This window comes from Hymenobacter guriensis, assembly GCF_015773195.1.
Taxonomy (GTDB): domain Bacteria; phylum Bacteroidota; class Bacteroidia; order Cytophagales; family Hymenobacteraceae; genus Hymenobacter; species Hymenobacter guriensis.
Genome location: NZ_JADWYK010000007.1, coordinates 1 through 56,515, shown reverse-complemented (window position 1 = coordinate 56,515; position 56,515 = coordinate 1). Strand labels below are relative to the sequence as shown.

Genomic DNA, 56,515 nt, shown 5'->3' with positions numbered 1-56,515 from the left:
TTGCCTTTTTAAACCCCTTATGAAAGCTTCCCGTTTGCTTTTTCCCGCCTTGGTTGCAGCTTTAGCAGCCTGCCGCCCGGCCGCTCCAGCCGCCGAGGAGCCCTTGGTGCATACCGATTTCGATTCGCTGGTAGGCTGGGTGCCCGATGCCGCCACCCTGCGCACCGAACAGGCCCATTCCGGTAGCTATGCCGTGCGCGTCGATGAGGGGCATGAGTTTGGTCTCACCTGCAACCGCATGCTGGGCGAAGCCAGTTCGCGCCGCCTGTTGGGCGTGCACGTCGAGGCCTGGGCTTATCGTACTGGCGAGGCCGGCGGGGCTCGGCTGGGCATTATCGTGTCCGACCCTACTACCAATACCAACGTGGTCGACGCCGGCGTGGACCTGGAGGCGCAACTGCCTAAGCCGGGACAATGGTATCGGGTCCAGGAGGATATTACCTTCCCGCCCACCGTGCAATACCAGCACCGCCTTACTACCTTCTTGTGGCGCTCAGCTGCTTCAGCCCCGGTTTACCTGGACGATCTGACGATTACGGGCCGCTATTAGCTAAACGGGGAAATTACAGGCTCAGCAGCCCGTAGCGCAGAATGCAGTAGATGGCCCGAAATCCGTCGCGCCAGCCAATTTTCTTGCCCTCGGCGTAGGTGCGGCCGTAGTAGCTGATGCCCACTTCGTAGATGCGCACGCCGGGAATACGGGCGACTTTGGCCGTCACTTCCGGCTCGAAGCCAAAGCGCTTTTCCTCCAGCTGCAAGCCCTGGATAATGTCGCGGCGGAACAGCTTGTAGCAGGTTTCCATATCCGTCAGGTTCAGGTCCGTGAACATGTTGGAGAGGAAGGTGAGGACCTTGTTGCCGATGCTGTGCCAGAAAAACAGGATGCGGTGCGGGTTGCCGCCCATAAAACGCGACCCAAATACCACATCGGCAAAGCCTTTAAGTATAGGCTTGAACATGATATTATATTCCTCGGGGTCGTATTCCAGGTCGGCGTCCTGAATGATAACGTAGTCGCCGGTGGCTTCGCGGATGCCGGTGTGCAGGGCTGCGCCTTTGCCCTGGTTCACGGCGTGATGCAGCAGGCGCAGGTTCAGCTCGGGGTACTGCGCGGCGTAGGCGGCCAGCACCGCGGCCGAGGCATCGGTGGAGCAGTCATTCACCAGAATAATTTCCTTCCGGATGCCGTTCACCAGCTCCAGCACCCGCAATCGATCCAGAATCTGATGCACCGTGCGCGCCTCGTTGTACACCGGCACTACAATAGAAAGGGTGTCGAACTTAACCAAAGGTTGAATAGCTGAATGGGTGGAATGGTTAGATAAGTTAAAGGCGGATAAACCACAGAGGTTAGTTCCTCACCTATTCAAACCTACAAACTACTGGTGCGGCCGCCATCTACGGGTACGTTGATGCCGTTGATGTACGCGGCGGCGGGGGACGCCAGGAAGGCCACAGCAGCGGCTACTTCGTCGGCCAGGCCAAAGCGGCCGGCCGGAATCAGGCGCAGCATACCGGCTTCTACCTGCTCGGTGGTCTGGCCGGTTTGGGCGGTTTTCTTTTCGATGAGGGATGTATGCCGCTGCGTAAGCGTGGCCCCGGGCAGCACATTGTTTACCGTGATGCCGTGCGGGCCCAGCTCGTTGGCCAGAGTTTTGGCCCAGTTGCCTACGGCTCCGCGGATGGTGTTGCTCACGCCCAGGCCCGGGAGCGGCTGCTTTACGGAAGTGCTGATGATGTTGATGATGCGCCCGCGCCTGCGCTCCTGCATGGCCGGAACCACGGCCTGGGCCAGCAGCTGGTTGCAAACCACGTGCTGCTCAAACGCGGCCCGCAGCGCCTCTACGGAAGCCTCCAGTAAAGGGCCGCCGGCCGGACCACCCGTATTGTTTACCAGAATATCGAAGCCGGCCGGGTGAGCAGCCAGGTAGGCGGCCACGCGCTGCTGCACCTGCACAGGCTGGGCGTAGTCGGCCACGAGGTAGGAGTGGGCCTGGCCGGCCGGAGTGGGCAGGCTGGCGGCTACTTCGCGCAGGCGGTCTTCGTTGCGGGCCAGCAGCACCACGGTAGCGCCGAGGCGGGCCAGCTCTTCGGCCACGGCCTGACCAATGCCCTGGGTGCTGCCGCCTACCAGCGCGACTTGGGAAGAAAGGGAAAGATTCACGGAAACAGGGGTTAAGCAAGGCGAAAGGTAGAAACTTACGACCGTAGGCCGAAAATTGGCCCCGTAATTCCGACCTTAGGCCGGCCGACAGGTGTTCGGCTGCCGTTTGTTCTCGCCCAATTCCCGCCTGCTATGCCCGTTGCCCGCCCCTTTAACTTCCAGCAGTGGATAGATGAACACCGCCATTTGCTGAAGCCCCCGGTAGGCAACCAGCAGGTGTTCAAAGACAACAAGGATTTTATTGTGATGGTGGTGGGCGGCCCCAATGCCCGCAAAGACTACCACGTAGACGAAGGTGAGGAGCTGTTCCTGCAAATTGAGGGCGACATCGTGGTCAAGATTATCGAAGATGGCAAGCCCGTCGATATCGAAATCAAGGCCGGAAGCATGTTTCTGCTGCCGGCCGGAGTGCCCCACTCGCCCCGCCGGCCGGCCGGCACGGTGGGCCTGGTGCTGGAGCGCTACCGCACCCCCGGCGAGCTGGACGGCTTTCAGTGGTACTGCGAAAACTGCGGCCACAAGCTCTACGAGGAGTTTGCCGAAATCACCGACATCGTGGCTCAGCTGCCGCCCATCATGAACCGCTTCTGGCAGGATGAGCACAAGCGCACCTGCCAGGTGTGTGGCACCGTGATGGCACCGCCCGCACCAGCAAAGACTGAGGAGTAAGGAATGAAGAACGGCTCTTCCATGAGTGCATCCGCTGACTCCTCCTTTCTTACTCCTCATACCTCACTAGCGGTAGACATTCACACCCACATCCTGCCCGAGCGGTGGCCCGACCTGCGCGAGCGGTACGGCTACGGCGGCTTTGTGCGGCTGGAGCACCACAAGCCGTGCTGCGCCCGCATGATGCAGGACGACAAGTTCTTCCGCGAAATTCAGGACAACTGCTGGGACCCGCAGGTGCGGATGCGCGAGTACGACCAGTTTGGCGTGCAGGTGCAGGTGCTCAGCACGGTGCCCGTCATGTTCAGCTACTGGGCCAAGCCGCTGGATACGCTGGACCTGAGCCGCTTGCTCAACGACCATATTGCCGACGTAGTGCGCCGCTACCCCACGCGCTTTGTGGGCCTGGGCACGTTGCCCATGCAGGCGCCCGATCTGGCCGTGCGGGAACTGGAGCGGTGCGTGAAGGAGCTGGGTTTGGCTGGCGTACAGATCGGCTCCCACATCAACGACTGGAACCTCGATGCCCCCCAGCTGTTCGAGGTGTTTGCGGCGGCCGAGGAGCTGGGCGCCTGCGTGTTTGTGCATCCCTGGGACATGATGGGCCAGCAGAAAATGCCCAAGTACTGGCTGCCCTGGCTGGTGGGCATGCCCGCCGAAAGCACCCTGGCGCTCTGTTCATTGATATTTGGCGGGGTGCTGGAGCGGCTGCCAAAGCTGCGCGTGGCCGTGGCCCACGGCGGCGGCACCTTTGCCAGTACCATCGGCCGCATCGAGCACGGCTGGCAGGTGCGCCCCGACCTCTGCGCTGTTGATAACCCGGTGAACCCACGCGAGTACCTGGGCCGGTTCTGGGTTGACTCGCTGGTGCACGACCCGCTGATGCTGGACTACCTGGTGAAGACGCTGGGCGCCGACAAAATCACGCTGGGCACCGACTACCCGTTTCCGCTGGGTGAGCTGGAGCCCGGGCAGCTGATCCGGTCCATGCCTTTCGCCGACGATATCAAAGCCCGGATGCTGGGCCAGAACGCCCTGGACTGGCTGGGCTTGCCGGCCGCGCGGTTTGCTGCCGCTGGTGCCTGCCACCACTAGCCAGCACCGCCTATCTTTACCCACCCATGACGTTTCCCTTCGAACCCACCCCTGAGTTTGCGGCCCGCCTCGACGAGCAGGATCCGCTGCGCTTTTTCCGGTCCCAGTTTCATATTCCGCTTGCGCCCGATGGGCAGGAAGCCGTGTACTTCTGCGGCAACTCCCTGGGCCTGCAGCCGCGGGCAGCCCGCGCCGCCGTGGAGCAGCAGTTTGCTTCCTGGGAAGAGCGGGCCGTAGAAGGTCACTTTCTGGGCGACGACCCCTGGATGCACTACCACCAAACCCTTACCGACGTGACGGCCCAGCTGGTGGGTGCCCGGCCGCTGGAAGTAGTGGTGATGAACAATCTCACCGTAAACCTGCACCTGCTGCTGCTGAGCTTCTACCGGCCTACGCCCACGCGCTACAAGGTGCTGATGGAAGGCGGCGCTTTTCCCTCCGACCAGTACGCGCTGGAAAGCCAGGTGAAGCTGCACGGCTTCCGACCCGATGATGCTATTGTGGAGCTAGTCCCGCGCCCCGGCGAGCATACCTTGCGCACCGAGGACATCGAAGCCACTATTCGGGAATTAGGTGACTCGCTGGCCACCATTATCCTGGGTGGGGTGAACTACTACACCGGGCAGGTGTTTGATATGGCCGCCATTACCCGGGCCGGCCACGCCGTGGGCGCCACCGTAGGCTTCGATCTGGCCCACGCGGCCGGCAACATCGAGCTGCATCTGCACGACTGGGATGTGGATTTTGCCTGCTGGTGCTCTTACAAATACCTGAACTCCGGCCCCGGCGGCACCAGCGGGGTATTTGTGCACGAGCGGTTTGCCCACAGCCCTGAGCTGCCGCGCCTGGCCGGCTGGTGGGGCCACGATCCGGCCGAGCGGTTTCAGATGAAAAAGGGCTTCCGGCCCATGCCTGGTGCGGCTGGCTGGCAGCTGTCCAACGCCCAGATTTTTCCTTTGGCCATTCATCGGGCGGCTCTGGCCATTGTGGCCGAAGCGGGTGGGATGCCCGCGCTGCGCCGCAAAAGTGAGTTGCTTACCGGCTACCTGGAGTTTTTGCTGCGCCGCCTGAACCTGCCGGCTTCCCGCCTCGAAATCATTACCCCCACCGACCCCGCCCAACGGGGTTGCCAGCTTTCCCTGCTGGTGCACGAGGGCGGCCGGGCGCTTTTTGAGCACCTGGCGGCGGCCGGCGTCATTGCCGACTGGCGCGAGCCCAACGTGATTCGGCTGGCGCCGGTGCCGCTCTACAATTCTTTTCGGGATGTGCAGCGGGCCGGCGCCGTGCTGGCAGCCTGGGCCGAAGTATAAGATTCCGGGCAACTTTCGCCGACTGCCCGTGGTTTTACGTTGGTATATCCTGACCGCCGGAGGGCTTCCTCCATTTGAGCTAAAGTGCCATGTATGAAGAGTATGCGGAGAAGATGAGCCGCAAATCCCTGCCTGAGCTGTACCTGTACGTGCACAAGCGCGGGGAGTACCGCGAAGATGCCGTGCTGGCCGCCCTCGACGAGCTGGCCCGGCGCGGGGAACAACCGGCCGAAGCCGAAGCCATCCGCGCCGAGCTGCTGCCCATTGTAGAGCAGCAGCAGGAAGAGAAAAAGCAGCTGGCCGTCCGCGACGTGGAACCTACGGCTGCCACTGCTTATGTGCCCACTGAGGATACCGGCCCCGCGCTGTATACCCCGGGGACGATTGTGCTCTTTTCGATGCTGTTCTCCTTTCTGGCTGGTGGTATCCTGCTGGTCATGAATATGTTCCGCCTCAAAGAGCCCGGTAAGGCTATTCGCGTGGTAGTATTTATGGCAGCTTTTCTGGCTGCCCAGTACTACGGGCTGCTGTGGCTCAATGCGGAATATGGACCGCAGATTCAGGTGGCTCAGGTTCAGATAGTCAGCGTGGTGGTGAACTTCGTTGCGGTTCTCATATACTTGCTGTATTTCTGGCCGCGCTACGTGGGTGCCCAGCCTTACGTCAGTCGGCGTTGGCTGCCAGCCCTGATAGTTTGTCTTGTACTGCTATATGCTCTGTTTAAAGTGTATATGGCGGGCATAGCTAAATAAAAGTGCCCCTGACGCTGCTTTCCCGGCCGCAGGCCGAAGTATGGCTGGACGAGAATTTTCTGCCGGCTGCTACGGCTGCCCGGCTATTCGAGGAGCTGCAGAACGCCGTGCCGTGGCGCCAGGAATCTATTACGCTTTTCGGGAAGCCCCGGCTGCAGCCCCGCCTCGCCGCCTGGTACGGCGACGCCACCGCGCACTACCGCTACTCCGGCCTCACGCTGGTGCCCCTGCCCTGGACGCCTACGCTCCAGCAGCTGCGCCGGCAGATAGAAGGCGCCTGCAGCACCTCGTTCAACAGCGTCCTGCTGAACCTCTACCGCTCCGGCCAGGACAGTATGGGCTGGCACGCCGACGACGAGCCGGAGCTGGGGCCCCAGCCGGTTATAGCTTCTCTAAGCCTGGGAGCCACCCGTCGGTTTCGCCTCAAGCCCAAGCCCCGTGCGGGCATTGAAGCGGAACCAGTTTCACTGGATATTGCCTCGGGCAGTTTGCTGGTCATGCGCGGCCTTATGCAGCAGCACTGGCTGCACGCCGTCCCCAAAACGGCTCTGCCCGTCGGCCCACGGCTCAACCTCACGTTTCGCCACATTATGGCTGGCTGAGTAGGCAGAGCTATATGGCGGGTAGAAAAGCAAAAAGGCCTTCCCCAAACAGGGAAGGCCTTTTTATAGGTACTTTCTTTAACTGAAATCTACTTCAGGTTGAAGAGCAGACCCACGTACGCGAGCCGGCCAATGTTGGGGCCGCCATACACTTGCGTGTTGTTCTGGTCCAGCAGGTTCGAGCCGCCCACTTGCAGCGTGGTGTTGATTTTCGGCAGGTTGTAGCCCACGTAGGCGTCGAGGCTGCTGTAGTCGTCGAGCTGACCTACGGCAAAGGGCATTTCGTACAGGTGGCCCTGAGCCCAGCGGTAGTTCACGGAATAGTTGAAGTTGTTTACCGCCACGCCGTTTACGCCGATGTTGAACTTGTGCTTGGGCGTGTTGAAGAACGTCTGGAAGTCCGCGGGCAGCTCCTCATCGTCCAGCAGGTTGAGCGAGTAGTTGCCGGTCAGGTTGAAGGCCTTGGCGAAGTAGTACGTGAGGCCCAGCGCGGCGCCCTGGGTGTTTACTTCCTGGCTGGCGTTGGTCCAGGCCTGAATTACGCGGGTATTGGCTGTGGCGCCCTGGTACTGGCTGGGAGCACCAGCCTGTAGCTGCTGCGGGGTAGGCAGGCTACCATCGCGGTTGCTGATAAAGCGGCGGGCCCCGATGAAGTCGTTGTACTGGTTGCGGTAGTAGTTTACGTCGAGGTAAAGCTTTTCAACCAGAATGCCTTTGTAGCCGACTTCTATCGAGTTCAGGCGCTCCAGCTTCAGCGGATCAATGTTCACGGCCGACAAGTCGGTGGTGCTGTAGCCCTGGAAGCCGTTATCCACGTTGCCCAGAATCAGTACCGGCCCCACATCAAGGCGGATATACTGGTCGAGCTGGGTGGGTGAGCGGAAGGCGCGGCCGTAGGAAGCGCGGAAGTTGTGCTGCTTGCTCTCGCCGGCCGAGTACACCACCGAGGCCCGCGGCGACACAGCCGGGTCGAAGTTTTTGAAGGCGTCCACGCGCACGGCTACGGCCAGCTTCAGGCGCTCTTCCAGCAGCTTGTGCGTGAGCTGCGTGTAGCCGCCCAGTTCGTGGTTCTGAATCCGCTCCGTGTCGTCCGAGAACAGGTTTCCATTGGAACCCAGGCGGAATTTCCGGTAAGCGCCACCCACGATCAGGTCGGTCATATCACCGAACTTGAAGTTGTACTGGGCGTTGCCTTCGTTCAGCAGGGAGCTGGGGTTGAGGCGGGCACCTTTGCCGGGCGTCGCGTCCTTGCTGATCTGGTCGCGTAGCTCCTGAAAGCGGGGGCTATTGGGGTCAAGCTGCTTGGCATCAGCCTGGGCCTTGGCTATAGCCTGAGCCTGCTCCGGGCTGGCACCGCCTGCCCGAGCCTGCTTGTAGGCGACATTATAAGTGCCGAAATACACGTCTACGTTGCGCGCGGCGGCACCGTCTGCTGCCGGAGCCGTCTGAATAAAGGAGCCCAGGAAGTTCAGGTCGTAGGTATCGGCGCCATAGTCCTGCACCGACTGCCCGCGCAGAAACCAGTTCGTGCCTCTGATTTCACCATGGTACTGATTGGTGCCAAAGTTCTTCAGGCGGTAGCGGCTGCTGCTCTGGTAGCTGGCATTGCCGCGGGCCACGCTGGCCCCCACCGTCATTTTGATGTTGTTCGTGAGCAGATACGAAATAGTGGGCTGCACTTTCAACGATTTGGCCTTGTCGTCACTGCCGACCAAGGTCTTTTCATCGAAACCGGGCATGAACACAGTTTTGCCTACCAGTTCTGAGGAAACACCCGTTGGAAATGGCTGCGTGGCGGTGAAGGTATTGCCCACGTCTCCGTACCGGTTCACGGCATCGTAGCCTAAGGGGGAAGACGCATCGCGCCCAGCATTGGTGGGTACCAGGGTAGCGCTGGTAGGAGCATAGTTGCTGGCCAGCCAGTCGTCGGCCGTCAGGTAGGAGCCCACCACTTTGAAGGCGAATTTCTCGCCCAGCTTTTTGGCGTAGCGCAGTTGTCCGTCGAGGTAGCTGCGCTGGCCGCCGCGCAGGCGCACGCTCAGGCCTTCCGTCGAAAAGGGGTCTTTCGAGTTCATCAGCAGCACGCCGTTAAAGGCGTTGGCGCCATACAAAGCGGAAGCCGGTCCGTGGATAATTTCAATACTCTCCAGATCCAGCTCGGGTACCCCAAGCAGGTTGCCCGAGTTTACGTTCAAGCTGGGGCTTTGCGTATCGAAGTAGTCGGTGAGCTGAATCAGGCGCTCCGACTTGGCCGAGTTGAAGCCCCGCGTGCTGATGCTGTTCATCAGCAGGCTGCTGCTGTTCACATCAATGCCTTTGTACTGATTGAGGCCCGCCTGCAGGTCAGCCGTCGGGATTCGCTCAATCTGCTGGCGGTTGAGCTTCTCAATGGTTACCGGCGCCTGCAGAATGCCTTCCTCCACGCGGGAGGCCGCCACTACCACTTCGTTGGTGAAGGCCACGGTGGGCTTCAGCGCCACCTTCAGGCTGGCATCGGGGCTGGTCAGGGACACTTCCTGGGTTTCGTAGCCGATAAACGACACTGACAGCACCACTGGTCCGTCGCCAAAATCGGCGCGCAGCTCAAACTTGCCGTCCCGGTCGGTGCTGGTGCCTACAAAGGTCCCTTTTAGGAAAACCGTGGCCCCGGGGAGTGGGTCGCCCACTTCGGTTTGTACTAAACCGCTAATAGCCGCTTCCTGCTGGGCCAGGGCCGACTGCGCCACACTGCAAAAGAGTAGCAGCAGCCAGAATGAATAAATTTTCCTCATACAGATATGTTGAAAGGGTGTGTGTGCAGAATTGGGCCCCAAAGATACGGGAATATACCCTAACGGCCGCAGGTCGGCTAAGCCGCGCTTGTGGTTTTTGTTATATTTCACTTGTCGCTCGATGAACGGTATTCTCTGCCGGTTGTAGTGACTTCGGTCGTGTAGACTTTGCTATTGGAACACCGCAGGCTATGTAGGTAGTAAAAAGGTTAGCCAGCTAATATCGGGCCGTGAGGCGGGTGATAGTACTTTAAAAGTAGAATGGAAATAGTGCTATCGGCTGAACGCGGCTCGTGCTCCTGGATGGGGCGGGTTCTTTGGTTTCGAACCAGGTTAGCGGCAACGGAACTTGCTCTCATTCGTCTTAGATTGCACGCCTGATTTCCACCCCGTTCTATGCCTGCCTCATCTACCGTTGCCACTGCCGAAACTTCGCTCACCATTTTAGGCGGGGGCCTCGTTGGCTCGCTGCTGGCCCTGTACATGGCCCGGCGCGGCTTTCCCGTGCAGGTGCTGGAGCGCCGCCCCGACCCGCGCCTGGCGGGCCCCATCGAAGGCCGGTCCATCAACCTGGCGCTGTCGGACAGAGGATGGCGGGCCCTGGAAGGGGTAGGTATTGCCGAAGAAATCCGGCAGGTGGGCATCCCCATGTACGGCCGCGTGATGCACGACCAGCAGGGGCGGCTTACCTCGCAGCCCTACGGAGCCAAAGACCAGGCAATCTATTCCGTGTCGCGGGCCGGCCTCAACCGCACCCTGCTGGATCTGGTAGAGCAGCAGCCCGGCGTGGCGGTACGCTTCGAGCAGCAGTGCCTGAATGTGGACGTGCGCAACCGCCGGCTGGAGCTGCGCGACGTGCCCACCGATACCGTATATGAGCAGCAGTACAGCCGCCTGTTCGGGGCCGATGGCGCCTACTCGGCGGTGCGCGGGGCCCTGCAGAAAACCGACCGGTTCGACTACTCGCAGAGCTATCTGGAGTATGGATACAAGGAGCTGAACATTGCGGCCGGGCCGGCTGGCAGCTGGCAGCTGGAAAAGCACGCGCTGCACATCTGGCCGCGCGGCCAGTACATGATGATTGCGCTGCCCAACCTCGACGGCACGTTCACCTGCACGCTGTTTTTTCCCTACGAAGGCCCGCATTCCTTTGCCGCCCTGCAAACGCCCGCGCAGGTAGAGTTCTTTTTTCAGGAAGTTTTCCCCGATGCGGCCCCGCTGATGCCGGAGCTTACCGAGGACTTTTTCCAGAACCCCACCGGCTCCCTCGTCACGGTGCGGTGCTTTCCGTGGTCGTACCAGGATTCGGTCTTGCTGCTCGGCGACGCGGCCCACGCCATCGTGCCTTTCTACGGGCAGGGCATGAACGCCGGCTTCGAGGACTGCACCATTCTGCACCAGTTGCTGGGCGAGCAGGACCACGACTGGCAGGCCGTATTCGACACGTTTGAGCGCCAGCGCAAGCCCAACACCGACGCCATGGCCGAAATGGCGGTGTACAACTTCGAGGAAATGCGCGACCGGGTGGCGGATCCGCGTTTTCTGCTTCAGAAGAAAATCGAAAGCAAAATCTCCGCTCAGTATCCAGATCAGTGGGTGCCCCTCTACCCGCAGGTCACGTTCTCGCACACGCCCTACGCCGAGGCCTGGGCCGACGGGCAGCGCCAGGACCAGATCATGGCGCGCCTGATGCCCCACATCCACTCCGAAGCCGACTACGACCAGCCCGAGGTGCAGGCGCTGGTAGCTAGGGAAATGGCGGCGCTGTAGCCCGCAAAAACGGCGGCCCACCCTGCGCGCAGCAGACCGGGCCCATGCTCGAAAGCAGAAAGAGAATCAGAAGCGCGGGGCGCTCAGCCGCACTACGGCCATGGGCTGCTGATCATCGAGCCAGAAATAGGTAGCCAGCTGGCTGGGGCGTAGCACTCGGCCCAGGGAAGCCAGATAGCGGCGCTCGGCCCGGCGGGCGGCGCCGGGCAGGCGGTGAGACGCCTGTTGTTTGCGGCGCAGATGGGCGTAGGTGCATCGTTCCAGCTGCCGGCTCTGCTCGGCGCTCAGATCCAACGCATCGGTCAGGTAGTCGGTGAGCTGCCGGGCGCGTTGACGGGGCATTTCCTGCGCCCCCGGGCCTACCTGGCCGGTAACTACACTTGGTACTGCGGCCTGGGCGCTGCCCACAAGCAATAAGCTGCCCATCAGCAGACCCGAAAAGCGAAGGGAGCGGAGCGTAGACATATCAAAGACGCGGAAACGTACAAGGAAATAACCGTAGTCTACAAAGATATGCTTTTGTAGCTGCTATCAGCTTCTGCTCTTATCCTATTCCCTGTGGATCAGAGCATAAAGCTGGGAGCCGGCCCGTTGACCGGTTATATCGGCAACGAAAGCTACCCGCCCAGCAGTATCAGCCCCAGGCCAGCGGCGAGCCCCAACAGCAGGCCCGCCGCAACCTGCGCTTTGGTATGAGCCCGCAAAATTAACCGCGCCCAGGCCACGGCCGCAGCCAGCACCAGGCCGGCGGACAAGCTCAGGCAGGTAGCCGGGAGAGCAGGATGCTGCCCCCAAAGCACCAGCAGCATGGCCAGGGCACCGCCCATACCTACGCCGTGCGCACTGATTTTCCACCAGAAGGTAATGAGGAACGTGAGCGTCACGGCCAGAGCCATACCCGCAAGCAGCAGCGCCAGCTGTGGGGGCGTACCCGTCAGCTGCGGCACCAGATACGCCGCGGCGCCGAAGCTTAGAGCCGCCAGCAGCAGGGGGCTGTAGCGCTGCCGCCGCTCCCCCAACTGCAAAGAACTAACGCGGCCAAAGGCATATAGCAGCGCAGTGCCCAGCGCCGGCACTCCAAAGGTAAGACCGGCCGTCAGGGCCACGGTAAACCACGGCCGGGGCAGCTGCTCGGCGGGCATTCTATGCACCAGCCACAGCACCAGGTAGGTTGGAACCAGCAGCGGGTGAAAGGCGACGGATAAAAAGTGCGCGATAAAGGAGAGGGAATACAAACTGGCAGACTTGGCCGGCGCTACCGTTTGGCGGTCGTCAGCCTGCGCTTCGCCTACAGGCGGTTCCTCATCCTTCATAGCCTTACAGCTCCTTCCGCAGGCGCGCTACCGGAATGTTGAGCTGCTCCCGATACTTGGCTACGGTGCGGCGGGCAATGTTGTAGCCGCGGGCGTTCAGCATCTTTTCCAGCTTGTCGTCGGACAGGGGGCGGGACTTGCTTTCGCCCTCAATAATTTCCTTTAGAATATGCTTGACTTCCCGGCTCGACGCGTCCTCGCCTGAGTCGGTGGCAATACCTTCGGAGAAGAAGTACTTGAGCGGGTAAATGCCGAACTCGGTCTGCACGGCTTTGGAGTTGGCCACCCGGCTGACCGTCGAAATATCCATCCCGATTTCCTGGGCAATATCCTTCAGGATCATGGGGCGCAGCTTGCTTTCGTCGCCTTCCACGAAGAAGTCGTGCTGGTAGCGCACTATTGAGTCCATGGTGCGCAGGAGGGTGTTCTGGCGCTGCCGGATGGCGTCGATAAACCACTTGGCCGAGTCCAGCTTCTGCTTCACAAAAGTCACGGCTTCCTTCATCTTGGCGTCCTTTTTCGAGGCCTTGTCGTAGGCCTGAAACATTTCCGTGTACGCCGGCGATACGCGCAGCTCGGGCGCGTTGCGGGCGTTCAGGGTCAGGTTCAACTGGCCGTTGTCGTTGGTCAGAATGAAGTCGGGAATGATGTACTGCACTTTGCCCAGGCCCACCGGGCCGGTACCGCCGGGCTTGGGGTTGAGCTTCAGAATCAGTGCTATGGCATCCTTCAGCTCGTCGTCTTCCAGATCCAGCTTCTGCTGAATGCGGGAGTAGTGCTTTTTGGTGAACTCCTCAAACGTGTCGGTGATGATGCGCTCAGCGTGCTCCACATCGGGGTCGTCCTGGTGGCGGCGCTCCAGCTGCAGCAACAGGCATTCCTGCAGGTCGCGCGCCCCGATGCCGGCCGGGTCGAAGCGCTGAATCACGCGCAGCACGGCTTCAATCTCGGGCACCGAGGCTTCCAGGTTCTGCGAGAAAGCCAGGTCGTTGGCAATGGCCGACAGGTCGCGGCGAATGTACCCGTCGCCATCAATGGAGCCGATCAGCTGGCGGCCAATGGCTTCCTGTTTTTCATCGAGACTGGCAAAGCCCAGCTGGTCGAGCAGAGAGTCGATAAGGGAGCCGCTGGTATCGGCCAGGGGCATTTCCCGGTCGTCTTCGTCCTCGCCGGGGCCGTCGCCCTGCATTTTATAGCCGGCTATTTCGTCGTCGTTGAGGTAGTCGCTCAAATCCAGGTCGTCGTTGTCGCTCTGGCGCTCCTCGGGTTCGGAGGCTTCCGGTATGGGGAGTTCTACCTCGGGCTGCTCGTCGGCGGGCTCGTTGAAATCCTCATCCAGCGTGCTGTTGTCGCTGTCGAACTCGGCATCGGGGTCGTTGTCGAAGTCCTCGTCGTCCGAGTCGTCGTCGCGCTCCTGGTCATCAAACTCCTCGTCCTGGTCGTCGCCTTCCTCCAGAGCAGGGTTCACTTCCAGCTCTTCCTTGATGCGCGCCTCCAGCTCCGCCGTCGGAATCTGCAGCAGCTTAATGAATTGAATCTGTTGGGGGGAGAGCTTCTGCTGGAGAAGCTGCTTCATGTCGAGTCGTTGCATACTCAGAAAACGCGTGCGCCTCGCTGGAAATAAACGAGGGAATTAAGCCAAATGTAGCCCTTTCTGTACTTGAGTTGAAGGGAAAATGTTGGGGTGTCCGGGCAAGAGTACCTGCCATCCTGAGCGAAACGGAAAGCCCGCGCCCGGTTAAGCCCCGGCTGCGAAAAAGACGCTTTTAGACCGGGAAGGGTCGCACGTGTGGCTTGGCAGCATGAGAAAGGGCCGTACGCCTTGCAAAACTTCTACCTTTGCAGTCAATTCTTTCTTTCGCAGAACATACTATCCCAATGTCCGACCTCCGAAGAACCAGCGTGCAGGACCTGCTCCGCAGCACCGAGCTGGACCGCGAAGTGCTGGTGAAAGGCTGGGTACGCACCCGCCGCGGCAACAAATACGTGCAGTTTATCTCCGTGAACGACGGCTCCGGCTTTAACTCCATTCAGGTGGTAGCCAACGCCGAGTTGTTCCCGGAGGAAAAGCTCAAAGCCGATGGCGTAGACAACGGGGCGGCCGTGGCCGTGCGCGGCAAACTGGTGGCCAGCCAGGGCAAGGGCCAGTCGGTGGAAATCCAAGCTGAGGAAATTACGGTGTATGGCACCGCCGACCAAGAATCTTATCCGCTGCAGAAGCGTCCCAAAGACCAAAAAGGCATTTCTTTAGAAGAACTGCGCAAAATTGCTCACTTGCGCCCCCGCACTAACACGTTTGGGGCGGTGCTGCGCATCCGGCACGCCATGTCGTTTGCGGTGCACCAGTACTTCAACAGCCACGGCTACTTCTACATCCACACGCCCATCATCACCGGCTCCGATGCCGAGGGGGCCGGCCAGATGTTCCGCGTGACCACGCTTTCCGACACCAAGCCGCCCCTGAACGAGGCGGGCGCGGTGGATTATAGCCAGGATTTTTTCGGCAAGGCCACCAACCTCACCGTGTCGGGCCAGCTCGAAGGCGAGGTGGCGGCTATGGCCCTGGGCAAGGTGTACACCTTCGGGCCCACGTTCCGGGCCGAAAACTCCAACACGGCCCGTCACCTGGCCGAGTTCTGGATGATTGAGCCCGAAGTGGCTTTCTTTGATCTGCAGGATAACATGGACCTGGCCGAGGACTTTCTCAAGAGCCTGGTGCGCTATGCCCTGGAGCACTGCCCCGACGACCTGCAGTTCCTCAACGACCAGTACGACAAGGAACTGCTCAGCCGCCTGAAGTTTGTGGTAGACAACGACTTCCAGCGCCTCACCTACACCGAAGCCGTAGAAATCCTAAAAAGCGCGAAGCAAAAGTTTGAATTCCCGGTGGACTGGGGCACCGACCTGCAGTCGGAGCACGAGCGGTACCTGGTAGAGAAGCACTTCAAGAAGCCGGTTATCCTCACCAACTACCCCAAGGATATCAAGGCGTTCTACATGAAGCTGGACGAGGATGGCCGCACGGTGCGCGCCATGGACGTGCTGTTTCCTGGCATCGGCGAAATCATCGGCGGCTCCCAGCGCGAGGACGACCTGCAGAAGCTGCAGCAGCGCATGCAGGAAATGCATGTGCCTGAGGAGGACCTCTGGTGGTACCTCGATACGCGCCGCTTCGGCTCGGCCCCGCACGCCGGCTTCGGCCTGGGCTTCGAGCGGCTCATCCTGTTTATCACCGGCATGGCCAACATCCGCGACGTAATTCCCTTCCCCCGCTTCCCGAAAAGCGCGGAGTTTTGAGAGACAATTTGTAGATACAGAGCGCTGGGAAGCCCATTTGGGCCATCATTACCTTCCCACGGCACGAGAAGGATCATTTATTTGAACATCAAACATCTGCTAAGCTAAGTCTGGTTACCTCCATAATAGTGAAGGCCACATCGCCTTTATGATCATGACTAATTTCGAAAAAATGCCAGCAAGTTTCAGATACGATATTAATGCTCTAAGGGCAATTGCTGTTCTTGGGGTTATTCTTTATCATTATAAAGTAGATTTATTTTCTGGAGGATTTTCTGGAGTTGATATATTTTTTGTTATTTCAGGATACTTGATGAGTAGGATTCTGATTATGTCAATTGATAATAATGTTTTTTCATATAAAGATTATTTTTATAAACGATTAAGGCGAATTGTACCAGCTCTTATATTTTTGATATTTTGCATTACTTTTTCCTGTTTTTTTTATATTTTCCAGAAGATTTTATTGCTAATGAGAAAAATGCTTCTTCTTCTGTTGTGTTTTTATCTAATATATTCTTTTGGAAAAATTTAAACTATTTCGCTCCATCGTCGGAAAGCAACGTGTTTTTACATACATGGTCTTTGTCAATAGAATGGCAATTCTATTTAATTTATCCATTTTTATTAATTTTTATCAAAAATAATGTTAGATCAAAAGGAAAATATCTGTATTCCTTCCTTTTTATTGTTTTAATTTCATACATTTCTTCTATATTAATCAGTGAAATTGACCCAACAGCATCTTTCTATTTGTTGCCAACAAGATCATGGGAAATGCTTTTTGGTGGATTTGCTTTTCTTTTAGAGGAAGATGTAAATGTTGAAATGTCAGAGAAATTCAGAAAATATTTTGCTGTATTTGGTTATGTTTTAATATTTACATGCTTTGTATTTTTAAAAACAACGATCCTTTGGCCGGGATATTATACTTTAATTCCTGTTATAGCTACCTTTTTTATTATAAGTGCTAACTATAACAAATTTGCAATCGTTAAAAATTGCTTTGTCCAATTTGTGGGAAAGATATCTTATTCGCTTTATTTATGGCATTGGCCTATATATGTTATTGCTGCCTATTATGGAATTCAAGAGTCCTGGCAGATAGTTGCTTTGTTAATTGCTTTGTCATTTGTATTGGCATTTCTATCATTTCGATATATTGAATCATTTTCATTTAACAATAAGTCAGTCGTTATGTCAATGGCTGTGATACTTTTTTTAACGGTTATGCTGAGTTATATTCCTCTGAATACACTTTTGTTTGATTCAAAAACATTAATGATTGCTAATTACAAAAAAATTCACAAAAAAGAACTTTATAATCATTTCAATAAAGATATTTGCATGGTTAACAATATTGAGGATTTTAATGAAACATCATGTCTGCAGTTTGATAAAAACAAAAAAAACATTTTGATAATTGGCGATAGTCATATGGCTCAACTGTCTCAGTCATTGCAAGAGCGAGTTTCTGAATATAATATTAATATATTGCAAGCAACTGCTGGGTCAACACCTCCATTAATCAAAAAATTCCGCCATAATGAGCCGATGGTAAAAGAATTGATGAATAATACGTTCTATAATTTCATTCCTAAAAACGCAAATAAAATAGATGGTGTTATTTTGAGTGCAAGTTGGTCGGGATATACAAATATACCTAAAGATAGTGTGTATTATAATTTACGAGAAACTATAAAATATCTTAAAAGCTATGGTATAAGCTCTATTATTATTGGCCAAACCGAAAGGTATACTATACCCTATGCTAATATTGCTGCATGGAATTATGAAAACAATAGCCAAATGAATGTGCGTTTTCTGGATCAATACGCTGTGAAAATGGATAATTATTTGCAAAATAAGTTAGGCGAATCTTATATAAAAGTAATTAATGTGAAAAATTTTCCTGTTTTATCAGATAACTATATTCCATATATGTGGGATACAAATCATGTTACTAAATATGGGGCAGATTTAATTGTAAATAAGGTCATGTCAAATCCAAGAGTAATAAAGTTTTTTAAATTAAGAAAAAAGCGACGAAGATTGGTAAAATAATGTGTCGATATTGTTTTGTTCGATGTTTCAGACCATTCATATATGCCCGAAGTGCGACTATCTGTACCCCAATGTCCCTGCTTAAGTCGCTCAATATGCGCAAATGCAGCAACCATTGCTGGGTTAGGTGTCGCTACGGGCCCTTGCGCATGACTGGAGCAGGTGATGATTTTAGTGTTTTCAAAGTTTGACAGTTTCGGCAGGCTATCTTAAAGTTAATACTATAAGGCCGCAACCTTATTCTCCGCTCTCGCTTCCCCCAAAGCGCGGAAATTTAAACCGCGGATTTATCAGGATTTTCTGTCAAGGCAAAGTGTTAACAAGTCATTCAACTATTCAGCAGTAGTTCCGCAGCTCTTTGTCATCCACGGCTACCAGTGCATCAAGTCGCAGCTCGAAGCCGTCCTGCAGGCGCAGGTATTCAACTTTATCCTGAATGAACAGGTCCTGGATAATACCCTGGTAGGTGCTGGGCGGAGTGTCGGGCTCGGTGCGGTAGGTGAGGGTGCAGGGCTGGCTGGCTGGTGGCGCGGGCTTCCAGCTCATCATAGAACGAGTAGCTGATGGGCGTATAGGCAGGGGCAGGCATAGTAAACGAAATAAAGAGCGGGAGGATAAGCGTGGCGGGGTTGCAGCTAGGCCGCCAGGCGCTGGCCGTTCACGGCTACCAGCCAGGCCAGCGGGAGTTCCTGGCCGGCTTCGAGCGACAAATACTCTCTGGCTTCACGCTGAAGCAGCCCGGCTACTATGCCGTAAAAGCTGAACTCGGCCGACGTACCCGGCACCCGGTACACCAGTTGGTAGCCGCAGCCTACACTTAGCTGAGGCGGTAAGGAAGGCGCCAAGGGCCGAAGCGCAGGAGCGTAAGTTTCAGGCATATCAAATGAGTAACGGGCCTTCGTAACTGGCGGCCATCCGGTGCAGATACGAAATACATCCTATTCTAGTTCGTTGATTTAGATAGTATTGCCGGATACAGAAGGCGTTATGGACATCCTCTGGCTGGCATTAGCAGCTGCTCGGCCATACCCTGTAAAAAGCAAAAGCCAGCCGGCTGCAAGAAGCGGCCCGCTGGCTTAGCAAATTTCTGAATTCTCTACGGCTAGTGCTTGCCTTTGCCGTGGCTTTTGCCATTCCCGTGGCCATTGCCTTTGCCAGGATGAACCCCATAGTACTTTTTAGCCTGCCCGGGAGGCATAGCTTTCGGGTACTTCGCCCGGTGGTCCCGGATTAGTACCCAGGGCTGGGAGCCGCGGTAGTCGATGATAACCGGATGGAAATTAGCCGGATTATAGCCGTTGAGCGACGTTACCCGCGTCCAAGCGTTGTTGCGGTACACGATGTAGCGCTGCCCGCGCAGGTCATAATACCCGCCGATGTCGGGAATGTAGTAATACTGCGTGCCGGCGGGTGCTGCCGGGCCCCAGGAGGGGGAATTGATATTGATGTTGATCTGCGCCTGAGCACTGGTGAAGGCACCGGTGGAGCTCAAAAGAAGCAGGGCTGCGCAGAATATTTTGGTGCAAATGTTCATAAAGCGGAGGCGTTAGTGAGGTAAGACGCATACGGCAACCGCAAGAAAGGGGCCAATCATTGGCTACTGTTCGGCCTCGAAGCGGTTCAGGGCCTTTTCTCGGATGTAGGTGTCAAAATTCTCTCCACTGGCAATAGCTTCCTGGTGTAGGCGGGACATTAGGCCCCAGTCGGCTCGAATTTCCTGCGTAATGACGCCAACACGTGCCGAATCAGTAGAGGACAGCCGTTCGTAGAACGGGTATGTGTGGTGGGTGAAACCGTGGTCGAGTTGGTTGAGGTTGTACTCGGCATAGAGCACCAGCACCACGTCGCGGTGCTCTAGTTCCGCTTTACGGTCTAGGCGCGATACGTCGGCGCCGGTTCCCACGTTTTGTAACAGTGGGGCCTGCCCCGGCCAGCCCACGCGGCGGTGGTAGTACCAGAAGGTCGATTTGGGGTCAAAAAGCCGCGGAAAAAAGTCATAAAAGTCTATAAAGCTCCACACAAAACTGTCGCCAATGATGAGCACGTTCGGCTTTTTCTGGCCGGGTTTGGGGTCGAGGTACTCAAGGCGTGGGTAAGCCATCCGAAAAGGCTGCGGCTTCACCATCAGGTTCAGGGCGGTGGCAATGTCGGCGTCGTAGCCGCGGGTGGTATCAACGATGTCGCGCCCGTTTACGCGATAGTCGGGTATATCGAAGTGGCCGCGCTGCTCCAGGTAGTGCAGCAGCGTATCGGCAGCCAGGGTAGTGCCGTAGCCGCTCCAATGCGTGCCGCCCCGCGGAAATAACGGATAGGAGACGGTATCCTTCTTTTGCCGGAACAAAGCCGAGAAATCGAGTAGGTGGATGCCTTGCCGCTGCATTTCCCTGACTGTACTCCAGTAATTGCTGGTTTTTCGTGGCCCGCGCCATGCTTCGGGAATGTATTCGGGATAGTAAGCTGCCTTATTGGGGGCAATAGCAAATACGAACAGAACCCCACGCTGCGTAAGTGAATCCTGCACTACCTTCATCTTGCGTACCCACTGACGGATCATAGTGTCGCCCACGTAGTCGCGGCCGTAGTAGGAGTCGATGGGCCAGTCCTGAAACAGGACGTCGTTGTAGCCGCGGATTAGCGCCTTGGCCCGAATGACGTCGAATACAGAGTATGCCACTTGGTAATTCAGGCGCACCAGGGCAGACCTAAAGCCCAGGCGGTCCTGTAGGTAGGCTTCCAGCTTGGGCTGGTACTCGTTGTTGCGCAGTGCCTCGTACGACAACTCCGGGTGCGGCGACACCACAAACCAGCCCTCCAGGGGGCGTATGGGCAGCAGTCCGAATTTTGCCTGCAGTGCCGGCAAGCACAGGGCAGCCAGCAGCAGGGCAAACAGCGTGCGTTTCAAGTGCATTGGCAGCGCTTAGAAGCGGAAGTAAATAAAAGGATTAAAACTGCTGCCTACTATGGCACTGGCGCTGAGAATTAGCAGTAGCGCAGCGGCAACGCTAATGGTCACGGCACGAGTGGGCTGCAAATGCTCCCCCAAAAGCACGTTCACTTCCCATCGTTCGACGCGGGGTAGAGCAGCCATAAAGGAGAAGCCAGCGGCAAGCAGCAGTGTGTACCAGAACTCGGTGCTGAAGCGTGGCAACTCCTGCCATTCCCCGCCAAACATGCGCTCAACGTAGGCCAGGGCGCTACTCAGGCTCTCAGCACGGAACAGCACCCAGCCAACCACCGCCACAACAAAAGTAGGCAGGATGCTCAGCACGCCCAGCCGCCGCGAGATACGCAGCCAAAACAGGCGGTCTAGGATGAGAAACAAGCCGTGGAAAGCACCCCAGGCAATGAAGTTCCAGGCGGCCCCGTGCCAGAAGCCCGAGAGGATAAATACCACCCAAAGATTCGCGTAGAGGCGCCCGGGCCCGACGCGGTTGCCACCTAATGGGATGTAGAGGTAGTCGCGCATCCAGCGGCCAAGGGTGATATGCCAGCGCTGCCAGAACTCGGTAATGCTACGCGAAATATACGGGTTGTTGAAGTTTTCGGGAAACTGGAAGCCAATCATGCGGCCTAAGCCGATGGCCATATCGGAGTAGCCGGAGAAGTCAAAGTAGATCTGGAAGGTGTAGGCAATGGCTCCCAGCCAGGCCAGCGGAGCCGACAACTCCGCTGGGGGCAGATCAAAAAGACGGTCGGCCTCCTGGCCCAGCACGTTAGCCAGGAGTACTTTCTTGGCCAGGCCCAGGGCAAAGCGGAAGAAGCCGGACAGCCTGTGGTCCACCGTTTCAAACGCCGACCGGTCGGTGAGCTGGCCGGCAATTTCGTGGAAGCGCACAATGGGGCCGGCTATCATCTTGGGAAAAAGCATGATGTAGAGCAGGAAGTCCCAGAATGACTTGAGCGGCCGGTTTACTCCACGGTATACGTCAATGGTATAGGTGAGCTTCTCGAAGGTGAAAAAGGAAATGCCGATAGGTAGAACTACTTCTTCCCATTGTAGCGAAGTGCCGCCAGTGGCCTCGCGCACCGTGCTGACGTTTTCAAGGAAGAAGTTGGCATACTTGAAGTAGAAGAGCATGGCCACGTTGATGACAATGCTTATAATCAGATAAATGCGCTTGCGCCAGCCTGCGGCGCGGTCCATGAGGTAGATTAATACGAAGTTGACGACCACCGAAATCAGGAACAACGCCAGGAAGCTAAGACCGCCCCAGGCGTAAAAGCCCAAGCTGGCCAGCAGTGCCACAAGGTTCCTGAACTTGTGCGGTACTGCGTAATACAGCAGCAGAAAGCCGGGCAGAAAATAGAATAAAAACAGAGTGCTGCTGAATACCATGCACGATGAAATAGCGAATCACAGAAACGCCCAAAACTACAGATTTGCTTGTTCAGCTCCCGGGGTCAGGCAATGGTAGTGCCTGCTGGCCAGCCTGCGCTGCCGGGCTTCAGGAAGTAAAGCGGCTATTGAGGTTCCTCTGCGCCTGAACATTGGCGTAGGAGCCATACACAGGAAAAAGCCAGGCGAAAATGCCGTTTTATCAAGTTTTACCAGGAAGGGATAATTCAAGAAAAGGGATGTAATGGAAAGAAATTGACAGAGTGAAGATAATCCTGACTTTGTCCGTCATCAGCAAAATCAGAATTGATATCATGCTCGAAGACGCGTGGCAACGGTCTTGATGAATAAAGGCGCTGGGCACATACCAAAAAGAGCCTCCGTATCTACCGGAGGCTCTTTTTGGTATGTGCCCAGCGCATGGCCTATTGCCCTCTGCTTCTTCCCCGTCCGCTCTGCGTGTTGCCGGGAGCCTGCTGCGGCTGGCTTCCCCTTCCGCCCGGCGCCGAGTAGTTGCCCCGGCCAGAATTGCTTTGCCCATTAGGCATTGCGGACCCGCTGCGGCCGTTGCCGTTCTGATTGCTGCGGTCGGGCCGCTCGTAGCTGCCCCGGTTGTCGTTGCGGCCGTTGGGGCGGTTATTGTCACCCCGGTTATCGTAGCCTCCCTGGGAACTGCGGTTGTCGCTGCGGCTGCCGTAGGTTCCGCGGTTGTCGCGGTTATCGTTGCGGCTGTTGTATTGGTCCCGGTTGTTGTCGCGGGCGTAGCCGGCCTGGTTGCCGGGGCGGTTAGCATAGTAGCCCGGGTTATAGCCGTGCGGATAGGCTGCGTAGCCCCGGCCGGGCCAGCGGGAACCGTAGTAGCGGCCCGGCTGCACGCCCCACCGGTCGCAGTAGGCGCGGTGGTCGCGCAGGTAGCCCCAGGGTTGGCGGCCCACGTACTGCACCACCACGGGGTGGAAAAAGCGCGGGTCGTAGGCGGCGTAGGCGCGAGGCAGATAGGGCGAGCTAACCCAGGCCCCATACACCGGGTCGAAGAACAGATACTGCCCGGAGTACAGGTCGTAGTAGCCGTCGATTTCCGGAATGTAGTAATACTGCACGTCCGGGCCTACGCTCGGTCCCCAGTACGGAGTGTTCACGTTGATCTGCACCTGCGCCTGTGCGGAGCCGCTGTACAGCAGCATCCCAAGCACCAGGGCCAGACCCGATTTCAGCAGAGTTTTCATAGAAGAGAAGTCAAAAGAAAGACGCCATGCCTTAAGGCAAAAGCCGCACCATAATTCACGCGTTAGACGCACAGGCCGCTCAAGGTTTAACAGAACTTTGGGTGGGGCGGGACATTTCCCCAGGAGCCCGTGTTATAGCCCCTCTGTGCCCCGTTGAGTTTTTGGGGCTGGCCGGGGAATTGTTCGCCAATACGCTTGGCAAATAAGCTATTCGGGCTAGCCGCCGGGGCCTGATTTGCGTACCTTTGCAGACTTATCCGCTTCGCTGCCGCATGGCTAAAAAATCAACTGCTACTCCCGCTTCTTCCTCTGCTGCCGGCAAGCCGGTAGCTTCCAAAGCTCCCCGCGCACCCAAAGCAACCAAGCCCGGCAAAACTTCCGTTGCTGACGATGCTGCCCCGGCTGCGAAAGCCAGGAAGGCGCCGCGCCCTACGGCTGCCGCCGTAGCCGACAACGCCACGGAGCATACCACGGCCGCCGTGCAGGCAGTGCCCCTAGCTGAGCAGGTAAACGAAACGGTAATGGAAAGCCACGTGGTTACCCGTGGGCAGCTGCTGGGCCCCGCCGATCTGGAAGCGCCCTATATTGAAGTGTACGGGGCGCGAGAGCATAACTTGAAGAACATTTCCGTGCGGATTCCGCGCGGGCGGCTGGTGGTATTTACCGGCATTTCGGGCTCGGGCAAGTCGTCGTTGGCGTTCGATACGATTTATGCTGAGGGTCAGCGCCGCTACATGGAAACGTTTTCGGCCTACGCCCGCTCCTTTATGGGTGGGCTGGAGCGGCCCGACGTGGATAAGATTGAGGGCCTGTCGCCGGTTATCAGCATCGAGCAGAAGACGACCTCGCGCAACCCCCGCTCCACGGTGGGCACCATCACCGAGATTTACGACTTTCTGCGCCTGCTCTACGCCCGCACCGCCGAGGCCTTCAGCTACGCCACGGGCCAGAAGATGATCCGGCAGAGCGACGACCAGATCATCAACTACATCCTGAAAGAGTACGACGGTCGCAAGCTGGTGGTGCTGGCGCCGGTGGTGAAAGGCCGCAAGGGTCACTACCGGGAGTTGTTTCAGCAGGTAGCCAAGCTGGGCTTCACCAAAGTGCGCGTGGATGGCGAGCTGCTCGACATCACGCCCAAGATGCAGGTGGACCGCTACAAAATCCACGACATCGAAATCGTCATCGATCGGCTGGTGGTGAAGGAGGAAGACCGTTTCCGCCTTTCCGGCTCGGTGCAGAATGCCCTCACCCAAGGCAAAGGCACCATGCTGGTGCTCGATGCCGACAAGAAGAAGGACAACACCCAGTTCTTTTCCCGCTTCCTGATGGACCCGGCCACAGGTATTGCCTACGACGACCCGGCGCCCAATACGTTCAGCTTCAACTCGCCGTACGGCGCCTGCCCCACCTGCAACGGGCTGGGCGAAGTGCAGGAAATCACCGAGGACTCGGTGATGCCCGACAAAAAGCTGAGCATCAGCCGGGGCGGTATTGCTCCCCTGGGCGAGTACCGCGACATCTGGATTTTCCAGCAGCTCGGCCTCATCGTCAAAAAGCACAAAGCCAGCCTGAGCACCCCCATCGAAAAGCTGCCGGCCGAGCTGGTGGAGCGCCTGCTGCACGGCGTACCCGAGGACGAGGATGCCGACCCCAAAAAGGCCAACTACGTGGAGCCGTTTGAGGGCATCATTCCGTTCCTGCGCCGCCAAATGGAGTCCGACTCGGAGAACATCCGGGAGTGGATTCAGCAGTACACCCAGGCCCAGGAGTGCCCCGAGTGCCACGGCTACCGCCTCAAAAAGGAAAGCCTGCACTTCAAGATTGCCAATCACCACATCGGCGAGCTGTCGGTGATGGACCTCAGCGAGCTGGCAGCTTGGTTTGAAGGCCTAGAAACCCGCCTCTCGGAGCGCCAGAACCTGATTGCTCGTGAGCTGCTGAAGGAAATCCGCAAGCGCATCGGCTTCCTACTGGAAGTGGGCCTCGATTACCTAAACCTGCACCGCTCGGTGCGCACCCTCTCGGGCGGCGAAAGCCAGCGCATCCGCTTGGCTACGCAGATTGGCACCCAGCTCGTGGGCGTGCTCTACATCATGGATGAGCCCAGTATTGGCCTGCACCAGCGCGACAACGAGCGGCTGATCAAGGCTCTGCAGCACCTGCGTGACCTGGGCAACTCGGTGATTGTGGTGGAGCACGACAAGGACATGATTATGCACGCCGACCATGTGCTGGACATTGGCCCCGGCGCGGGCATCCACGGCGGGCAGATTGTGGCGGCTGGTACGCCCACGGAAATCTTCAGCAGCGGCTCGCTCACCTCCCAATACCTCAGCGGGCAAAAGCACATTGAGCTGCGCAAGAAAAAGCGCACGGGCGAAGGCAACGAGCTGGTGCTGCGCGGGGCCAAAGGCCACAACCTCAAGAATGTAACCGCCAAATTTCCGCTGGGCAAGCTCATAGCCGTCACAGGCGTGTCGGGCTCCGGCAAGTCGAGCCTGATTCACGATACGCTGTACCCCATCCTTAACCAGCACTTCTTCAACGCTAAGCGCGAGCCGCTGCAGTACGATAAGATTGAAGGCTTGGACTTTATCGACAAGGTAATTGAGGTAGATCAGTCACCAATTGGACGCACCCCACGCTCTAACCCGGCTACGTATACCGGCGTGTTCACCGAAATACGCCAGCTGTTTTCTTCGCTGCCCGAGGCCAAAATCCGCGGGTACGGACCGGGCCGCTTTTCCTTTAACGTGAAGGGTGGCCGTTGCGAAACCTGCGAGGGGGCCGGCATGCGCACCATCGAAATGAACTTCCTGCCCGACGTGCACGTGCCCTGTGAAACCTGCAAAGGCCGCCGCTACAACCGCGAAACGCTGGAGGTTCGCTTCAAGGGCAAAAGCATTACCGATGTGCTGGACATGACGGTGGAAAAGGCCGTAGAGTTCTTCGAGTTTCAACCCCGCATCCTTCGCAAGATTCAGACCCTGAACGAAGTAGGTCTGGGCTACCTCACGCTGGGTCAGCAGGCTACTACGCTGTCGGGTGGCGAAGCACAGCGCGTGAAGCTGGCGACGGAGCTCAGCAAGAAGGACACTGGCAAGACCTTCTACATCCTCGATGAGCCCACCACTGGCCTGCACTTCGAAGACATCAACCATCTGGCCGTGGTGCTGCACAAGCTCGCCGACAAAGGCAACACCGTCCTCATCATCGAGCACAACCTAGACCTCATCAAAGTAGCCGACCACCTGATTGACATCGGGCCGGAAGGCGGGGCGGGTGGGGGCACCATTGTGGCTCAGGGCACGCCGGAGCAGGTAGCCAAATCGGGTAAAGGCCACACCAGCCGTTTCCTGGCCGAAGAGCTGAAGGGAAGCAAGTACGCTGAAGCATAGCTTTCCCGAAACCGCATAAAAAAGCCGCCGGAAATCTACTTCCGGCGGCTTTTTTATGCGGTTTATGTCAACCGGCAGCTTACATAGCGTGCTGTTTTGACATATCCAGGTGGCTCTGCACTACGGGCGTCACTTTCTGAATGAAGCCCTTTAGGTCAGCGTCCTGCGTCATGCCGAGGTGAGCCTGCAGCGTGTTCAGCGTCTTCTGGTGGTCGGCTACCATCTGGTCCATGAACTTCTTCTCGAAGTCTTTACCCGAAAGCTTACGCATATCGGCCGCAATGGCTTTGTGCTCCGCGTCCATGTCGGTGGGCAGCACTACGTTCTTCTTCTGGGCAATGGGCTTCAGGTCGTTGGTCGATTTGGTGTGGTCCTGAATCATCTTGTTGGCGTGGTCTTTCACCATGCCCGTCACGCCTTTTTCCAGGGCCAGCTTGCTGAGCTGAATTTCGTTCTGGTCGCTATGGGCGGCCGACTTCATGAACTCGGGGTCGGTGGCGTGGGGGGCGGTGGGACCAGCAGCAGCAGCTGGCGCGGCCGAATCGGCATCAGCAGTTACGGTAGGACCGGCATTGTTGTCAATCACAGTAGCATCGGCCTGAACGCCGCCTTCATCCGCGGCCTTGTCCATGTCGCTAACTGCTTCACCGGCGGTGCCATCGGTACGCTTGTTTGCGTCGCCGCAGCTCGTATTCAGGGCCAGCAGCGCGGCCAGGGGCAGAATGGCAAACAGGTTCTTTTTCATGAGTGTTTGTGGTTGGGTTGGAGAGATTAGAAAAGGAGAAGAAAGAAATTAAGGAAGGTTCTCAGTTTGATCTTCAAGCTGTTTGAGCTGGCTCAGGTGATCAGAAAGCACGGGATAGTACTTAGCTGCAAAACCCCGGATGTCGCCATCGTAGGCCTCTTCGCGCATGTCATCAAAGGCATCTTCCTGCTTGTTGTGCAAGTCCAAGAGCAACTCCACGTACTGCTTGTCGAAGGCGCTGCCACCGGCCGCGGTGAGCTTCTGGTATTGATCCTGCTGCTCGTGGCCCAGGCCCGAAGGCACCGTAATGCTTTTCTGCTGCGCTACCACCTGCAACCCCTGGCCAATGGCCGCGTGCTCTTTCAGCAGCCTGGCGGCGAAGTTGCGCACGGCAGGCAGGGTGGCTTTTTGCAGGGCCAGGCGGCTGGCTTCTGTCAGCAGCTGCCCGCTGGCCGCCGCATTCACCAGAAACTCGGCGTCGCGCTCCTGCTTGCTGGTTACGTCGGCTTCCCCAATGCGGCGCTCATTCTCGAAGCGGGCTGCCGCTACCGGGTCCTGCTGCTCACTGTTGGACGAGCAGGCTGCCAGGGTAGTGGACAGGGTAATTGCTGAAAACCAGAAGGGCAAACAGCTGAATATCTTGGGAGAAGAAAAACGCATATCCTGTCTATACGCGCCGGGGAAGGTCTTGTTATTGTTGGGGTAAGCTCAGCCGCGCAGAAATATTCGGCGGCTTGAATTAAACTAACTTAAACGCTCCGCCTCCAACAAGCGAAAACAGCTGTTCAACCCTCAACTCATTTGCCTTATGAAACTGCCTACGCTTTGTCCATGGTATTTTTCTGCCCTCGTTGTGGGGGCTTTGCTGACTGTCGGCTGCGCCAAAGAAAGCGACCAAGCCACCCCCGAAAGCATTACGTCGGCGGAGGATCAGGGAGCGGCTGAGGAGGGCGGCGCCGATCTGCTGGACCTGCTGAATGCCAGTGCGCCCAACGATGTGGCCACCGCCAGCGGCACCGAAGCCGAGGCCGGCGACCTGCTTCGCGTGGCCGGGAACTGCTTTACCCGAACCTACGACCCCGCTACCCGCACCCTCACGCTGGACTTCGGCCCCACCAACTGCGCCGGGCCCAACGGCCGTTTGCGCCGGGGTAAAATTGTAGCCGTATTCAGCCAGCAGCTACGGCAGGTGGGCAGCACTATCACGGTTTCCCTGCTTGATTATTACGTGAACGACCGGCAGCACACCGGCACCCGGCTCTACACCAACTTAGGTCAGGGTTCCTACTCCGTGGAGGTGAAGGATGCCAGCATCATCACCCCAGAAGGTACCCACGGCTGGGCTTCCCAGCGCACCTATACCCGCACCGCTGGCTTCGGCACCCGCACCCTGCGCGACGACACGTACAGCGTAGCGGGCTCGGCTACGGGTACTAACCGCAAAGGCGTCAGCTACACTGCCACTATCGAGCAGCCCCTCATCAAATCGTTCGCCGAAGGCTGCGCCCGCCACTTCATCTCCGGTACCGTCAGCATCACCAACAGCAAGGAGAAAAGTCTGCTGCTGAACTACGACCCCACCGGCACCCAGGCCTGCGACAATATTGCTACCGTAACCATCAATGGCCGCACCCGCACCATCACGTTACACTAGTCGTTGCCACAATTGATTTACGCAGCAGGTATTATATCGCAAAAGAAGGTTCCTGTAATCAGGAGCCTTCTTTGCGTTTAACTCAAAAAGCAGCTTATCGGCCAGTGAAGCTAGGCTTGCGCTTTTCGGCAAATGCCTTCACGCCTTCCTGGTAGTCTTCCGATTCGCCGGCAATCTGCTGGCAGAGGGCTTCGTAGTCGAGCATCTCGTCCAGGGTGGAGGTGCCGGCTTTGTTGAGCATCTGTTTGATGAGGCCAATGGACCTGGTGGGGGCCGCAGCGTAGCGGGAGGCCAGACCATAAGCGGCTTCGTCGAGCTGCTCGGCGGGTACTACCTGGTTCACGAGGCCCAGGCGCAGCGCTTCGTCGGCGGGTACTTTGGAGCCCAGCGCGCACAGCTCAAAAGCCTTCAACGAGCCCACCATGCGCGGCAGAAAGTAGGATGAGCCTGAATCCGGCACCAGCCCGATGTTGATGAATACCTCAATCAGTGAAGCTTCGGCCGAGGCCACAATGGCGTCGCAGGCCAGGGCCAGGGAGCAGCCCGCGCCGGCCGCTACGCCGTTGAGGCGGCAGATAATGGGCTTAGGCAGGGCGCGCATAGCCCGGATGATGGGGTTGTAGCGCTTGTGCAGGGAGTCGTAGAACGAGCGTTTTTCGCCGGCGCTGGCGCCTTTCAAATCCTGGCCCGAGCAAAAGGCCCGGCCGGCGCCCGTGAGTACCACGGCCCGCACCTGTGCATCGCGGGCTACCTGCCTGAGGGCATCCTGCAGCTCGTAGCTCTGGGGGTCGTTGAAGGCGTTGAAAACTTCCGGGCGGTTGAGGGTGATAGTGGCCACACCGTCGGGGCGCACGTCGTAGAGCAGGCAGGTGTAGGTGGGCAGGGTTTCAGCCATGAGGAGGAGGGTGGTTATGCCCGGCAAAATACGCTGAATAGCCTAAACAGACAGCTACGGCGTCAGCTGCTGGGCCCGCAGAATAGCCTCGGCTACCAGCATATCTTCCGGCGTCGTGATTTTGAGGTTACGGTAGTCGCCTTCCACCAGATGAATTGGGTGCAGGTCTTCCACCACGCTGGCATCGTCGGTGAAGGTAGTTAGCTCGGGCAGCTGGTAGGCGCGCCGCAACAGATCCAGGCTGAAGCACTGCGGCGTTTGCACCAGCCGCAGCCGGGCGCGGTTCAGCGCGTAGGAGCCCTGCTGATTAAGACCTCGCACCGAGTCTTTGGGCACTACGGCCGCCACGGCCGCCCCGTGGTTGTAGGCAGCTTCAAACGTGGCCTCAATCACGCGGGTCGGTGTGAGCGGCCGAACCCCGTCGTGCACGGCTACCACGCCTTCGGGCGCGGGCAGGTGCGCCAGCCCGTTGCGCACGGAAGCCCAGCGCGTAGCTCCACCTGCCACCACCGCGTGCGGAATCTGTACCTGATGCTGCCGGCAAAGCTGTTCCCAAGTAGAAAACTGGTCGGGCGGGAGCACCAGCACCAACTCCTGCACGCCCAGCGTAGGCTCGGCAAAGCGCCGCAGGGTGTGCAGGAGCACCGGTTCGCCCAGCAGTTCCAGAAACTGCTTGGGCCGGTCGGCGCCCATGCGTGTGCCGCTGCCGCCCGCTACGATGATGGCGAATCGTAGGGTCTTGGGGTCTTGGGGTCTTAGGGACTTGGAGTCGTTCATGCTAGCCGGGAAGTCGCGCAAGTAACACGCAAGTAATACAGACGCACACAAAATAGACGCACACAAAAAACGCCGGATGCTACTACGAAAGTGGCATCCGGCGTAAATCTATTCAGGGAGGCAGAACGATACTGCCCCTACAGAATCAGCATAGCGTCGCCGTAGCTGAAGAAGCGGTATTTCTCCTTGATGGCCAGCTTGTAGGCTTCGCTCAGCAGGTCGTAGCCCGCAAAGGCGGCCGACATCATCATGAGTGTGCTTTCCGGAGTGTGGAAGTTGGTGAGCAGGCAGTTGGCAATCTTGAACTCGTACGGAGGGAAGATAAACCGGTCGGTCCAGCCCTCGGTAGCTTTCAGGCGGGAGTTGGCCGATACCGACGACTCCATGGCGCGCATGGACGTGGTACCGATGGCGCACACGCGCTTTTTGTTGTCCAGCGCCCGGTTCACAATCGTGGCCGTGGCGGCGGGTACCACAAAGTTCTCCGAGTCCATCTTGTGCTTGGTGAGGTCTTCCACGTCCACCGGGCGGAAAGTACCCAGGCCCACGTGCAGCGTCACGGGCGTCATGTCCACCCCTTTGATTTCCAGGCGTTTCATCACCTCGCGGGTGAAGTGCAAACCTGCCGACGGTGCGGCTACGGCACCGGTGTTCTTGGCGTAGATGGTCTGGTAACGCTCTTTGTCGGCAGCTTCCGTTTCGCGGGAAATGAACTCCTTCGGAATGGGCGTTTCGCCCAGGTCATGCAGTGCCTTGTAGAACTCCTCGTCGGAGCCATCAAACAGGAACTTGATGGTGCGGCCGCGTGAAGTGGTGTTGTCAATCACCTCCGCTACCATGTCCGACTCACCGAAGTACAGCTTATTGCCTACCCGGATTTTGCGGGCTGGGTCTACTAGCACGTCCCACAGGTGAATTTCCTTGTTCAGCTCGCGCAGCAGGAACACTTCGATCTGGGCGCCGGTTTTCTCTTTGTTGCCGTAGAGGCGGGCCGGAAACACCTTTGTGTCATTCACTACCATCACGTCGCCATCCTCGAAATACTCGATGATGTCTTTGAAGACCCGATGCTCGATTTTGCCCGTGCTGCGGTGCAGCACCATGAGGCGCGATTCGTCGCGGTTTTTGGTAGGATGCTGAGCCACGAGGGCTTCAGGCAGGTCAAACTTGAACTCGGACAGTTTCATGGGCCAAAAGGGCAATAGGAGGGGAACCTAACGAAAATTTGAGGGTGCGAAAGTACACAAATTGGCTGGATTAATCGTTACTTTCCGCCCGAATACGGCGCCACTGGCCAGGATTCGCCCCGGAAGAATTATACTTTTCGAGCGGCTCCGTGGTTGTTTACCCGTTTCATCACGCCCGCACTGCTACTTCCGCTATGAAAACCCTGCGCCTCACGTTCGAAAGTTTCCGGTTTGCCTGGCAGGCCCTGCGCGCCAATCTGCTGCGCACCGTCCTGTCCCTGCTGGGCGTCACGGTGGGCATTTTTGCTATCATTGCCGTGTTTGCGGTGGTTGACTCCCTGGAAGCCAACGTGCGCCAGAGCATGAGCTTTGTGGGCGACAAGGTGATTTACGTGCAGAAATGGCCCTGGGCCTTTGGCGGCGACTATCCGTGGTGGAAATATTTCAACCGCCCCAATCCGTCCATTCAGGAGTTCCGGGAGCTGCAGCGCATGCTTTCCCCGGAAAACAACCGGGGCGTGGCCGTTTTTGCGGCCCGGGGCGGCAATACCCTCAAAGCCGGCAACAACAGCGTGGAAAGCATTGCTGTGCAGGGCGTCACCATCGACTACCGCCTGATTTCGGACGTGCCGGTGCAGGAAGGACGCTACTTCACGGCCCAGGAAATGGACGCGGCCCGCAACGTAGCTATTGTGGGCTACGAAATAGCGCATAATCTGTACCCCAACGGCTCGGCCCTGGGCCAGGAGTTCCGCACCCACGGCCAGAAGTTCAACATCATTGGCGTGATGCAGAAGGAAGGCAAGAAGCTGCTCGATACGCCCAGCAACGACACCAACTGCCTGGTTCCGCTGTCGGCTTTCACCAAGATGTTTGCCCTGAGCACCGGCAGCGGGGGCGGCGCCCAAGCCACCATAGGGATAAAAGGGGTAGATAGTGACCCTGGTATGCTCAACCTGGAGTCGGAAGTGCAGGGGGCCATGCGCACCATCCGCGGCCTGAAGCCCCGGGAGGAAGACAGCTTTGCCCTGAACCGGCCCGAAATGCTGGCCAATGCCATTTCGCAGCTGTTTTCCATCATTGGCATTGCCGGGGCGGTTATCGGCTCGTTTGCCATCCTAGTGGGCGGTTTCGGCATTGCCAACATCATGTTCGTGTCGGTAAAGGAGCGCACCAACATCATCGGGATTCAAAAGTCCCTGGGCGCCAAGAACTACTTCATTCTGTTCCAGTTTCTGTTCGAAGCCGTCTTTCTGTGTTTGCTGGGCGGGGGCGCCGGTATCTTCTTGGTGTACCTCATTACGCTCATTCCGCAGGACGCCATGCCCATTTTTCTGTCGGCTGGCAACATAGCGCTGGGCCTCACCGTGTCGGTTGTCATTGGGGTGCTGGCCGGCATCATCCCGGCCGTAATGGCTGCCAACCTCGACCCGGTTATTGCCATCCGCAGCAAGTAGTGAAACGCGAAGTTGTGGAATGGTAAGGTTGGCGTTCTGACCGCGCAGTTTGCGCAAGCGGCGCAGTAAGAACATCAAACTCTACCATTTCACAACTTCACTATTTTATCTATCTTGCGGGTCGCTACTTTGAGTCGCCTTCCTTCCGTGGGCGGCTTTTTTTTGCCTTTTTTCCTTCTTTGTTTACCTGGCAACGGCCATTCCCCACTGCCGATCCGTGCCCCTGGCCGGCGGCTGCCGTTGCCCTATTTTCCCGTTGTAGCTCCTATGGCGAAGCTCAAAAAAACCAGTAGAACCAAAGTCGCCGACCAGGTGATGAACGCCGGCAGCGGCCAGACGATTGTTCAGCCCAACGTCAACGACAACAAAGTCAAGACCATCAGTGATATCCGGGAGCAAACCCACGGCAAGCGCACCGTTCAGGTCGACGACGAGCAGCGCATTCGTAAGGCTTTCGTAGATAAGGACTGGAACGAAATCAAGATTGCCGACTCCTGGCAGATCTTCAAGGTAATGGCCGAGTTCGTGGAAGGCTTCGAGAAGCTGACCAAGATTGGCCCTTGCGTGAGCATCTTCGGCTCGGCCCGCACCAAGCCCGAAAACCCATACTATCAGATGGCCGAGGAAATTGCGGCCAAGCTAGTGCGCCACGGCTACGGTGTGATTACGGGCGGCGGCCCCGGTATTATGGAGGCCGGCAACAAAGGCGCCCACTCGGAGGGCGGCAAGTCGGTGGGGCTCAACATTGAACTGCCGTTCGAGCAATTCAACAACATCTACATCGACCCCGACAAAATCATCAACTTCGACTACTTCTTCGTGCGCAAGGTGATGTTCATCAAGTACGCGCAGGGGTTTGTGGGTATGCCCGGCGGCTTCGGCACGTTGGACGAGCTGTTTGAAGCCATTACGCTTATCCAGACCAAGAAAATCGGGCGCTTCCCCATCGTGCTGGTGGGCTCGGCGTACTGGAACGGCCTGTTCAAATGGATTGAGGAAGTGATGCTGCACGAGGAGCACAACATCTCGGCCGAGGACATGGAACTGGTGCAGATCGTGGACGACGCCGAGGCAGCCGTAAAAATCATCGACGAATTCTACAGCCGCTACCTGCTCTCGCCGAACTTCTAAGACGACGGAACCACGGATTTATCGGATTGCACGGATTTCGTGGGCAACAAAACACGGATTCTAGCGGATTATTCAGATTTCGTGGGCGTGTTCTGAGCCGTAAGGCTAATTGCTAATTACTGGCAGAGAAGCCGCTTCTTCGGGAGCGGCTTTTTCGTTTATTGTGGCTTACAGTCCAGTTGTAGAATTGCCTGCCCATAGGTTACTGCGCCTGTTCTCACGTAGCTTCGCCCCACGAACCGTCCCCAAAATCTGTGCAATCCGATACATCCGAGCGAATCCGTGGTTCCGTCGTCCGTGAATATGACTACCTCATTGTGGGCGGCGGGGCGGCGGGCCTGAGTCTGGCGTACCATATCAGCCGGGAGCCGCGGCTGGCGGGCAAGCGGGTGCTGCTGCTGGAGCCCGAGGCCAAAGACCAAAACGACCGTACATGGTCGTTCTGGACGGATGCCGCTACGCCCTTCGACGAAATTGTAGCCCACGAATGGCAGCAGCTGGCCTTTCGCAGCCCGGATTTCGAGCAGGTGTTCCCGCTGTTGGCGTACCGCTACAAGATGATCTGGGGGCTGGATTTCTACCGATTCGTGCGGGCCGCGCTGACCGACAACCCGCAGTTTACGCTCACCCGGACAGCGGTAGACCACTTGGAAAATACGGCTGAAGGTGTGCGGGTATCTACGCGGCTAGGTGATTTTACGGCCCAGTACGCCTTCGACAGCCGCCCCCCCAATCTGGTGAAGCTCAAGCAGCCCCAGCGGTACCGCTACCTGCTGCAGCACTTCGTGGGATGGGAGGTGGAAACCGCGCACGACGTCTTTGACCCGACTACGGTGGAGTTTATGGATTTCCGGGGTGAGCAGCACCAGGAAGCGCGCTTTATGTACGTGCTGCCTTTCAGTCCGCGCCGGGCACTGGTGGAGTACACGCTGTTTTCACCCACCCCACTGGCTAAGGAAGAATACGAAGAAGCCATTCGGCGCTACCTGCACGATACGCTGGGCGTTACGGATTTTCGCATCGAAGCCGAGGAAACAGGCGCCATCCCGATGACGGACCACCCGCTGCCCACGCGGGAAGGGAAGCACATCATCAACCTGGGTACGCGGGCGGGTCGGGCCAAACCCAGCACCGGTTACGCCTTTCAGCGCATTCAGGCGCACTCAGCGCGGCTGGTAGCCGCCTTGGCTTCTACCAGCCAACCACCCCAGAATTCCACTGGCGACCAGTGGCAGTTCCAACTGTTCGACACCCTGCTGCTTGACATCATGCAGCGCCAAGGCGAAACTACCCGCGCCATCTTCACCGAGCTATTCCAGCACAATCCAGTGGAGCGAATCTTCCGCTTCCTCGACGAGCGCACGACGCCCTGGGAGAATTTCCAGATCATGAACTCCGTGACGCCCTGGCCCTTTCTGCGCTCCATCTGGCACGTGCTGCGCCGCCGGCCGGGAAAGCGGTGAGATAGTGGGATGGTGAAATAGTGAGTTGGATGTTCTGACCACGCAGTCTGCGCAGACGGCACAATTAGAACGTCAAACTCGCCATTTCACTATCCCACTATCTCACCGTGCGCCGCAAGGCTTTCTTCGCTTTCCAGGAAGGCACGCTCGGTCTGTACGGCCGAGGTGGACAGGGACCGCAGCTGCGGCTGTGGGCGCGACAGATTCAGCAGGTAGCCGGGCTGGGTGGCAAGGTTGTCGAGGTCGTGGGTGATGCAGAGGATAGTTTTCTGCTGGTCCGCGACCCAGCCCCGGAGCAGATCGAATACGCGGCGACGGTAGTACACGTCCAGCTGTTGGGTGGGCTCGTCGAGCAGGTACAGCGCCGCGTCCTGCAAGCTCAGCTGGGCCAGCCACACCAGCTGCTGCTCGCCGCCGGAAAGCTGAGTGAAGTCGCGGCGAAGCAGGTGGACGGCGCCTACCCGGGCCAGGGCAGCTTCGGCCAAGGTGTAATCCTGTGCGGTGTAGCTGCCCAGGAAACGGTGGTGGCGGTAGCGGCCCATGACTACCAACTCCCTCACCTCTATCGGAAAGCTCACCACGCTACGCTGGGGCAAGTGCGCCAGCAGCCCTGCCGCGGCCGGGCGACGGATGGTGCGCAGGCCGCGGCCCGCTATGTCTACGCGGCCCTGATAAGGTATCTGGCCGGTGAGGGCGCGGAACAGGGTGGTTTTGCCGCAGCCGTTGTGCCCGATAATAGCCACGAAGGCTGGTTCCGGTACGCACAAAAAAAGGTTGCGGAGCAGAACACGCTGTTCATACCCCGCAACCAGATTTTCAATCTTTAGAACTGAAAGCGTAGACATCAGAACCGAGAAGTGGATAAAAGCACTGTCGACCAGATCAAGCGGTCTAAGTTCTAAACTCTGAGTTCTAAGCTCTTATTTCTAGTATTCGTCTTCGTTGAACATGAAGTCCTCCTTGGTCGGATAATCGGGCCACACTTCTTCGATGTTCTCGTAGGGTTGGCCGTCGTCTTCCAGCGCCTGCAGGTTCTCTACTACCTCCATCGGGGCTCCCGAGCGGATAGAGTAGTCAATCAATTCGTCCTTGGTGGCGGGCCAGGGTGCATCTTCCAGGTATGAAGCCAGTTCCAGCGTCCAGTACATAGTCGTGTGTGCTACAAAAAAAGGGTTGGCAAAAGTAGAAGTTCGCAAGCAAATACCTAACGGAAGCTAGGGGTGCGTTAGCTTAACGACGACAACGTAAAATAACGTGCAAAGTTGGACTATGCAACCAGGCGTTGGCGCAACAGCTCAATTAACTCGGTCTTGGTGCGGATTTTCCGCTGAAACGTGCGGATCTTCCCCTGCAGCATCGTGCGGAAGGCATCGTTGCCGGGGGCGTTGCTGAGCTTGTCCAGGTTTTGCTCCAGCACTTCCTGCTCCTGCTTGTCCGACTTAATAAAGTCGCGCAGGGCCTGCGCCCGCACGTTGTACTGTTCCTCGGGCGTGCTCACATCGAGGCCGCTGGCCTGGCGCTTGCGCACAAAGTGCTCCAGGGCGCTCAGCTCAAACACCTTGTCGCAGGCCGCCAGGAACTGCTCCCACACCCGGTCCGACTCCTCGCCGCGCACCGGGCCCACCTGTTTCCAGGCGGCCTGCAGCTCCTTGGCCCGCGTTACGGCCTGGCCCATGGGCTGGTCGAGCAAAGCGGTGGCCTCGGCTACCAGGGCGCGCTTGCGGGCCAAGTTGTCCTCGGCCGAGCCGCTCACGCCACCCCCGCTCACCGTTTCGGGGCGGCGGGTGTTGATGTGCACCTTCAGACGCTCAAAGAAGTGGTTGTGGGCGGCCCGGAAGCGCGTCCACAGGTCGTTGGCCTGCTTGCGGGGCAGGGAGCCGTCTACGTCTTTCCACTCCTGCTGCAGCTGCTTGAGCTTGCGGGTGGTTTCCTCGAACTCGTTGGAGTTCTGCAGGGCTTCCGATTTATGAATCAGCTCCTTGTACTTATCGTACACGCGGTTCACCATGGCCTTCTTCTCGGCCTGGAACTGCTTGCGGGCCGCAAAGAAGGAGTCGACGGCGGCCTGAAAGCGGGTTTCCAGCTCCTCGGTCAGCTGCTTTTCCACCGGTCCGGTCTTGATCCAGACCTGGCGCAGCTCCTTTACTTTCTCGCTGGCTCCGGCCCAGTCCACGGTGTTTTTCAGTTCGCCGGCTTCCTGAATCAGGTTGATCTTGGTGGCCAGGTTTTTCTCCCGGTTGCGGTTCACGGTCACCTTCACCGCTTCTTCGGCTTCGGTGAGGCGACGGTACAGGGCTTCGAAGTCGCCCAGGGCATCGTAGCTGGCTACCTGATCTTTCAGATGCTGGGCCTTCATCAGGAAAGAGCCTTTGTTTTCGGCTTCCTCAATCTTGCGCAGCAGGTCTTCCACCTTGCCGCGAAACAGTTCAAAGCGTTGGGCAAAGTAGACCAGCGAAGCGTCGGCCGACTCCTTTACCTGGCCTACGCGGCGAGCGGGCAGCTGCATGAAGGCACGCAGCCACACTTCCTCGCCTTCAACGTAACCGTAGCGACGCGCTTCGGCCAGCAGGTACTCTTGTGATTCCATAAAGGGAAATGAAATAGCGCGCGAGCGAATAGGTGGGTGTTTAAGTGTTCAGGGCAAAATGTACTACAAGTTTACGGGATGCTGCGCATATCCGGTAGAGAGCAAAGCCAGATAGCACCCTGGGAAAGCCGCCAGTCGCTGCCTACCTTTGAGTTTCCCGGCGGGCCGCAACCAGCCGCGGTGCGGGTGCCCTACCCGCGTAGTACCGGAATTAGCTACGGGCCCAACTGGCTGGCGGTTATACCAGCTGGCCAGAGTTGTCGGCGAAACCGGCTACTGCCAGGGAGAGTTTTTTGCTTACCATCGTTGCAACGGCCGGCTGCACGGCCTGCGCTTTTCGCTTTCTTTCTTCTATGTCCGACCAGCCCACCATTATTTTCTCCATGGCCGGGGTCACCAAGGTGTACCCGCCCCAGAAACAGGTTCTCAAAAACATCTACCTCTCCTTTTTCTACGGGGCCAAGATTGGCGTGCTCGGCCTCAACGGCTCGGGTAAGTCGTCTTTGCTGAAGATTATTGCCGGCCAGGACAAGCAGATCCAGGGCGATGTGGTGTGGTCGCCGGGCTACTCGGTGGGCTACCTGGAGCAGGAGCCCCAGCTCGATGCTACCAAAACGGTGCTGGAAGTAGTGCAGGAAGGCACCGCCGAAACCGTGGCTTTGCTCAAGGAGTTCGAGGAAATCAATGAAGCCTTCGGGGGCGAAGACCCCGACTTCGACAAGCTGCTGGAGCGCCAGGGCACCGTGCAGGAGCGCCTCGACCAGCTCGACGCCTGGAACCTGGACTCCAAGCTGGAGCGCGCCATGGATGCCCTGCGCACCCCCGCGCCCGACGCCATCATCGGCAACCTCTCGGGCGGGGAGAAGCGCCGCGTCGCCCTCTGCCGCCTGTTGCTGCAGGAGCCCGACGTGCTGCTGCTCGACGAACCCACCAACCACCTCGATGCGGAGAGCGTGCTCTGGCTGGAGCAGCACCTCAAGCAGTACAAAGGCACCGTCATTGCCGTAACCCACGACCGGTACTTCCTCGACAATGTGGCCGGCTGGATTCTGGAGCTGGACCGGGGCGAGGGTATTCCGTGGAAGGGCAACTACTCCTCCTGGCTGGAGCAGAAGTCCAACCGTCTGGCCCAGGAAGAGAAAACCGAGAGCAAGCGCCAGAAAACCCTGCAGCGCGAGCTGGAATGGGTGCGCATGGCTCCCAAGGCGCGCCAGGCCAAGAGCAAGGCCCGCCTCGCCGGCTACGACAAGATGGTGACGGCCGACGCCAAGGAAAAGGAACAAAAGCTGGAGCTGTTCATCCCCGATGGTCCGCGCCTGGGGGCCCAGGTGATTGAAGCGGAAGGGTTGACCAAGTCGTTTGGCAACCGGCTGCTGTTCGAGAATCTGTCGTTCGCGCTGCCCCAGGGTGGTATCGTGGGCATCATCGGGCCGAACGGCGCCGGCAAAACCACCTTGTTCCGCCTGATTACCGGCCAACTGGAGCCCGACGCGGGCACCTTCGTGGTGGGACCCACGGTGCAGACGGCCTACGTAGACCAGCAGCACGACACGCTGGAGCCCAACAAGTCGGTGTTCGAAACCATTTCGGGCGGAACCGAAACCATGCTCCTGGCTGGCCGCCAGGTAAACTCCCGCGCCTTCGTGAGCAACTTCAACTTCCGCGGCGGCGACCAGGAAAAGAAAGTTGGCTCGCTCTCGGGCGGGGAACGGAACCGGGTACACCTGGCTACTACCCTCAAGCAGGGCGCCAACCTGCTGCTGCTCGACGAACCCACCAACGACCTGGACGTGAATGCCATCCGGGCCCTGGAAGACGCGCTGGAAAACTTCGCCGGCTGCGCCGTTATCATCAGCCACGACCGGTGGTTCCTCGACCGTCTGGCCACCCACATCCTAGCCTTCGAGGGCGACTCGCAGGTGGTGTGGTTCGAGGGCAACTTCTCGGACTACGAGGAAGCCAAGAAGAAGCGCCTCGGCGACGTAGAGCCCAAGCGCGTGCGGTACCGGAGCTTGGGGTAGGAAACAACGCATAAAAAAAGCTCCCATAATATCTTTGCTACGGGGGCTTTTTTTATGCGTCTGACATTGGTAAGAATAGCGGTTAAATGTTAGAATTTGCCCTTGGGGGTAGCGCCTATTATCCTATAATATTACTTAGGCTTGGATTTGTTTTCAACATCTTGGCTTGTTGCACTATTGTTTGCACGTGAAAAGATAGTGAAGCCCATTCCAAGTGATACCCAAGTTTCTCCTTGGTAAACCCAATTGGATTTGTCCCGGCGACCTAACCAGTCTTTGCCAATAAATAAGCCTACCTGCGGCCCATTAAAATCAAATACTCCACCTACTGCAAGACCGAGGGCCCCTTTATCGGTTGGGGTTTTAACTCTACCCTCCGTTGATGCGCTGTCTACACTCACTATATTAACATTAAATGCACCAAGAAGGTGGAAGTAATGTTCGCGTCGCTCACTGATACGCCAGCGCGGGCCTACAGTGAATCCTAACGCAAAGTCGCGGCTGAAATCAAATTCGCTGAACCTCATTTTTACTGGAATTATGACAGTTCCGCTGGCTACCTCAGGCCTTCCAAAACGAGGAAAGATTCGGTAAACCTTCTTCTCTAAATCTTGCTTTAAAACGCTAAAAAACAATAAGCTTGATGCACTGCCTCCTCCACCTATAGCTGCCCCAGGCGAAGTTTGTCGGACAAACCGCTTATTTAAGCTTACGCTGGCTGTATCGCCTCCCTGCCATTGGGGGAACCTGATGATGTAGCTAGAGCCGCGTTCTTCCACGATTGTAAACCGGTAATTCTCTAAAGCAATCTGGCGTTGTGTAGTATCGGTAGTATGTGTTGTCAGGTTGTGTCTTGCCACTACAGTTGGAACTGTGAAAGCATAGGTATTGCCAACAGCAATGGCAACAGCATTTTGCCCGAAACTTTGTTTGGGGGCAAAGACTGCCATCAGAAGTAAGGCAGCACAGTGAATTCTTTTCAATAATGAGCTCATCTCAAGTGCTGGTAAGTGAAGATTAAAGGCCTCTGCTTTTGGTTGTCGGCTCTAGTCGCTATTCTTGAAGTGGCTTTTAAACAGGTATTGGGTTCCTCGTCCCGAGGAACTGCTTTCCAGAAGGTGAGGAACCCAATGCCATGGTTTAGCTGACTGCGAGTACGGTATCGAGCTCCCCAGATTTTGTCACTTGTCCTCCGTCGACCTTCGCCCGTACTACCACTCGGTACTGCCCGGCGACTTGAGCAGTCGGCACCAGAAATAATAGTTCCGAGGGCTTATTAGTGAGCACACGGGTCATGCGGGTTTCGGTGCCATTGGCTGCCACCAGGAAAATGCCCTGCTTGGTATCGGCCGCGTCGAACTTGAGGCGGCTGCCGGTAAGGCGGACGGTGCCGCCTTTGCTGAGCTTGTCGTTGGTGGTGTTGGAAGTGAAGTCCTCGGCCTGGTCGAGCACGGGCTGCACCGCGTCGGCGCGTACCTGTTCCACCGTCAGGCCCTGCTCGGCCCGGCGCAGCCGGATGCCCGGCGACACACGTACCCGCAGCTGGTGGCGGGCGGCATCAAATTGGTCCTGAGCTGAGTCGAAAGTGCCCGTGAGGCCCAAGCTCACCACAAACAGGTCTGATACTACCCGGTTGCCGGCCTGGATTTCGGCTGCTACGGCTTGACTTAGCTCCTCCCAGAAGGCTAGCCCTTCGGCCGTTGTCACAGTAGAGCCAGGTCGGGCAATCTTCTGCAAAATGTCTTCAATGGTCACAGAGCCATTGTGCTGCACCTGCCCTCGGTAGTCGTCGGGGGCGGCGGTCAGCTTGTTTTCAATTAGGGAATAGCGGATGGGCATATAGGTAAAATCAGGCGGTTGATGATGCAGGCAAAGCTGCCGATTCGCAGGCCGCCGCACATCAGTGCCAGCACTGAATTTAAGCGCATTAGCGCATGAGAAGCAGGGACTTCCGGGAAGCACCGGGGTACGCCGCCTGGCGTAGGGTGCGGGGCTTGCCACCGTCCGTCGTTAAACGATGACTACTGTTGTTCAACGGCGGGCGGGGACAAGCCCCGCACCCTACCGCATTTTCGCCACCAAGAGATGCACCGCTCAGGGCGTTACCCAACCCTGGCGCACGGCCTGCACGGCCAGCCCTACCAGGGTGCGGGCCCCGGCTTTCTGCAGCAGGGCCCGGCGGTGGCTTTCCACGGTGCGCACGCTCAAGCTTAGCTGCTCGGCTATTTCCTGGTTGCTGAAGTCGGCCACCACCAGCCGCAGCACTTCCACCTCGCGGGGGCTGAAGGGCGTGGGCGGCAGGGCAGCAAGGGCGGTAGCCGCACCAGGCACCGTGCCCCCGCCCGCCCCGCTCAGCAGGACCGCAATGGTGGCCACGGCCGCCGCGGGGGGCGCGCTCTGGCGCAGCAGCGCGTGGGCCCCGGCCTGCAGCAGCTGTCGGCGCAGGAGGGGAGCCAGGCGCCGGCCCGTGAGTACCAGCAGCTGCTGGCTGCCGCGGATGGTGCGCAGCTGCCGGAGCAGCTGGGGCAGGCCCGGGCCGCTCAGGGTGCTATCGAGCACCACCAGCCCGTAGGCCTGCTGCCGCAGCAAAGGCAGCAGCTGCCCGGCATCGGGCGTGACAGTGCAGGCCAGGGCAGGCCAGTGAGTGTGGAGGGTAGCCAACAGGCCCTGCCGATGCAGGGAGGGCGGGGCGGCTACCAGCACGGTAGCGGCCCCCATAACGGATAGTTCCATGCAGACCAGGTGAGATAAGCACACGTAGGACAACGGCCGCCGGAAGGCAACCGGATTCTGCTGGCAATAGATGGTGTAGTAGGAGAGGGCCGGCCACAACAGTCAGCCCCTGAGCGCGGTAGTCCAATGTAAAGCTTTAGCACCGCCCTGGCAATACCTTAATGCGGGTATATTGTAAAAAATAAGTATACGCGTATCAGGCTCGGTCGGAAAGCGTAGGGAAACGCCCTGTGGAAGTAGCCTTACCACACCCCGTGCACGCGCATGGGCAGCACGTATACCGCCTCCGAGGCCGTGATGAACAGGGTTTTGCGGTTCCGGCCGCCAAAGCACAGGTTGGCCGTCCAGGCGGCGGGCACGTCGATGTGTTGCAGCCGCTGGCCGGCGGGGCTGTACACCGTCACGCCCTGGCCGGTGAGGTACACGTTGCCCTCGTGGTCGATGGTCATGCCATCGGAGCCCTGGGCCACAAACAGCTGCCGGTTGGTAAGACGGCCGTCGGCTGCACACGGCCCAGGGCCGTCATCTGGCCCACCCAGGCGCGGATTTCAGGCGTGTCGCTCATGGCGCTGCCACCAAACACGGCGCCCGGCGCCACCACATGGGCCGCAATGCCGCGGGAACCCAGCTCCAGGGCCAGGTAGCGGGTGAATATCTTCACGGTCCCTTTCATGCTGGCATAGGCCGAGGCGCCAGCAAAGGAGCTGCGCGTAGTGGCCAAGGAAATGTTGATGATGCGGCCCCCGTCGTGCAGCAAAGGCAAGGCCTTCTGAGTGAGGAAGTACACGCCTTTAAAGTGAATATTCAACATCTCATCAAACTACCCCTCGGTTATCTCGGCAAAGGGCGCGCTCAGGCTGATGTCGGTGTTGTTGATGAGAAAGTCCAACCGGTCGGTACCGAAAGCATCGGCCAATACCGTGGTGACCTGCGCGAAGAATGCCGCGAAGGTGCTGCTATCGGCGGCATGCAGCGGCAGGGCCACAGCGCGCTGGCCTAGGGCCTCGATTTCGGCCACCATAGCGGCGGCTTCGGCCTGCTTGCTGCGGTAAGTCAGGATGACGTCGATGTCCTGCCGGGCCAGTTTCAGGTCAATGTCTTTGCCCAGGCCCCGGCTGCCTCCGGTTAGGCGATTTTGGAAGTACTTATAAGACGGGGTTTGTTGCGTTGATTGAACACTACAAAGGTCCCCTGCCTAGCTCCCGGCGGCGTTGTATCCGCCAATCATCTGTTTGTATAGATCAAACCGGTACAGCTGCCAGCGTCCGAAAGGCGCCGGGGCTCACGGCGGCGTAGTGGCGGAAGAAGTGCGAGAAGTGCGCCACGTCGAGGAAGCCCAGGCTGTCAGCAATTTCCCACAGTGTCCAGTCCGCTTGGCGCAGCAGGGCTTTTGCCTCCGCGCATGCCGCGTAAAAGGCCGGTAGCGAGTTCAGTTTCATCCGGGCAATGGTACGAAGCAAATAAGCAAACAGGCGGTGAGTGCAGGCACAGCTAGCGTAAACCTAGGGGCGTCAGGAGTAGGAATCGGGCTTTAACGGCACGTTTGGTGAGCCTGCCGCACGCTCTCCGGCGTCGTGCCGGTCCAGGTGCGGAAGGCGCGGTAGAACGAGTTGGGCTCCTCGAAGCCGAGCAGGAAGGATATTTCGGTGGCGGGCAGCCCGGTTTTCTCCAGATAATGCCGGGCCAGGGCCGCGCGCGTGTCCTGCAGAATCTGCTGGTAGCTCGTGCCCTCGGCCTCGACGCGGCGCTGGAGCGTGCGCGTGCTCAGGGCCAGCTTGCGGGCAATGGCTTCCATCGTGACCAGGCCGCTCGGCAGCCCTTCGAGCAGGGCCGCGTGCACGCGCTGGGCCGTCGTGGCCGCGGCGTCGAGGTCGGTCAGGCGCTGCCGCAGCCCGGGCTCGAAAGCCGCCCACAATGGCTCGTTGGAAGTCAGGAACGGGCGCGTGGCATCGGCCAGCGTGAAGGTGAGCCGGTGCTTGTCGCCCCGCCGCAGGCGTGCTCCCAGGTAGGCCTCGTACGGCGCCAGCGGCGCGGGCAGCACGGTGGTCGTGACTTCAATAGGGCACTCCCGCTCGCGGGTACCCAGGCGGGCCAGCGCCACGCAAAACAGCAGCTCCATCACCACCAGCGACACCGGCGGGGCGAGCGGGGCGTCGAGCCACGTCAGCTCCACGCTCACCACGTCGCGGGCTTTCACCACGTCGAGGCGGAGCGGGCCGATGAGCGTTTTGTAGCGTGCAATGCGCTGGGCCGCCACCAGCAGGTTAGGGCTGCAAAGGGCCGCGAACAGCGGCGGCGAAAACGACTCGCTGCGCACCGCCTCCACCAGGTGCAGGGGCAGCAGCGGGCCGGTTTCTGCCTCAATGCCATCCCAGAGGCGGTAATAGTCGGCCGAGGCAAGCCGTACGGACGGCTGCTGCAGCAAGTCGTCGGCGAGGCCGGCGCGCCGCAGCACGTTGGCGGGCACCACGCCCAGGTCCTTGAGCAGGGTGCGCCAGGTGGTGTCAAGGGCGTAGCTGGGAGGTGCCATATACAGCGGTAAAAGTAAGTGGGTGGCCCACGCCCGGCGGGCCAAAAGAATGCCGTTCAGCAGGGTTACCCTGGTTTGAATGGCACCTGCCAATGAGTAGTCCCTACAGCTTGATATTAAAGGCCCGGGCCATGACCAGGGGGTTAAAGTACTCCACGTACTCCACTATTTTTCCGTCCTTCAGCCGGAACGTGCCCACGTATTCGTTCTCGTATTTGCCTCCGCTCTTCACTTCCATGTCGCCGTTGAATTTGACAAAGAGGAAATCAGGGTCTTCGGTAACAAAGATTTGGCGGGGAAACCTCATGCGCCCAAAATAGGCCGTGAGCCCGCTAAACTGCTGGTAGATGGCTTCCGAACCTTCTAGGCGCTTTGGAAAGCCAGGGGGTGCATACGGAATCAGCTGCCGGGCATTGGGGAGGAACACGTCCTTGATAACCGCAAACTGCTGGGATTCCACCGCCTCGTAGAAACGGTTTACTACCTGCCGGTTTTGCTGGGCGGTGGCGGAGGCCGCCGGGAGGCCAGCACTCCGGGGGGCCTGCGCCGCTGAGGGGGCGGCCGAAGCGCTAAGTAGCAACAACACAAGGGCGACGGCCGAGCCTGTTTTTTTAATGGTCTTCATGGTTCTGGAGAATAGAGAGCTGATGAGTAAAGCGTTTGTTTGAAGCGTTAAGCACCCAGGCCGAGCTGCGCCTTAAGGCCGGCAAAGAAGGTGGCATCGTCGGCCGTGCGGCGGGCCGCCAGCAGCTGCCGGGCATCGGCCCCCGCCTCGTAGCGAAGCTGGGCGGTGCCGTCGGTTGCTGCGGCGTACACGACCTCGGCAATGTGCGCGGCCGACGAGCCGTTGGCCATCATCGGTCCGAGGGCGCTGAGCACGGCCTGCACCAGCGGCTGGTACTCGGGCAGGGCCGGGTCGTTGCTGAAGTCGAGCGAACGGCCGCCGAAGTCGGTGTTGATGCCGCCCGGCTCAATGACCTTGACGCGAATGCCCAGCGGCGCCAGCTCGTAGTGCAGCGACTCGGACAAGCCTTCCACGGCGAACTTGGTGCCGTGGTAGAGCGTGCCGAGCGGGAAGGTCATGCGGCCGCCCACCGACGAAATGTTGACGATGGTGCCGCTGCTCTGTGCCCGGAAGTGGGGCAGCAGGGCCTGCGTGGTGGCCAGCAGCCCCAGCACGTTCACGTCGAACTGCCGCCGGATTTTCTCGAAAGACGTGACTTCCAGCGGGCCGTAGGCGCCGTAGCCGGCGTTGTTGATGAGCGCGTCGATGCGCCCGAACCGGGCCAGGCCGGCTTCGACAGCCGCTTGGATGGAGGCGGGGTCCTGCACGTCGAGGCGCGTGACGAGGGTGCGCTCTAACTGCGTCAGCTCGGTTTCGTGCTGCGGCGTGCGCATGGTGGCAATGACGTTCCAGCCCTGGGCCTGGAAGAGTAGGGCGGTGGCGCGGCCGAGGCCGCTAGAGGTGCCGGTAATAAGAACGGTGCGGTTCATGGGGTGTTGGTTGGTTTGTGACACCACAAAGTTCCGGCGGCGTGCAGGCCCTCTTTGTAGCGGTTTGCGCCATTCTGCTATCCGATTACGCCAGACGTTAACCCGGTTGCGCCAGCGCCATGGGAAGGCGCGGAAGAAACGCCAGCCGCTTCTTGCCGCTAGCTGGCCATCAAGGCCCGCTCGGCGTGGTCCTGCGGTCAGGAAATACGTAGGGATGCGCCAATTAAAAGGCGCTTTTTCTCCACCGTTGCGACGAAACCCCGGAGCCGCTCAATTCCGGCAGCAGGAAGCCAACGGAGCATCGGCGAGAAGTTACTGCGACAACGTCCGAACGCAATTCTGCTGGAACTTGCCCAAGGCGGAGCAGCCCGAGGGTGGTGGCTACCGCGCCTTGGAACTGGCCCGCCTGGAGCAGGCTCACTACCTTGCCAGCTGCAACGCCGGGCGCCAAAATCCCTCGCCCTGGCTGGCTGACGCACCGCCGCTTCAGACACCACCCAGTAGGATTCGAAACGTGTCCGGCCTGCCTAAACCACTTCAGGAATCCACTCCGAATGAACCGTATTGACCGTCTCTTTGGAATCGTAACGCTGCTGCAAGCCAGGCGGCACGCCACGGCCGAGCAGCTCGCCGCGCAATTCGGCATCAGCGTGCGCACGGTGTACCGCGACATCCGGGCGCTCGACGAGCAGGGCATCCCCGTTAGCTTCGAGCCGCAGCGGGGCTACTGCCTGGTGCCGGGCTACCTGTTGCCGCCGGTTTCGTTTACCCCGCCCGAGGCCCAGGCCCTGCTGCTGCTGCAAGCCCTGGCGGCCTCCCTCGCGGATGACTCGATTGAGAAAGCCTGTGCCACGGCCTTGCTTAAGGTGCAGGCCGTGTTGCGCGAGCCGGGCAAAAAGCAGCTGGAGCACCTCACCGACACCTTCAAGATGCACCTGCCGGAGTACCAGCGTGCCGGCAGCTACCTGGCCACGCTGCAGGCCGCCATTGCCGACCAGTACCAGGTGGAGCTGGCGTACGTCAACAAAGGCAGCCAGCCGAGCCAGCGGCACGTCGAGCCCATCGGGCTGGCTTTCTACAATTTCGCCTGGCACCTGATTGGCTGGTGCCACCTGCGGGGCGAGTACCGGGATTTCCGGGTCAGCCGCATTCAGGAGTTGACGGCCACCACGCGCCCTTTCCAGCGCACGCCGCACCTGACGCACGCCGAGTACATTGCCCAGCTGCGACTGCCCTTCAAGGTATAATTTTTTGGAATTGGTAAAAGGGACTGCCATAGGGTTGTCAGTGGAGGGACTTCTCTTTGGGGCACCAAGCAGCCGCCGGGTGCCGGCGGCGGCTCCATTTTTCACCCTTTACCACTCCCCTTTATGCAGTTTATCTCCGTGCGGCTCATCACCGCCGACCTGCCCCGCCTCGTTTCTTTCTACGAACAGGTCACGGGCTTACGGGCCACGCACTACACGCCGGACTTTGCCGAGCTGCTAACCCCGGCGGCCACGCTGGCGCTGCAAAGCACGCGGGCGTTTCCCCAGTTGGGCGAAGAGCCGGTGGTACTACCGGGCCAGAACCGCTCCGCCATCCTCGAATTTCGCGTCAGCGAGGTGGATGCCGACTACCACCGCCTGGCTGAGGTATTGAGCGCCGCCGTGGTGCAGCCGCCCACCACCATGCCCTGGGGCAATCGGTCGTTGCTTTTCCGCGACCCCGACGGCAACCTGGTCAACTTCTTTACCCCCGTCACGCCCGAGGCCCGGCGCAAGTTCGGCCTGTAAGCCTGCTGGATTCGTTTCTTAAGCACTCGTTCCACTTCGCCATCCTTCTTTATGAGCACCCCCACTAACCTCGGCTTTGTGTCCTTCCAGGTGAGCGACCTGTCCGCTTCCCGTCGCTTCTACACCGAGGTGCTGGGCTTCGCGCCCGCCGTGCAGTCCCCGCCCGATGCCTGCGTGTTCGTCACCCAGAGCGGGGCGGCCTTCGCCATTCGCAAACCGCTGGTCGACCTGCAGGAGTCGACCCGGCTGGGCTGGGGCATCAGTCTGTGGTTTGCCGTCCCGAACCTGACGGCCTTTTTGCAGGGAATTTCCGAACAAGTCCAGGTCGTGCGCGGCCTGCAGCTTTCCCCATTTGGCAACACCGCCGTGATTGCCGACCTGGACGGGTATTGGCTGACGTTGCAGGAAATGCCGGCGGCCTGAGCAAGCGGACAGGTCGGGCCTAATTGCCAATGGCGACCAGGCCCGACCCGGCATCAGCGCGGCACTAACTTGCACTACGAAAGCCCTAGCTTTGAATTTCGCAAGCCCTCTGCCTTATGCCCGTTACCTCCCTGGACGAATTTTATCAGCAGCTGGCCACGGCCGTCGGCACCGAGCTGCACACGCTGCTGCCGGCCGATATCCAGCAGGAAATCGGGCATTTCAACGTCTTCAACGTGGCCGATCTGTTTCGGGAGCACCGCGAGCGGCCGCCCATGCCCTACGACCGGCGGGCCTACTACAAAATCAGCCTTATCCGGGGCCGCAGCCGGGCCGAGTACGCCGATAAGGTTATTGGCATAGAGCGCAACGCCCTGCTCTTCGCTACCCCCAAAGTGCCCTACCACTGGCTGCCCGAAGACCAGGAGCAGGATGGCTACTTCTGCGTGTTTACCAGCGAGTTTCTGCTGCCGGCCAAGAGCGGGGTGAAGCTGGATGAGCTGCCCATTTTCCGGGCCGGCGGCTACCCCGTGTTCACGCTTGCCGATGAGGAATACGCCGAGGTGCTGGCCATTTTCAAGAAGATGGCCCGCGAGATTACCTCGGCCTACGCGTACAAGTACGACCTGCTGCGCACCTACGTGCTGGAGCTGGTGCACCTGGGCCAGAAGCTGCAGCCCGCTACAGCCCTCTACCCGGCTCACACGGCTTCGGCGCGGGTCACCTCCCTGTTTATCGAGCTGCTGGAGCGGCAGTTTCCCATTGAGACGCCCCAGCAGCGGCTACGCCTGCGCTCGGCCGCCGACTACGCCGACCGGCTGGCCGTGCACGTCAATCATCTCAACAAGATACTCAAGGAAACGACGGGCCGCACCACCTCGGACCTGATTGGGGCGCGCGTGGCGCAGGAGGCCAAGCTGCTGCTGCAACAGACGCAGTGGAGCGTGTCGGAAATTGCCGACAGCCTGGGCTTTGCCGAGGTGGCCCACTTCTCCAATTTCTTCAAGCGCCAGACTGCCAGTTCGCCCGCCGCGTTTCGGGGCTAACGCAGTTGATTGAATTTCGCAACAAGCGGATTGGGAGGCGCAACCACCCGCTTAGGGGCGGGCCGGACCTTTGCGGAGTACTTTATTCCTCCGCTTCCCATGAACCTGCGTCATCAAACCATCCTCATTACCGGCGGCACCAGTGGCCTCGGCTACGAATTCGCCGTCCAGCTGCTGGCCCTGGGTAATACCGTGCTGCTTACCGGCCGCGACCCGGGCAGGCTGGCCCAGGTGCAGCAGCAGCTGCCCGGCGTGCACACCTTCCAGAGCGACGTGAGCGACCTGGCCGCCATTGCCCGGCTCTACGAGCAGGTAACGGCCCAATTCCCGAAGCTCAGCGTGTTGATTAACAACGCGGGGCAGATGCGCAAGCTCGACCTGCAGGCCGATGTGCAGCTGCTACCCGACCTCACGCTGGAGCTGGACGTGAACCTGGCCGGGCCCATGCACATGGTGCAGCAGTTTCTGCCCCACCTGCTGCGCCAGCCGGCCGCCGCCATTCTCAACGTTACCTCCGGGCTGGCCCTCACGCCCTATCCGCTGGCCCCGGTGTACAGCGCCAGCAAGGCCGGGCTGCGTGCCTACACCAAGACCCTGCGCGTGCAGCTGCACGAAACGAAGGTGCAGGTGTTCGAGCTCGTGGCGCCCGCCGCAAAAACGCCCCTCAGCGACACGTTTGCCGGCGACGTTTCGGAGAAAGACCTGATGGCCCCACGTCCGCTCATTGCCCAGACAATCAAGGCCATGCAGGCCAACCAGTGGGAGGTGTATCCCGGCATGGCGGCCATGATGCGCCTGCTCAGCCGGCTGGCGCCGGGCTTCCTGCTCCGGCAGCTTAGCAAGGGCGTGCGCGAGTCGCTGGCTCGCGGCTAACGTGTGACTACTAATGGCCTTGGTTAAAGTTTTGGTACAACTGTTATATGAGTCGCGTTGGGTTACCGGTTTCCCACGACTGAAATCAGGCAAGGGAGTTCCTCTGGAAAATTGCGTAACGGGTCTGGTTGGTTTGCTGCATGGGGTATCGGCCGCCGCTATGAGTGGTCAGGTGTCAGGTAAATGCTTTGTTTTCAGATACTTGTTCAGCGAAGTGCGCTTACAGCCCAGCATCCGCTCCACAGTATCGTGGGTGCCCGCCAGCATGCCATGCTGGGCGGCGGCACCCCACTGGGCGAAGAAGTTGGCGACGACTTCGGGGAGGCCGGCGGCTATGTATAGCCCGCCCGGGCCATGACCTGCGCCCCGGAAAGGCCAGCACCAGGAGCCGGGCCAGCTCCCGGGCCGGGCGCGGACTCTTGACCGACCCATCCTGCTGGCCGCGTTCGAGGGCCTGGGTCAACACCTCTTCCATCTGCTGCAAGTCCGCTACCACCCGCTCGCGCACTATGGGGGCGTGCGGGGCCAATTCCACTGCCTGGTTGAGGCTCATGCAGCCCAGCAGGGGCTCGGTTGAATTGATGTCGGCAAAAAGGGCGTGGAAAAAGGATCCAATGGCGCGGCGGGCGGGCTGCTGCAGGACCTGCTGCGCGTCTTCCGCGCGAGCCTGCCGATAGGAGTCGAAGCCGGCCAGGAACAGTTCCCGCTTTCCCCCAAGGTGGCGTACAGGCTGCTTTTGCTCAGGCCCGTCGCGGCCGGCAAATCGGTCAAGGAAGTGGCCTCGTAGCCCTTGCGCCAGAACACCCGCATCGCTTGGTGCAGGGCTTCCTGGGTATCAAATTCCTGAGGACGTGACATGGTCGGACGGGACAGTACGGGAGGTCGCCAAGGGGCGTACGCTGTCCGTTGCTGGCCGCTACGCTCGACGAACGGGTGCCAGTCGTCGCGAGCGTAGCGGCCTCCCGTGCCCGGCGTATGGGCGCCTTAGGCCGCCGCTGGCGTCACGTTCACCGTAAAATCCGAGGTCTGCACTACGCCGGCGTGCTGAAACTGCAGGAAGATGCGGTAACGCCCCGGCTTGTCGAAGGTAGTGTTGAACCCGATGCGTGGGCCCTTGTCGGCCTGGTCCTCGGGGTGCACGTGTAGGTAGTCCGCGCCGTCTTCGCTCAGAATCACCATGTGCCCCAAGGCGCCCAGGTACTGGTCGAGGTCGGTGATGGGCCGGCCATTGCGGCTTACAGTCACACTTACCGTCAGCGGCTGCCCGGCGCGGACGGTCTTATCAAATGCCAGGTCAGCCGCGTAGCTGTTGGCTTCCCAGCGCAGCTGGTCCTTCATGTACTTTACCGCCGGCCGGGTCGGGCCGCTCACCTGCAGGGTTTGCCGGCCCAGCTGGTGCCCGCCGCCTTCGGGCTGGTAGTCCTGATAGAGCAGGTACGTGCCCCCGGTTTTAAACGTGAACGGCAGCTCGTAGCGACCTGAAGGTTTTAACTCGGGGTGGAGGTGGTAGTACTCTGAAAGGTCATGCGAGAGAATCATCAGGTGCACCTTCTGCTCGTGTACCGTCGCCAGGGGCACGGCCGCGTGGTTGGTGCCCGTTGCCTGCGGCTGAAACGAGAGGGTCACCGGCCGCCCGGCCGCGGGCTGGGCGGGCGTCATAGAGAAATCCATTAGGTAGGCGTTGCCAGCCCCCGTGGTGTGCTTTAGCGTCATGCCGCACTTGGGGCAGGTGCCGGGTTGGTCGCTGGTTACCTCCGGGTGCATGGGGCAGGTATAGACGTGCCCGCCGCTCTGGTCGGCGCCAGCGGCGGGCACGTGGTGATCCTTACCGGCACCGTGCTGGTGCCCGGTATGGGCGTCAGCTGAAGAGGGGTTCATGACGGTGGGGGTATTGGTGGAAGAAGAGGAAGCATCGTTGGACGAGCACGCGACGGTCCAGGAAAGCGTGGCGAGCAGGGCGGCCGGCAGCAGAAAGCGTTTCATGCGGATTTGCGAATAAGAAGTAAGGGATGGGCGGTTTAGCCGTTTATCTCCTGCCCGGCGACAAAGGCCAGGGCAAGAGCGACTAAGGCATACAACCCGAAGGACACGAGGCGGCCCCACGTGGACGAGGGGCGGGGGACCGTCGAGCTGGCAGCCGCTTTTTATGGTGAAATGCGAAAATGTAGAGAGGAAAGGGAGCAGGCTGCGGGGCCGGTCGGTCGCGTGCCCGCTTACAGGCGCGCGGCGCGCAGCCGCAGGCTGTTGCTGACCACCGAGACGGAGCTCAGGGCCATAGCAGCGCCGGCAATCATGGGGTTCAGCAGGAAGCCGTTGAAGGGGTAGAGTAGGCCGGCAGCGATGGGAATGCCGATAAGGTTGTAGATGAAGGCCCAGAACAGGTTCTGGCGGATAGTCTGCACGGTTTTGCGGGACAGCAGCAGCGCCTTCGGCACCAGGTTCAGGTCGGAGGTGATGAGCGTCATCTTAGCCACGTCCATGGCAATATCGGAGCCGTGGCCCATGGCAATGCTCACGTCGGCCTGGGCCAGGGCCTGCGAGTCGTTGATGCCGTCGCCGACCATGGCCACGACCTTGCCCTCGGCCTGCAGCTGCTGCACGAAGGCGGCTTTGTCGGCGGGCAACACCTCGGCCCGGAAATGCTCAACTCCTACCTGCGCGGCCACGGCCTGGGCCATTTGCGCGTTGTCGCCAGTGAGCATGTACACGGCGATGCCTTGCTGCTGCAGACGCGCCACGGCCTGGCGGGAGGTTTCCTTCACCCGGTCGGCAATGGCGACCACGGCCAGCACGCGCCGGTTATCGGCGAAGAACACCACCGTCTTGGCTTGCTGCTGCAATTGACTGGCGAGCTGCTCCACGTCCGGCGTCAGCAGGAGCTCGTGCTCCTGCAGCAGGCGGCGGTTGCCGACCAGGTAAAGCTCACCCGCGCTGCGGGCTTCGACGCCCCGGCCGGTCAGGCTGTTGAACATGGTCAGCGAAGCGGGCGGCGTGCCTGGCAGGTAACGCACCACGGCCTCGGCCAGGGGGTGCTCCGACTGCGCTTCGATGGCCAGCAACACGGCCCGGTAGCCCGGCTGCTCGGCGTCGGCCACGAGCCAGTGCAGGTCGGTGACTTCGGGCTTGCCCTCGGTGATGGTGCCGGTTTTATCGAGTACCACGGCGTTGACTTTATAGCCCAGCTCCAGGCTTTCCGCGTCCTTGATCAGGATGTTGTGCTCGGCTCCCTTGCCGACCCCCACCATGATGGCCGTGGGCGTGGCCAGCCCCAGCGCGCAGGGGCAGGCAATGACGAGCACCGTCACCAGCGCCAGCAGGCCCTGGGTAAGCCCGTTCTCGCCGCCTAGCAGCAGCCAGGCCGTGAAGCTGAGCAGGGCAATGCCTAGGACCACGGGCACGAACACGCCGGCAATTTTGTCCACGAGCTGCTGCACCGGGGCCTTGCTGCCCTGGGCCTGCTGCACCATCTGGATAATCTGGGCCAGCACCGTGGCCCCGCTAACTTTCTCGGCCCGGAAACGGAAGGCGCCTTTCTGGTTGACCGTGCCGGCAAACACGGACGCCCCAGCGGTTTTTTCCTTCGGCACGGGCTCCCCGCTGATCATGCTCTCGTCCACGAACGAGCTGCCGCTGGTTACTACGCCGTCCACCGGCACTTTCTCGCCGGGGCGCACCACCACTTCATGGCCGATGCGCACCTGCACGGCCGGGATTTCCTGCTCCTGGTCGTTCTCCATAACGCGCACGGTTTTGGGCTGCAGGCCCATCAGCTTCTTGATGGCCGACGAGGTATTGGACTTGGCCCGCTCTTCGAGCAGCTTGCCCAGCAGGATGAAGACGATGATGACCGTAGCAGCCTCGAAATACACGTGCGGGTGCACACCACGGCGGTGCCAGAAATCCGGGTAAAGGGTATTAAAGGCGCTGAACAGGAAGGCAATGCCCGTGCTCAGGGCCACCAGCGTGTCCATGTTGGCGCGGCCGTGCCGGGCCTGCCGCCAGGCCCCCACGTAGAAGTTGCGCCCCAGCCAAAGCACCGGCAGCGACAAGACCAGCATCATCTGGTTGGCGTAGGGCGCCTCCATCCAGAACATGCCCAGCACCACAACGGGTGCGGCCAGCATGGCGGACCAGATGGTCTTGCGCCGCAGATCCTGGTAGTGCCGCTGCTGCAACTCCGCTTGTTTGTCGGTGGCATTGTCTTCGTCTACAATCAGGTCGTAGCCCACCGACTGCAATGCCTGCTGCAGTTGGGGCAGCTGCACCTGGCTGGTGTCGAAGGCCAGGGCCACCGTCTGAGTCGCAAAGTTGACCCCGGCCGCAGCCACGCCGGGCTGGGCCTTGAGCATGGATTCGGCGCTACCCGCGCACGCGGCGCAGCTCAGGCCGGTAATGGGAACGGTGAGCTGGGTAAGTGAACCGGCCGGGGCCTTGGAGGGGGCACGGCGGCTCGGGGAAAGGGTGTTTGTTGCCATGGTAGTAAGCGGAGCACGCCGCGATTTTCTTTCACAAAGGTCGCGGCATCCCCCCTCGGGGGCTGTACATAATAGCGGGAAAGAATTGCAGGATTAAGAAGTCGTTCCGCTCCTGGCGGCCGGGAAGGACTGCGCTCGGGCCATCGGGAGTCAGGCCCGTTTCCCGCTTGAACTGGTTGGAGAGGTGGTGGCTGCTACTGTAGCTGAGCCGGTCGGCAATAGCGGCCAAAGCGTCCTCGGTGGTGGTCAGCTGCTGCTGGGTTAGCGCGACGTGGCGGCTGATGAGGTGGCGCTCCAGCGTGGTGCCTTGGGTGGTCGAAAACAGCGTGCTCAGGGTATATAGCGCTTTCAAGGACGGTGTACGTGGTAGCTTCAGTGATTGAACCACTGAGGTGGTCTAGCTGTATAGTCCCAGCGTGAGGTGGGTCGGGTTTCGGCTAAAGATAGTCGGGTTCTTTTGCCACTGAGCACAGACGAAT

The 56,515-nt window shown here is 59.2% G+C and carries 52 protein-coding genes and 3 pseudogenes; 21 read left to right on the top strand and 34 right to left on the bottom strand.

Features of this window, described 5'->3' with window-relative positions; all coding sequences use genetic code 11:
- Positions 1–19: 19 nt before the first annotated feature.
- Positions 20–550: a hypothetical protein gene (locus tag I5L79_RS12705; RefSeq protein ID WP_196955435.1), complete on the top strand. Its 531-nt coding sequence runs from the start codon at positions 20–22 to the stop codon at positions 548–550.
- A gap of 13 nt (positions 551–563) precedes the next feature.
- On the opposite strand, the gene I5L79_RS12700 is transcribed toward I5L79_RS12705, so the two are convergent.
- Entirely contained in the window at positions 564–1,289 is a 726-nt protein-coding gene (locus tag I5L79_RS12700; RefSeq protein ID WP_196955434.1) for a glycosyltransferase family 2 protein, read from the bottom strand.
- Positions 1,290–1,372: 83 nt separating this feature from the next.
- A complete protein-coding gene (locus tag I5L79_RS12695) occupies positions 1,373–2,164 on the bottom strand; it encodes an SDR family oxidoreductase (protein WP_196955433.1) in 792 nt (263 codons plus the stop codon).
- Between the two features lie 132 nt (positions 2,165–2,296).
- Between I5L79_RS12695 and I5L79_RS12690 the strand changes: the two genes are divergently transcribed.
- The 5 genes from I5L79_RS12690 (at position 2,297) to I5L79_RS12670 (ending at position 6,592) form a co-directional block, all read left to right on the top strand.
- A complete protein-coding gene (locus tag I5L79_RS12690) occupies positions 2,297–2,833 on the top strand; it encodes a 3-hydroxyanthranilate 3,4-dioxygenase (protein ID WP_196955432.1) in 537 nt (178 codons plus the stop codon).
- 21 nt (positions 2,834–2,854) lie between these two features.
- Positions 2,855–3,928 carry an amidohydrolase family protein gene (locus tag I5L79_RS12685; protein ID WP_196955431.1) on the top strand — a complete coding sequence of 358 codons (1,074 nt, stop codon included), beginning with the start codon at positions 2,855–2,857 and terminating at the stop codon, positions 3,926–3,928.
- A 26-nt stretch (positions 3,929–3,954) separates the two neighbouring features.
- Positions 3,955–5,238, top strand: coding sequence for a kynureninase (kynU, locus tag I5L79_RS12680; RefSeq protein ID WP_196955430.1), 1,284 nt, complete (start codon positions 3,955–3,957; stop codon positions 5,236–5,238).
- A gap of 113 nt (positions 5,239–5,351) precedes the next feature.
- Positions 5,352–5,990 carry a hypothetical protein gene (locus I5L79_RS12675; protein WP_196955429.1) on the top strand — a complete coding sequence of 213 codons (639 nt, stop codon included), beginning with the start codon at positions 5,352–5,354 and terminating at the stop codon, positions 5,988–5,990.
- Between the two features lie 2 nt (positions 5,991–5,992).
- Entirely contained in the window at positions 5,993–6,592 is a 600-nt protein-coding gene (locus I5L79_RS12670) for an alpha-ketoglutarate-dependent dioxygenase AlkB family protein (RefSeq protein ID WP_196955428.1), read from the top strand.
- A gap of 89 nt (positions 6,593–6,681) precedes the next feature.
- Here I5L79_RS12670 and I5L79_RS12665 read toward each other — a convergent pair whose 3' ends face one another.
- Positions 6,682–9,363 carry a TonB-dependent receptor gene (locus I5L79_RS12665; protein ID WP_196955427.1) on the bottom strand — a complete coding sequence of 894 codons (2,682 nt, stop codon included), beginning with the start codon at positions 9,361–9,363 and terminating at the stop codon, positions 6,682–6,684.
- Positions 9,364–9,759: 396 nt separating this feature from the next.
- On the opposite strand from I5L79_RS12665, the gene I5L79_RS12660 reads away from it, so the two are divergent.
- Positions 9,760–11,133: an FAD-dependent oxidoreductase gene (locus I5L79_RS12660; protein WP_196955426.1), complete on the top strand. Its 1,374-nt coding sequence runs from the start codon at positions 9,760–9,762 to the stop codon at positions 11,131–11,133.
- A 66-nt stretch (positions 11,134–11,199) separates the two neighbouring features.
- Here the strand turns inward: I5L79_RS12660 and I5L79_RS12655 are convergent, their stop codons facing one another.
- From I5L79_RS12655 to rpoN, 3 genes are all read right to left on the bottom strand, one after another.
- Positions 11,200–11,598: a hypothetical protein gene (locus I5L79_RS12655; RefSeq protein ID WP_196955425.1), complete on the bottom strand. Its 399-nt coding sequence runs from the start codon at positions 11,596–11,598 to the stop codon at positions 11,200–11,202.
- Positions 11,599–11,750: 152 nt separating this feature from the next.
- Positions 11,751–12,446 (bottom strand): hypothetical protein, encoded by a 696-nt coding sequence (locus I5L79_RS12650; RefSeq protein ID WP_196955424.1) that lies wholly within the window; start codon positions 12,444–12,446, stop codon positions 11,751–11,753.
- Positions 12,447–12,450: 4 nt separating this feature from the next.
- On the bottom strand, positions 12,451–14,037 hold the full coding sequence (gene rpoN, locus I5L79_RS12645) for an RNA polymerase factor sigma-54 (protein WP_231403075.1): 1,587 nt from the start codon (positions 14,035–14,037) through the stop codon (positions 12,451–12,453).
- A gap of 287 nt (positions 14,038–14,324) precedes the next feature.
- On the opposite strand from rpoN, the gene asnS reads away from it, so the two are divergent.
- From asnS to I5L79_RS12630, 3 genes are all read left to right on the top strand, one after another.
- The gene (asnS, locus tag I5L79_RS12640; protein WP_196955423.1) at positions 14,325–15,743 is read left to right on the top strand and encodes an asparagine--tRNA ligase; all 1,419 of its coding nucleotides are present in this window, start codon (positions 14,325–14,327) and stop codon (positions 15,741–15,743) included.
- A gap of 148 nt (positions 15,744–15,891) precedes the next feature.
- Positions 15,892–16,278 (top strand): acyltransferase family protein, encoded by a 387-nt coding sequence (locus tag I5L79_RS23785; protein ID WP_394368803.1) that lies wholly within the window; start codon positions 15,892–15,894, stop codon positions 16,276–16,278.
- Positions 16,164–17,807, top strand: coding sequence for an acyltransferase family protein (locus I5L79_RS12630; RefSeq protein WP_196955421.1), 1,644 nt, complete (start codon positions 16,164–16,166; stop codon positions 17,805–17,807). Before I5L79_RS23785 ends, I5L79_RS12630 begins: the two co-directional genes overlap by 115 nt.
- A 336-nt stretch (positions 17,808–18,143) precedes the next feature.
- Here I5L79_RS12630 and I5L79_RS12625 read toward each other — a convergent pair whose 3' ends face one another.
- The 6 genes from I5L79_RS12625 to I5L79_RS12600 form a co-directional block, all read right to left on the bottom strand.
- Entirely contained in the window at positions 18,144–18,356 is a 213-nt protein-coding gene (locus I5L79_RS12625) for a hypothetical protein (RefSeq protein WP_196955420.1), read from the bottom strand.
- A gap of 86 nt (positions 18,357–18,442) precedes the next feature.
- Positions 18,443–18,685 (bottom strand): hypothetical protein, encoded by a 243-nt coding sequence (locus I5L79_RS12620; protein ID WP_196955419.1) that lies wholly within the window; start codon positions 18,683–18,685, stop codon positions 18,443–18,445.
- 224 nt (positions 18,686–18,909) lie between these two features.
- Entirely contained in the window at positions 18,910–19,341 is a 432-nt protein-coding gene (locus I5L79_RS12615; protein WP_196955418.1) for a hypothetical protein, read from the bottom strand.
- 63 nt (positions 19,342–19,404) lie between these two features.
- Positions 19,405–20,715 (bottom strand): alginate O-acetyltransferase AlgX-related protein, encoded by a 1,311-nt coding sequence (locus tag I5L79_RS12610; protein ID WP_196955417.1) that lies wholly within the window; start codon positions 20,713–20,715, stop codon positions 19,405–19,407.
- A gap of 9 nt (positions 20,716–20,724) precedes the next feature.
- Positions 20,725–22,053, bottom strand: coding sequence for an MBOAT family O-acyltransferase (locus I5L79_RS12605; RefSeq protein ID WP_196955416.1), 1,329 nt, complete (start codon positions 22,051–22,053; stop codon positions 20,725–20,727).
- Positions 22,054–22,568: 515 nt separating this feature from the next.
- On the bottom strand, positions 22,569–23,369 hold the full coding sequence (locus tag I5L79_RS12600; RefSeq protein WP_196955415.1) for a hypothetical protein: 801 nt from the start codon (positions 23,367–23,369) through the stop codon (positions 22,569–22,571).
- Positions 23,370–23,641: 272 nt separating this feature from the next.
- Between I5L79_RS12600 and uvrA the strand changes: the two genes are divergently transcribed.
- The gene (gene uvrA / locus I5L79_RS12595) at positions 23,642–26,770 is read left to right on the top strand and encodes an excinuclease ABC subunit UvrA (protein WP_231403074.1); all 3,129 of its coding nucleotides are present in this window, start codon (positions 23,642–23,644) and stop codon (positions 26,768–26,770) included.
- 79 nt (positions 26,771–26,849) lie between these two features.
- On the opposite strand, the gene I5L79_RS12590 is transcribed toward uvrA, so the two are convergent.
- Together I5L79_RS12590 and I5L79_RS12585 are read right to left on the bottom strand one after the other, a co-directional pair.
- A complete protein-coding gene (locus I5L79_RS12590; protein WP_196955414.1) occupies positions 26,850–27,515 on the bottom strand; it encodes a DUF4142 domain-containing protein in 666 nt (221 codons plus the stop codon).
- Positions 27,516–27,563: 48 nt separating this feature from the next.
- Entirely contained in the window at positions 27,564–28,175 is a 612-nt protein-coding gene (locus tag I5L79_RS12585) for a DUF4142 domain-containing protein (protein WP_196955413.1), read from the bottom strand.
- Positions 28,176–28,323: 148 nt separating this feature from the next.
- On the opposite strand from I5L79_RS12585, the gene I5L79_RS12580 reads away from it, so the two are divergent.
- A complete protein-coding gene (locus tag I5L79_RS12580) occupies positions 28,324–29,169 on the top strand; it encodes a hypothetical protein (RefSeq protein WP_196955412.1) in 846 nt (281 codons plus the stop codon).
- A gap of 94 nt (positions 29,170–29,263) precedes the next feature.
- Here the strand turns inward: I5L79_RS12580 and I5L79_RS12575 are convergent, their stop codons facing one another.
- From I5L79_RS12575 to queA, 3 genes are all read right to left on the bottom strand, one after another.
- Positions 29,264–30,064, bottom strand: a complete 801-nt coding sequence (locus I5L79_RS12575; protein WP_196955411.1) for an enoyl-CoA hydratase-related protein — start codon at positions 30,062–30,064, stop codon at positions 29,264–29,266.
- Positions 30,065–30,118: 54 nt separating this feature from the next.
- The gene (locus I5L79_RS12570; RefSeq protein ID WP_196955410.1) at positions 30,119–30,841 is read right to left on the bottom strand and encodes a 2-C-methyl-D-erythritol 4-phosphate cytidylyltransferase; all 723 of its coding nucleotides are present in this window, start codon (positions 30,839–30,841) and stop codon (positions 30,119–30,121) included.
- 137 nt (positions 30,842–30,978) lie between these two features.
- Positions 30,979–32,028: a tRNA preQ1(34) S-adenosylmethionine ribosyltransferase-isomerase QueA gene (queA, locus tag I5L79_RS12565; RefSeq protein ID WP_196955409.1), complete on the bottom strand. Its 1,050-nt coding sequence runs from the start codon at positions 32,026–32,028 to the stop codon at positions 30,979–30,981.
- A 194-nt stretch (positions 32,029–32,222) separates the two neighbouring features.
- On the opposite strand from queA, the gene I5L79_RS12560 reads away from it, so the two are divergent.
- The 3 genes from I5L79_RS12560 (at position 32,223) to I5L79_RS12550 (ending at position 36,079) form a co-directional block, all read left to right on the top strand.
- Positions 32,223–33,485, top strand: coding sequence for an ABC transporter permease (locus tag I5L79_RS12560; RefSeq protein ID WP_196955408.1), 1,263 nt, complete (start codon positions 32,223–32,225; stop codon positions 33,483–33,485).
- 267 nt (positions 33,486–33,752) lie between these two features.
- Positions 33,753–34,616: an LOG family protein gene (locus tag I5L79_RS12555; protein ID WP_196955407.1), complete on the top strand. Its 864-nt coding sequence runs from the start codon at positions 33,753–33,755 to the stop codon at positions 34,614–34,616.
- A 254-nt stretch (positions 34,617–34,870) separates the two neighbouring features.
- On the top strand, positions 34,871–36,079 hold the full coding sequence (locus I5L79_RS12550) for a lycopene cyclase family protein (protein WP_196955406.1): 1,209 nt from the start codon (positions 34,871–34,873) through the stop codon (positions 36,077–36,079).
- An 89-nt stretch (positions 36,080–36,168) separates the two neighbouring features.
- On the opposite strand, the gene I5L79_RS12545 is transcribed toward I5L79_RS12550, so the two are convergent.
- The 3 genes from I5L79_RS12545 to I5L79_RS12535 form a co-directional block, all read right to left on the bottom strand.
- Positions 36,169–36,924, bottom strand: coding sequence for an ABC transporter ATP-binding protein (locus I5L79_RS12545; RefSeq protein WP_196955405.1), 756 nt, complete (start codon positions 36,922–36,924; stop codon positions 36,169–36,171).
- A gap of 81 nt (positions 36,925–37,005) precedes the next feature.
- Entirely contained in the window at positions 37,006–37,227 is a 222-nt protein-coding gene (locus I5L79_RS12540; protein ID WP_019948259.1) for a DUF2795 domain-containing protein, read from the bottom strand.
- Between the two features lie 119 nt (positions 37,228–37,346).
- Positions 37,347–38,666: a DUF349 domain-containing protein gene (locus I5L79_RS12535; RefSeq protein ID WP_196955404.1), complete on the bottom strand. Its 1,320-nt coding sequence runs from the start codon at positions 38,664–38,666 to the stop codon at positions 37,347–37,349.
- A 353-nt stretch (positions 38,667–39,019) separates the two neighbouring features.
- Here I5L79_RS12535 and ettA point away from each other — a divergent pair, with 353 nt between their 5' ends.
- Positions 39,020–40,687, top strand: coding sequence for an energy-dependent translational throttle protein EttA (gene ettA, locus I5L79_RS12530; protein ID WP_196955403.1), 1,668 nt, complete (start codon positions 39,020–39,022; stop codon positions 40,685–40,687).
- 131 nt (positions 40,688–40,818) lie between these two features.
- Here the strand turns inward: ettA and I5L79_RS12525 are convergent, their stop codons facing one another.
- The 9 genes and pseudogenes from I5L79_RS12525 to I5L79_RS12485 all read right to left on the bottom strand — a co-directional run bounded on the left by I5L79_RS12525 (position 40,819) and on the right by I5L79_RS12485 (position 47,444).
- A complete protein-coding gene (locus tag I5L79_RS12525; protein ID WP_196955402.1) occupies positions 40,819–41,682 on the bottom strand; it encodes a hypothetical protein in 864 nt (287 codons plus the stop codon).
- Between the two features lie 145 nt (positions 41,683–41,827).
- A complete protein-coding gene (locus tag I5L79_RS12520) occupies positions 41,828–42,526 on the bottom strand; it encodes a DNA-binding domain-containing protein (RefSeq protein WP_196955401.1) in 699 nt (232 codons plus the stop codon).
- A gap of 255 nt (positions 42,527–42,781) precedes the next feature.
- Complete coding sequence (locus I5L79_RS12515; RefSeq protein WP_196955400.1) at positions 42,782–43,420, bottom strand: response regulator transcription factor; 639 nt, start codon at positions 43,418–43,420, stop codon at positions 42,782–42,784.
- Positions 43,421–43,662: 242 nt separating this feature from the next.
- Positions 43,663–43,920, bottom strand: a pseudogene (locus tag I5L79_RS12510) (SMP-30/gluconolactonase/LRE family protein); the annotation flags it as partial.
- Positions 43,866–44,537 (bottom strand): annotated as a pseudogene (locus I5L79_RS12505) (SDR family NAD(P)-dependent oxidoreductase); the annotation flags it as partial. The pseudogenes I5L79_RS12510 and I5L79_RS12505, both read right to left, overlap by 55 nt.
- A 124-nt stretch (positions 44,538–44,661) precedes the next feature.
- Positions 44,662–44,859: a helix-turn-helix domain-containing protein gene (locus I5L79_RS12500; RefSeq protein ID WP_196955399.1), complete on the bottom strand. Its 198-nt coding sequence runs from the start codon at positions 44,857–44,859 to the stop codon at positions 44,662–44,664.
- 92 nt (positions 44,860–44,951) lie between these two features.
- Complete coding sequence (locus I5L79_RS12495) at positions 44,952–45,950, bottom strand: AraC family transcriptional regulator (RefSeq protein WP_196955398.1); 999 nt, start codon at positions 45,948–45,950, stop codon at positions 44,952–44,954.
- 103 nt (positions 45,951–46,053) lie between these two features.
- Positions 46,054–46,575: a nuclear transport factor 2 family protein gene (locus I5L79_RS12490; RefSeq protein WP_196955397.1), complete on the bottom strand. Its 522-nt coding sequence runs from the start codon at positions 46,573–46,575 to the stop codon at positions 46,054–46,056.
- A gap of 47 nt (positions 46,576–46,622) precedes the next feature.
- Positions 46,623–47,444 carry an SDR family oxidoreductase gene (locus tag I5L79_RS12485; RefSeq protein WP_196955396.1) on the bottom strand — a complete coding sequence of 274 codons (822 nt, stop codon included), beginning with the start codon at positions 47,442–47,444 and terminating at the stop codon, positions 46,623–46,625.
- A 554-nt stretch (positions 47,445–47,998) separates the two neighbouring features.
- Here I5L79_RS12485 and I5L79_RS12480 point away from each other — a divergent pair.
- From I5L79_RS12480 to I5L79_RS12460, 5 genes are all read left to right on the top strand, one after another.
- Positions 47,999–48,691 (top strand): helix-turn-helix transcriptional regulator, encoded by a 693-nt coding sequence (locus I5L79_RS12480; protein WP_196955395.1) that lies wholly within the window; start codon positions 47,999–48,001, stop codon positions 48,689–48,691.
- 123 nt (positions 48,692–48,814) lie between these two features.
- A complete protein-coding gene (locus I5L79_RS12475; protein WP_196955394.1) occupies positions 48,815–49,219 on the top strand; it encodes a VOC family protein in 405 nt (134 codons plus the stop codon).
- A gap of 51 nt (positions 49,220–49,270) precedes the next feature.
- Positions 49,271–49,642, top strand: coding sequence for a VOC family protein (locus tag I5L79_RS12470; protein WP_196955393.1), 372 nt, complete (start codon positions 49,271–49,273; stop codon positions 49,640–49,642).
- 116 nt (positions 49,643–49,758) lie between these two features.
- Entirely contained in the window at positions 49,759–50,688 is a 930-nt protein-coding gene (locus I5L79_RS12465; protein ID WP_196955392.1) for a helix-turn-helix domain-containing protein, read from the top strand.
- 99 nt (positions 50,689–50,787) lie between these two features.
- A complete protein-coding gene (locus I5L79_RS12460) occupies positions 50,788–51,561 on the top strand; it encodes an SDR family oxidoreductase (RefSeq protein ID WP_196955391.1) in 774 nt (257 codons plus the stop codon).
- Between the two features lie 391 nt (positions 51,562–51,952).
- On the opposite strand, the pseudogene I5L79_RS23780 reads toward I5L79_RS12460, so the two are convergent.
- The 5 genes and pseudogenes from I5L79_RS23780 to I5L79_RS12440 all read right to left on the bottom strand — a co-directional run.
- A pseudogene (locus I5L79_RS23780) lies at positions 51,953–52,144 on the bottom strand (TetR family transcriptional regulator C-terminal domain-containing protein); the annotation flags it as partial.
- Complete coding sequence (locus I5L79_RS23775) at positions 52,111–52,371, bottom strand: TetR/AcrR family transcriptional regulator (RefSeq protein WP_394368807.1); 261 nt, start codon at positions 52,369–52,371, stop codon at positions 52,111–52,113. The pseudogene I5L79_RS23780 and the gene I5L79_RS23775, both read right to left, overlap by 34 nt.
- A 174-nt stretch (positions 52,372–52,545) precedes the next feature.
- Positions 52,546–53,544, bottom strand: a complete 999-nt coding sequence (locus I5L79_RS12450; protein WP_196955637.1) for a heavy metal-binding domain-containing protein — start codon at positions 53,542–53,544, stop codon at positions 52,546–52,548.
- A gap of 230 nt (positions 53,545–53,774) precedes the next feature.
- Positions 53,775–56,036: a heavy metal translocating P-type ATPase gene (locus I5L79_RS12445; RefSeq protein WP_196955389.1), complete on the bottom strand. Its 2,262-nt coding sequence runs from the start codon at positions 56,034–56,036 to the stop codon at positions 53,775–53,777.
- Between the two features lie 31 nt (positions 56,037–56,067).
- Positions 56,068–56,388 (bottom strand): helix-turn-helix domain-containing protein, encoded by a 321-nt coding sequence (locus I5L79_RS12440; protein ID WP_196955388.1) that lies wholly within the window; start codon positions 56,386–56,388, stop codon positions 56,068–56,070.
- Between the last annotated feature and the right edge of the window lie 127 nt (positions 56,389–56,515).

Coding starts and splice junctions, on each gene's coding strand:
- uvrA (WP_231403074.1), top strand. CDS start 23,642: ATGGCTAAAAAATCAACTGCTACTCCCGCTTCTTCCTCTGCTGCCGGC.
- I5L79_RS23785 (WP_394368803.1), top strand. CDS start 15,892: ATGATCATGACTAATTTCGAAAAAATGCCAGCAAGTTTCAGATACGAT.
- I5L79_RS12535 (WP_196955404.1), bottom strand. CDS start 38,666: ATGGAATCACAAGAGTACCTGCTGGCCGAAGCGCGTCGCTACGGTTAC.
- I5L79_RS12460 (WP_196955391.1), top strand. CDS start 50,788: ATGAACCTGCGTCATCAAACCATCCTCATTACCGGCGGCACCAGTGGC.
- I5L79_RS12515 (WP_196955400.1), bottom strand. CDS start 43,420: ATGGAACTATCCGTTATGGGGGCCGCTACCGTGCTGGTAGCCGCCCCG.
- I5L79_RS12655 (WP_196955425.1), bottom strand. CDS start 11,598: ATGTCTACGCTCCGCTCCCTTCGCTTTTCGGGTCTGCTGATGGGCAGC.
- ettA (WP_196955403.1), top strand. CDS start 39,020: ATGTCCGACCAGCCCACCATTATTTTCTCCATGGCCGGGGTCACCAAG.
- I5L79_RS12690 (WP_196955432.1), top strand. CDS start 2,297: ATGCCCGTTGCCCGCCCCTTTAACTTCCAGCAGTGGATAGATGAACAC.
- I5L79_RS12485 (WP_196955396.1), bottom strand. CDS start 47,444: ATGAACCGCACCGTTCTTATTACCGGCACCTCTAGCGGCCTCGGCCGC.
- I5L79_RS12620 (WP_196955419.1), bottom strand. CDS start 18,685: ATGCCTGAAACTTACGCTCCTGCGCTTCGGCCCTTGGCGCCTTCCTTA.
- I5L79_RS12560 (WP_196955408.1), top strand. CDS start 32,223: ATGAAAACCCTGCGCCTCACGTTCGAAAGTTTCCGGTTTGCCTGGCAG.
- I5L79_RS12615 (WP_196955418.1), bottom strand. CDS start 19,341: ATGAACATTTGCACCAAAATATTCTGCGCAGCCCTGCTTCTTTTGAGC.
- I5L79_RS12445 (WP_196955389.1), bottom strand. CDS start 56,036: ATGGCAACAAACACCCTTTCCCCGAGCCGCCGTGCCCCCTCCAAGGCC.
- rpoN (WP_231403075.1), bottom strand. CDS start 14,037: ATGCAACGACTCGACATGAAGCAGCTTCTCCAGCAGAAGCTCTCCCCC.
- I5L79_RS12480 (WP_196955395.1), top strand. CDS start 47,999: ATGAACCGTATTGACCGTCTCTTTGGAATCGTAACGCTGCTGCAAGCC.
- I5L79_RS12465 (WP_196955392.1), top strand. CDS start 49,759: ATGCCCGTTACCTCCCTGGACGAATTTTATCAGCAGCTGGCCACGGCC.
- I5L79_RS12525 (WP_196955402.1), bottom strand. CDS start 41,682: ATGAGCTCATTATTGAAAAGAATTCACTGTGCTGCCTTACTTCTGATG.
- I5L79_RS12495 (WP_196955398.1), bottom strand. CDS start 45,950: ATGGCACCTCCCAGCTACGCCCTTGACACCACCTGGCGCACCCTGCTC.
- I5L79_RS12545 (WP_196955405.1), bottom strand. CDS start 36,924: ATGTCTACGCTTTCAGTTCTAAAGATTGAAAATCTGGTTGCGGGGTAT.
- I5L79_RS12610 (WP_196955417.1), bottom strand. CDS start 20,715: ATGCACTTGAAACGCACGCTGTTTGCCCTGCTGCTGGCTGCCCTGTGC.
- I5L79_RS12470 (WP_196955393.1), top strand. CDS start 49,271: ATGAGCACCCCCACTAACCTCGGCTTTGTGTCCTTCCAGGTGAGCGAC.
- I5L79_RS12540 (WP_019948259.1), bottom strand. CDS start 37,227: ATGTACTGGACGCTGGAACTGGCTTCATACCTGGAAGATGCACCCTGG.
- I5L79_RS12490 (WP_196955397.1), bottom strand. CDS start 46,575: ATGAAGACCATTAAAAAAACAGGCTCGGCCGTCGCCCTTGTGTTGTTG.
- I5L79_RS12705 (WP_196955435.1), top strand. CDS start 20: ATGAAAGCTTCCCGTTTGCTTTTTCCCGCCTTGGTTGCAGCTTTAGCA.
- I5L79_RS12625 (WP_196955420.1), bottom strand. CDS start 18,356: ATGATGAGCTGGAAGCCCGCGCCACCAGCCAGCCAGCCCTGCACCCTC.
- I5L79_RS12450 (WP_196955637.1), bottom strand. CDS start 53,544: ATGAAACGCTTTCTGCTGCCGGCCGCCCTGCTCGCCACGCTTTCCTGG.
- I5L79_RS12675 (WP_196955429.1), top strand. CDS start 5,352: ATGAGCCGCAAATCCCTGCCTGAGCTGTACCTGTACGTGCACAAGCGC.
- I5L79_RS12660 (WP_196955426.1), top strand. CDS start 9,760: ATGCCTGCCTCATCTACCGTTGCCACTGCCGAAACTTCGCTCACCATT.
- I5L79_RS12585 (WP_196955413.1), bottom strand. CDS start 28,175: ATGCGTTTTTCTTCTCCCAAGATATTCAGCTGTTTGCCCTTCTGGTTT.
- I5L79_RS12600 (WP_196955415.1), bottom strand. CDS start 23,369: ATGAAAACTCTGCTGAAATCGGGTCTGGCCCTGGTGCTTGGGATGCTG.
- I5L79_RS12665 (WP_196955427.1), bottom strand. CDS start 9,363: ATGAGGAAAATTTATTCATTCTGGCTGCTGCTACTCTTTTGCAGTGTG.
- I5L79_RS12580 (WP_196955412.1), top strand. CDS start 28,324: ATGAAACTGCCTACGCTTTGTCCATGGTATTTTTCTGCCCTCGTTGTG.
- I5L79_RS12520 (WP_196955401.1), bottom strand. CDS start 42,526: ATGCCCATCCGCTATTCCCTAATTGAAAACAAGCTGACCGCCGCCCCC.
- asnS (WP_196955423.1), top strand. CDS start 14,325: ATGTCCGACCTCCGAAGAACCAGCGTGCAGGACCTGCTCCGCAGCACC.
- I5L79_RS12575 (WP_196955411.1), bottom strand. CDS start 30,064: ATGGCTGAAACCCTGCCCACCTACACCTGCCTGCTCTACGACGTGCGC.
- I5L79_RS12475 (WP_196955394.1), top strand. CDS start 48,815: ATGCAGTTTATCTCCGTGCGGCTCATCACCGCCGACCTGCCCCGCCTC.
- I5L79_RS12685 (WP_196955431.1), top strand. CDS start 2,855: ATGAGTGCATCCGCTGACTCCTCCTTTCTTACTCCTCATACCTCACTA.
- I5L79_RS23775 (WP_394368807.1), bottom strand. CDS start 52,371: ATGCGGGTGTTCTGGCGCAAGGGCTACGAGGCCACTTCCTTGACCGAT.
- queA (WP_196955409.1), bottom strand. CDS start 32,028: ATGAAACTGTCCGAGTTCAAGTTTGACCTGCCTGAAGCCCTCGTGGCT.
- kynU (WP_196955430.1), top strand. CDS start 3,955: ATGACGTTTCCCTTCGAACCCACCCCTGAGTTTGCGGCCCGCCTCGAC.
- I5L79_RS12590 (WP_196955414.1), bottom strand. CDS start 27,515: ATGAAAAAGAACCTGTTTGCCATTCTGCCCCTGGCCGCGCTGCTGGCC.
- I5L79_RS12650 (WP_196955424.1), bottom strand. CDS start 12,446: ATGAAGGATGAGGAACCGCCTGTAGGCGAAGCGCAGGCTGACGACCGC.
- I5L79_RS12570 (WP_196955410.1), bottom strand. CDS start 30,841: ATGAACGACTCCAAGTCCCTAAGACCCCAAGACCCCAAGACCCTACGA.
- I5L79_RS12500 (WP_196955399.1), bottom strand. CDS start 44,859: ATGAAACTGAACTCGCTACCGGCCTTTTACGCGGCATGCGCGGAGGCA.
- I5L79_RS12555 (WP_196955407.1), top strand. CDS start 33,753: ATGGCGAAGCTCAAAAAAACCAGTAGAACCAAAGTCGCCGACCAGGTG.